The 56,635-nt window shown below is 41.0% G+C and carries 73 protein-coding genes and 1 tRNA gene (2 of these 74 running past the window's edge); 6 read left to right on the plus strand and 68 right to left on the minus strand.

Translation table 11 applies throughout. The features are described 5' to 3' along the window. From CVV21_07080 to CVV21_07090, 3 genes are all read right to left on the minus strand, one after another. A protein-coding gene (locus CVV21_07080; GenBank protein ID PKL91782.1) for a hypothetical protein crosses the window boundary here: on the minus strand, positions 1-335 show its 5' portion. It extends 391 nt beyond the left edge of the window; 335 of the gene's 726 nt are visible here — the first part of the coding sequence; its start codon is at positions 333-335; its stop codon lies off the left edge, out of view. 126 nt (positions 336-461) lie between these two features. Beyond that, positions 462-941, minus strand: coding sequence for an N-acetyltransferase (locus CVV21_07085; protein PKL91783.1), 480 nt, complete (start codon positions 939-941; stop codon positions 462-464). A gap of 31 nt (positions 942-972) precedes the next feature. After that, a complete protein-coding gene (locus tag CVV21_07090) occupies positions 973-2,352 on the minus strand; it encodes a hypothetical protein (protein ID PKL91784.1) in 1,380 nt (459 codons plus the stop codon). A 590-nt stretch (positions 2,353-2,942) separates the two neighbouring features. On the opposite strand from CVV21_07090, the gene CVV21_07095 reads away from it, so the two are divergent. Next, positions 2,943-3,152, plus strand: coding sequence for a hypothetical protein (locus CVV21_07095; GenBank protein PKL91785.1), 210 nt, complete (start codon positions 2,943-2,945; stop codon positions 3,150-3,152). A 315-nt stretch (positions 3,153-3,467) separates the two neighbouring features. On the opposite strand, the gene CVV21_07100 is transcribed toward CVV21_07095, so the two are convergent. The 7 genes from CVV21_07100 to CVV21_07130 form a co-directional block, all read right to left on the minus strand. Next, the gene (locus tag CVV21_07100; protein ID PKL91786.1) at positions 3,468-6,590 is read right to left on the minus strand and encodes a hypothetical protein; all 3,123 of its coding nucleotides are present in this window, start codon (positions 6,588-6,590) and stop codon (positions 3,468-3,470) included. A gap of 44 nt (positions 6,591-6,634) precedes the next feature. Further along, the gene (locus CVV21_07105; protein ID PKL91787.1) at positions 6,635-7,615 is read right to left on the minus strand and encodes a hypothetical protein; all 981 of its coding nucleotides are present in this window, start codon (positions 7,613-7,615) and stop codon (positions 6,635-6,637) included. A 17-nt stretch (positions 7,616-7,632) separates the two neighbouring features. After that, positions 7,633-8,922, minus strand: a complete 1,290-nt coding sequence (locus CVV21_07110; protein PKL91788.1) for a hypothetical protein — start codon at positions 8,920-8,922, stop codon at positions 7,633-7,635. An 11-nt stretch (positions 8,923-8,933) separates the two neighbouring features. Further along, complete coding sequence (locus CVV21_07115; protein ID PKL91789.1) at positions 8,934-9,500, minus strand: hypothetical protein; 567 nt, start codon at positions 9,498-9,500, stop codon at positions 8,934-8,936. 1 nt (position 9,501) lies between these two features. After that, on the minus strand, positions 9,502-9,945 hold the full coding sequence (locus CVV21_07120) for a hypothetical protein (GenBank protein PKL91790.1): 444 nt from the start codon (positions 9,943-9,945) through the stop codon (positions 9,502-9,504). A gap of 123 nt (positions 9,946-10,068) precedes the next feature. Further along, the gene (locus CVV21_07125; GenBank protein PKL91791.1) at positions 10,069-10,944 is read right to left on the minus strand and encodes a hypothetical protein; all 876 of its coding nucleotides are present in this window, start codon (positions 10,942-10,944) and stop codon (positions 10,069-10,071) included. Positions 10,945-11,041: 97 nt separating this feature from the next. Further along, entirely contained in the window at positions 11,042-12,181 is a 1,140-nt protein-coding gene (locus CVV21_07130; protein ID PKL91792.1) for a hypothetical protein, read from the minus strand. A 130-nt stretch (positions 12,182-12,311) separates the two neighbouring features. Between CVV21_07130 and CVV21_07135 the strand changes: the two genes are divergently transcribed. Beyond that, a complete protein-coding gene (locus CVV21_07135) occupies positions 12,312-12,551 on the plus strand; it encodes a hypothetical protein (protein ID PKL91793.1) in 240 nt (79 codons plus the stop codon). A gap of 141 nt (positions 12,552-12,692) precedes the next feature. Here the strand turns inward: CVV21_07135 and CVV21_07140 are convergent, their stop codons facing one another. The 16 genes from CVV21_07140 to CVV21_07215 all read right to left on the minus strand — a co-directional run bounded on the left by CVV21_07140 (position 12,693) and on the right by CVV21_07215 (position 28,135). Next, positions 12,693-13,130 carry a hypothetical protein gene (locus tag CVV21_07140; protein PKL91794.1) on the minus strand — a complete coding sequence of 146 codons (438 nt, stop codon included), beginning with the start codon at positions 13,128-13,130 and terminating at the stop codon, positions 12,693-12,695. A gap of 395 nt (positions 13,131-13,525) precedes the next feature. Beyond that, complete coding sequence (locus CVV21_07145; GenBank protein PKL91795.1) at positions 13,526-14,761, minus strand: hypothetical protein; 1,236 nt, start codon at positions 14,759-14,761, stop codon at positions 13,526-13,528. Positions 14,762-14,928: 167 nt separating this feature from the next. Further along, entirely contained in the window at positions 14,929-17,901 is a 2,973-nt protein-coding gene (locus CVV21_07150) for a hypothetical protein (GenBank protein ID PKL91796.1), read from the minus strand. A gap of 158 nt (positions 17,902-18,059) precedes the next feature. After that, positions 18,060-19,100 (minus strand): two-component system response regulator, encoded by a 1,041-nt coding sequence (locus CVV21_07155; GenBank protein PKL91797.1) that lies wholly within the window; start codon positions 19,098-19,100, stop codon positions 18,060-18,062. Between the two features lie 109 nt (positions 19,101-19,209). Continuing rightward, positions 19,210-19,563: a hypothetical protein gene (locus CVV21_07160; protein PKL91798.1), complete on the minus strand. Its 354-nt coding sequence runs from the start codon at positions 19,561-19,563 to the stop codon at positions 19,210-19,212. Between the two features lie 126 nt (positions 19,564-19,689). Further along, on the minus strand, positions 19,690-20,307 hold the full coding sequence (locus CVV21_07165) for a hypothetical protein (protein ID PKL91799.1): 618 nt from the start codon (positions 20,305-20,307) through the stop codon (positions 19,690-19,692). Positions 20,308-20,509: 202 nt separating this feature from the next. Beyond that, the gene (locus tag CVV21_07170; GenBank protein ID PKL91800.1) at positions 20,510-21,442 is read right to left on the minus strand and encodes an ABC transporter permease; all 933 of its coding nucleotides are present in this window, start codon (positions 21,440-21,442) and stop codon (positions 20,510-20,512) included. Then, positions 21,443-22,705 (minus strand): hypothetical protein, encoded by a 1,263-nt coding sequence (locus tag CVV21_07175; protein PKL91801.1) that lies wholly within the window; start codon positions 22,703-22,705, stop codon positions 21,443-21,445. It abuts the gene before it with no gap. Beyond that, the gene (locus CVV21_07180) at positions 22,698-23,939 is read right to left on the minus strand and encodes a hypothetical protein (GenBank protein ID PKL91802.1); all 1,242 of its coding nucleotides are present in this window, start codon (positions 23,937-23,939) and stop codon (positions 22,698-22,700) included. Before CVV21_07180 ends, CVV21_07175 begins: the two co-directional genes overlap by 8 nt. Next, positions 23,939-24,382 (minus strand): TIGR00725 family protein, encoded by a 444-nt coding sequence (locus CVV21_07185; protein PKL91861.1) that lies wholly within the window; start codon positions 24,380-24,382, stop codon positions 23,939-23,941. The genes CVV21_07180 and CVV21_07185 overlap by 1 nt, the downstream gene beginning before the upstream one ends. Positions 24,383-24,393: 11 nt before the next feature. Then, entirely contained in the window at positions 24,394-25,116 is a 723-nt protein-coding gene (locus CVV21_07190) for a hypothetical protein (protein PKL91803.1), read from the minus strand. Between the two features lie 33 nt (positions 25,117-25,149). Further along, positions 25,150-25,728: a hypothetical protein gene (locus tag CVV21_07195; GenBank protein PKL91804.1), complete on the minus strand. Its 579-nt coding sequence runs from the start codon at positions 25,726-25,728 to the stop codon at positions 25,150-25,152. A gap of 25 nt (positions 25,729-25,753) precedes the next feature. After that, positions 25,754-26,413: a PHP domain-containing protein gene (locus CVV21_07200; protein ID PKL91805.1), complete on the minus strand. Its 660-nt coding sequence runs from the start codon at positions 26,411-26,413 to the stop codon at positions 25,754-25,756. A gap of 42 nt (positions 26,414-26,455) precedes the next feature. Beyond that, positions 26,456-26,531: transfer RNA gene (locus CVV21_07205), tRNA-Arg, on the minus strand. A gap of 72 nt (positions 26,532-26,603) precedes the next feature. Next, the gene (locus tag CVV21_07210) at positions 26,604-27,536 is read right to left on the minus strand and encodes a hypothetical protein (protein PKL91806.1); all 933 of its coding nucleotides are present in this window, start codon (positions 27,534-27,536) and stop codon (positions 26,604-26,606) included. Between the two features lie 140 nt (positions 27,537-27,676). After that, complete coding sequence (locus CVV21_07215) at positions 27,677-28,135, minus strand: hypothetical protein (protein ID PKL91807.1); 459 nt, start codon at positions 28,133-28,135, stop codon at positions 27,677-27,679. A gap of 165 nt (positions 28,136-28,300) precedes the next feature. On the opposite strand from CVV21_07215, the gene CVV21_07220 reads away from it, so the two are divergent. The 4 genes from CVV21_07220 to CVV21_07235 are packed head-to-tail and all read left to right on the plus strand — an operon-like array spanning position 28,301 to position 30,527. Beyond that, on the plus strand, positions 28,301-28,708 hold the full coding sequence (locus CVV21_07220; GenBank protein ID PKL91808.1) for a hypothetical protein: 408 nt from the start codon (positions 28,301-28,303) through the stop codon (positions 28,706-28,708). 53 nt (positions 28,709-28,761) lie between these two features. Beyond that, positions 28,762-29,496 carry a cytochrome C biogenesis protein gene (locus CVV21_07225; protein PKL91809.1) on the plus strand — a complete coding sequence of 245 codons (735 nt, stop codon included), beginning with the start codon at positions 28,762-28,764 and terminating at the stop codon, positions 29,494-29,496. Positions 29,497-29,508: 12 nt separating this feature from the next. Further along, positions 29,509-30,027: a redoxin gene (locus tag CVV21_07230; protein ID PKL91810.1), complete on the plus strand. Its 519-nt coding sequence runs from the start codon at positions 29,509-29,511 to the stop codon at positions 30,025-30,027. 2 nt (positions 30,028-30,029) lie between these two features. Further along, entirely contained in the window at positions 30,030-30,527 is a 498-nt protein-coding gene (locus tag CVV21_07235) for a hypothetical protein (GenBank protein ID PKL91811.1), read from the plus strand. A 34-nt stretch (positions 30,528-30,561) separates the two neighbouring features. On the opposite strand, the gene CVV21_07240 is transcribed toward CVV21_07235, so the two are convergent. From CVV21_07240 to CVV21_07445, 42 genes are all read right to left on the minus strand, one after another. Further along, complete coding sequence (locus tag CVV21_07240) at positions 30,562-31,959, minus strand: hypothetical protein (protein ID PKL91862.1); 1,398 nt, start codon at positions 31,957-31,959, stop codon at positions 30,562-30,564. A 548-nt stretch (positions 31,960-32,507) separates the two neighbouring features. After that, entirely contained in the window at positions 32,508-33,527 is a 1,020-nt protein-coding gene (locus CVV21_07245) for a hypothetical protein (protein ID PKL91812.1), read from the minus strand. Then, positions 33,505-34,323: a Flp pilus assembly protein CpaB gene (gene cpaB, locus CVV21_07250; protein ID PKL91813.1), complete on the minus strand. Its 819-nt coding sequence runs from the start codon at positions 34,321-34,323 to the stop codon at positions 33,505-33,507. Before cpaB ends, CVV21_07245 begins: the two co-directional genes overlap by 23 nt. 18 nt (positions 34,324-34,341) lie before the next feature. Continuing rightward, on the minus strand, positions 34,342-35,067 hold the full coding sequence (locus tag CVV21_07255; GenBank protein PKL91814.1) for a hypothetical protein: 726 nt from the start codon (positions 35,065-35,067) through the stop codon (positions 34,342-34,344). Further along, on the minus strand, positions 35,048-35,563 hold the full coding sequence (locus CVV21_07260) for a hypothetical protein (GenBank protein PKL91815.1): 516 nt from the start codon (positions 35,561-35,563) through the stop codon (positions 35,048-35,050). Before CVV21_07260 ends, CVV21_07255 begins: the two co-directional genes overlap by 20 nt. Further along, on the minus strand, positions 35,560-36,582 hold the full coding sequence (locus tag CVV21_07265; GenBank protein ID PKL91816.1) for a hypothetical protein: 1,023 nt from the start codon (positions 36,580-36,582) through the stop codon (positions 35,560-35,562). Before CVV21_07265 ends, CVV21_07260 begins: the two co-directional genes overlap by 4 nt. After that, on the minus strand, positions 36,579-37,115 hold the full coding sequence (locus CVV21_07270) for a hypothetical protein (GenBank protein ID PKL91817.1): 537 nt from the start codon (positions 37,113-37,115) through the stop codon (positions 36,579-36,581). The genes CVV21_07265 and CVV21_07270 overlap by 4 nt, the downstream gene beginning before the upstream one ends. 51 nt (positions 37,116-37,166) lie before the next feature. Beyond that, the gene (locus CVV21_07275; protein ID PKL91818.1) at positions 37,167-37,376 is read right to left on the minus strand and encodes a hypothetical protein; all 210 of its coding nucleotides are present in this window, start codon (positions 37,374-37,376) and stop codon (positions 37,167-37,169) included. 745 nt (positions 37,377-38,121) lie between these two features. Next, a complete protein-coding gene (locus CVV21_07280; protein PKL91819.1) occupies positions 38,122-38,586 on the minus strand; it encodes a gluconate kinase in 465 nt (154 codons plus the stop codon). Between the two features lie 180 nt (positions 38,587-38,766). Continuing rightward, positions 38,767-39,825 carry a hypothetical protein gene (locus tag CVV21_07285; GenBank protein ID PKL91820.1) on the minus strand — a complete coding sequence of 353 codons (1,059 nt, stop codon included), beginning with the start codon at positions 39,823-39,825 and terminating at the stop codon, positions 38,767-38,769. A 48-nt stretch (positions 39,826-39,873) separates the two neighbouring features. Beyond that, a complete protein-coding gene (locus tag CVV21_07290; protein PKL91821.1) occupies positions 39,874-40,896 on the minus strand; it encodes a hypothetical protein in 1,023 nt (340 codons plus the stop codon). A gap of 108 nt (positions 40,897-41,004) precedes the next feature. Further along, complete coding sequence (fba, locus tag CVV21_07295) at positions 41,005-41,937, minus strand: fructose-1,6-bisphosphate aldolase, class II (protein ID PKL91822.1); 933 nt, start codon at positions 41,935-41,937, stop codon at positions 41,005-41,007. 26 nt (positions 41,938-41,963) lie between these two features. Continuing rightward, entirely contained in the window at positions 41,964-42,479 is a 516-nt protein-coding gene (locus CVV21_07300) for a 50S ribosomal protein L17 (GenBank protein PKL91823.1), read from the minus strand. A 29-nt stretch (positions 42,480-42,508) separates the two neighbouring features. After that, positions 42,509-43,498, minus strand: a complete 990-nt coding sequence (locus CVV21_07305; protein PKL91824.1) for a DNA-directed RNA polymerase subunit alpha — start codon at positions 43,496-43,498, stop codon at positions 42,509-42,511. Positions 43,499-43,529: 31 nt separating this feature from the next. After that, positions 43,530-44,162 (minus strand): 30S ribosomal protein S4, encoded by a 633-nt coding sequence (locus tag CVV21_07310; protein PKL91825.1) that lies wholly within the window; start codon positions 44,160-44,162, stop codon positions 43,530-43,532. 26 nt (positions 44,163-44,188) lie between these two features. Next, complete coding sequence (locus tag CVV21_07315) at positions 44,189-44,563, minus strand: 30S ribosomal protein S11 (protein PKL91826.1); 375 nt, start codon at positions 44,561-44,563, stop codon at positions 44,189-44,191. Positions 44,564-44,596: 33 nt separating this feature from the next. Next, on the minus strand, positions 44,597-44,974 hold the full coding sequence (locus CVV21_07320) for a 30S ribosomal protein S13 (protein PKL91827.1): 378 nt from the start codon (positions 44,972-44,974) through the stop codon (positions 44,597-44,599). Positions 44,975-44,986: 12 nt separating this feature from the next. After that, entirely contained in the window at positions 44,987-45,100 is a 114-nt protein-coding gene (locus CVV21_07325; GenBank protein ID PKL91828.1) for a 50S ribosomal protein L36, read from the minus strand. Between the two features lie 15 nt (positions 45,101-45,115). Beyond that, a complete protein-coding gene (locus tag CVV21_07330; GenBank protein PKL91829.1) occupies positions 45,116-45,337 on the minus strand; it encodes a translation initiation factor IF-1 in 222 nt (73 codons plus the stop codon). A gap of 16 nt (positions 45,338-45,353) precedes the next feature. Then, complete coding sequence (gene map / locus CVV21_07335; GenBank protein PKL91830.1) at positions 45,354-46,106, minus strand: type I methionyl aminopeptidase; 753 nt, start codon at positions 46,104-46,106, stop codon at positions 45,354-45,356. Between the two features lie 2 nt (positions 46,107-46,108). Further along, positions 46,109-46,759 carry an adenylate kinase gene (locus CVV21_07340; protein ID PKL91831.1) on the minus strand — a complete coding sequence of 217 codons (651 nt, stop codon included), beginning with the start codon at positions 46,757-46,759 and terminating at the stop codon, positions 46,109-46,111. A gap of 15 nt (positions 46,760-46,774) precedes the next feature. Further along, positions 46,775-48,106 carry a preprotein translocase subunit SecY gene (locus tag CVV21_07345; GenBank protein PKL91832.1) on the minus strand — a complete coding sequence of 444 codons (1,332 nt, stop codon included), beginning with the start codon at positions 48,104-48,106 and terminating at the stop codon, positions 46,775-46,777. Then, positions 48,103-48,546, minus strand: coding sequence for a 50S ribosomal protein L15 (locus tag CVV21_07350; protein ID PKL91833.1), 444 nt, complete (start codon positions 48,544-48,546; stop codon positions 48,103-48,105). Before CVV21_07350 ends, CVV21_07345 begins: the two co-directional genes overlap by 4 nt. A 13-nt stretch (positions 48,547-48,559) precedes the next feature. Next, complete coding sequence (locus CVV21_07355; GenBank protein ID PKL91834.1) at positions 48,560-48,739, minus strand: 50S ribosomal protein L30; 180 nt, start codon at positions 48,737-48,739, stop codon at positions 48,560-48,562. 1 nt (position 48,740) lies between these two features. Then, the gene (locus CVV21_07360; protein PKL91835.1) at positions 48,741-49,229 is read right to left on the minus strand and encodes a 30S ribosomal protein S5; all 489 of its coding nucleotides are present in this window, start codon (positions 49,227-49,229) and stop codon (positions 48,741-48,743) included. A gap of 21 nt (positions 49,230-49,250) precedes the next feature. Continuing rightward, positions 49,251-49,619, minus strand: a complete 369-nt coding sequence (locus CVV21_07365) for a 50S ribosomal protein L18 (GenBank protein ID PKL91836.1) — start codon at positions 49,617-49,619, stop codon at positions 49,251-49,253. A 39-nt stretch (positions 49,620-49,658) separates the two neighbouring features. Continuing rightward, entirely contained in the window at positions 49,659-50,222 is a 564-nt protein-coding gene (locus CVV21_07370; protein ID PKL91837.1) for a 50S ribosomal protein L6, read from the minus strand. 14 nt (positions 50,223-50,236) lie between these two features. After that, positions 50,237-50,626 carry a 30S ribosomal protein S8 gene (locus CVV21_07375; GenBank protein PKL91838.1) on the minus strand — a complete coding sequence of 130 codons (390 nt, stop codon included), beginning with the start codon at positions 50,624-50,626 and terminating at the stop codon, positions 50,237-50,239. 10 nt (positions 50,627-50,636) lie between these two features. Further along, positions 50,637-50,822, minus strand: a complete 186-nt coding sequence (locus CVV21_07380) for a type Z 30S ribosomal protein S14 (protein PKL91839.1) — start codon at positions 50,820-50,822, stop codon at positions 50,637-50,639. Between the two features lie 14 nt (positions 50,823-50,836). Beyond that, the gene (locus CVV21_07385) at positions 50,837-51,382 is read right to left on the minus strand and encodes a 50S ribosomal protein L5 (GenBank protein ID PKL91840.1); all 546 of its coding nucleotides are present in this window, start codon (positions 51,380-51,382) and stop codon (positions 50,837-50,839) included. Positions 51,383-51,403: 21 nt separating this feature from the next. After that, on the minus strand, positions 51,404-51,727 hold the full coding sequence (locus CVV21_07390; protein PKL91841.1) for a 50S ribosomal protein L24: 324 nt from the start codon (positions 51,725-51,727) through the stop codon (positions 51,404-51,406). A 9-nt stretch (positions 51,728-51,736) separates the two neighbouring features. Continuing rightward, the gene (locus CVV21_07395; protein PKL91842.1) at positions 51,737-52,105 is read right to left on the minus strand and encodes a 50S ribosomal protein L14; all 369 of its coding nucleotides are present in this window, start codon (positions 52,103-52,105) and stop codon (positions 51,737-51,739) included. Further along, positions 52,105-52,401 (minus strand): 30S ribosomal protein S17, encoded by a 297-nt coding sequence (locus tag CVV21_07400; GenBank protein ID PKL91843.1) that lies wholly within the window; start codon positions 52,399-52,401, stop codon positions 52,105-52,107. Before CVV21_07400 ends, CVV21_07395 begins: the two co-directional genes overlap by 1 nt. Then, on the minus strand, positions 52,385-52,603 hold the full coding sequence (locus CVV21_07405; protein PKL91844.1) for a 50S ribosomal protein L29: 219 nt from the start codon (positions 52,601-52,603) through the stop codon (positions 52,385-52,387). The genes CVV21_07400 and CVV21_07405 overlap by 17 nt, the downstream gene beginning before the upstream one ends. A 17-nt stretch (positions 52,604-52,620) precedes the next feature. Then, entirely contained in the window at positions 52,621-53,034 is a 414-nt protein-coding gene (locus CVV21_07410; protein ID PKL91845.1) for a 50S ribosomal protein L16, read from the minus strand. A 21-nt stretch (positions 53,035-53,055) separates the two neighbouring features. Continuing rightward, entirely contained in the window at positions 53,056-53,703 is a 648-nt protein-coding gene (locus tag CVV21_07415; protein ID PKL91846.1) for a 30S ribosomal protein S3, read from the minus strand. Between the two features lie 6 nt (positions 53,704-53,709). Beyond that, a complete protein-coding gene (locus tag CVV21_07420) occupies positions 53,710-54,069 on the minus strand; it encodes a 50S ribosomal protein L22 (protein ID PKL91847.1) in 360 nt (119 codons plus the stop codon). Between the two features lie 22 nt (positions 54,070-54,091). After that, positions 54,092-54,376: a 30S ribosomal protein S19 gene (locus CVV21_07425; GenBank protein ID PKL91848.1), complete on the minus strand. Its 285-nt coding sequence runs from the start codon at positions 54,374-54,376 to the stop codon at positions 54,092-54,094. Further along, the gene (locus CVV21_07430; protein PKL91849.1) at positions 54,377-55,222 is read right to left on the minus strand and encodes a 50S ribosomal protein L2; all 846 of its coding nucleotides are present in this window, start codon (positions 55,220-55,222) and stop codon (positions 54,377-54,379) included. A 3-nt stretch (positions 55,223-55,225) separates the two neighbouring features. Then, positions 55,226-55,513, minus strand: a complete 288-nt coding sequence (locus CVV21_07435) for a 50S ribosomal protein L23 (protein PKL91850.1) — start codon at positions 55,511-55,513, stop codon at positions 55,226-55,228. After that, on the minus strand, positions 55,513-56,136 hold the full coding sequence (locus CVV21_07440; GenBank protein PKL91851.1) for a 50S ribosomal protein L4: 624 nt from the start codon (positions 56,134-56,136) through the stop codon (positions 55,513-55,515). The genes CVV21_07435 and CVV21_07440 overlap by 1 nt, the downstream gene beginning before the upstream one ends. A 20-nt stretch (positions 56,137-56,156) precedes the next feature. Next, positions 56,157-56,635 carry the 3' portion of a 50S ribosomal protein L3 gene (locus tag CVV21_07445; GenBank protein ID PKL91863.1) on the minus strand. It continues 172 nt past the right edge of the window, so the window shows 479 of its 651 coding nt (coding positions 173-651); the start codon falls outside the window, past its right edge; it ends in the stop codon at positions 56,157-56,159.

The following is a 56,635-nucleotide window of genomic DNA, read 5'->3' on the forward strand; positions in this document are numbered from 1 at the left end:
CTGTCTTCAATTTTTCTAATTTCGTCCCTTCCCCTTGCTATTTCATCCTGAAGGGCTTTAAAAGAAGCATTGGTTTTTATGGATTCTCCCTGGCCTTCTTTTTTCTTAATATCCGCTTCAATCGTTTTTATATCAAGGTCAAACTCCGCTTTCTTTTTTTTGAACTCATCAAGGCGGGCTTTTTTTTCATTATATACGGCTTTGTGTTCTTCTATCCTTTGTTTCTTGCCTTCTATTTCCGTGTCTATCAGCCTTATCTCTTTTTCTACAGCTAAAATGTCGTTATCCGCCTTTTGCAGGTCTATCAGGGTATTTAATATTTCGCCTTCTGTCATTATAATATCCTCCGCTTTTTTGATTAAAACATTGATTATTTTAACACTTTTAGAGGGTTAATAAAAGGCGAAAGTTAAGGGTTTTAAAGACATTTTTGCAGATGAATTCACAGTAATAAAACAGCTTTATATTTCCAGCATCATTACCCAATCAGTCTTGTTTTGTCTTATCTTTTTAAAACCCATTCTTTCATAAAGCCTTACAGACGGGTTTTTCATATCCACACTTAATGATAAATTTTTAAACCCTTTGCCGCAGGCTAAAGCAATCAGTTCTTTTAACAGCAATGTCCCAATACCTTTATTCCTGCAGCTCTCCTTAACCGCCATAGAAATTTCCGGAGTGTTGGAGTCCAAAAAACCATATCCCCTGTCATTGTCAGGAAAAAGAATATACCACGCAGCGCCTGTAGGTTCATTTTTATCCAAAGAAATTATTCCGCTGCCGTAATCTTTAATATACCTGATATATCTTCTTATTTCCGGAATGTTTATCAGTTTTTCAGGCGGCGGTTTCAGCTCGGGACTTTCAAAAAAAACCATCTGATACAACATTTCTTCAAGAAATAAATTGTCTGTTTCCTTTATTTCCCTGACACTAATCATATAAGCACCTTTCTTAACAGATAATATTATTTCACTTAATTACAAGCACTTTCCCTTTATTTATCTGGCCGGATGTCATATTATGCGTGACCCAGTAATAAATCCCCGGCGATACCTGATTTGCGTAATTATTTTTTCCGTCCCAGAAGAAAAACGGCGCATTATGAGAGTTCCCCGAAAACACGCCTTCCCCGGAAAGTGTGTATATTCTTACCGAAGTATACGGTGCAAGGTTTAAAAATTTCAGCATTCCGCCTTTTGCTTTCGTGCGGTCAAAAGGGTTTGGATAAACCGCAGGAATACCTTCCGGATAAAACGACATGTTTGAACTTACAGTATGTTTGGCCCCTGAAATTATGGTGTAAAAAGGGTCATTGTATTCAACATCAGCGGTATTTATAACCAGATCGCCGTCCTGCCCCTGCCTAAGCATCTCTGCTGTAAATTCAAGCGTATAACTTTCGCCGGGATTCAATATAAAATCCGGGCCAAAATCCCATACCAGGCTGTTCCCGCTTACCTGAAGCGATGCCGCAGTCTGCGTGTACGAACGAAAAACAAGGACATCAGGCAATACATCATAAACCATTATATTGGACACCGGCGCGTAATCATTATTCGCTATTCTTAAGGTATAAATTATGACAGCTCCCGGCGCGGGGTTATCCCCTTTTGCTTTTAACGTCACATCAAGCGTAACAGGCAGCTTAGGCTGAGTGGGCGTCTGCGTGGGCGTGTAAGTATTTGTAAACGTAAAGGTCTGCGTAAAAGTATAAGTATATGTAAACGTTGCGGTAAACGTGTCCGTTTCCGTAAAAGTAGAAGTGTTGGTGGCGGTGTCCGTATAAGTTGCAGTGGCAGTATCAGTCGCTGTATTGCTGGGAGTCATTGTAGCGGTTTGCGTATTTGTATCTGTAAAAGTCTGTGTCGCTGTTGAAGTATTTGTATTGGTGTAAGTATTTGTATGCGTGGGAGTATCAGTAAAAGTAAAAGTGGGCGGCGGTGTCCCTGTCACCGTGTCAGAAGCGGTATATGTCTGTGTGGCCGTGTCCGTTGACGTGTTGGTGAATGTATGCGTATAAGTTGCAGTAAAAGTGTCCGTGTATGTATATGTCTGCGTCGGAGAGTCTGTCGCGGTGTCAGTATAAGTGCTTGTGGCAGTTTGGGTATCTGTCGCCGTATTTGTTGATGTTACCGTCACCGTTGATGTACCGCTTGGCGTGGCTGTCGGCGATGCTGTCCGGGTAAGTGTTATAGTTGCGGATATTACTATTACGGTTTCTGACATTGTAATAGTACGCGTCGGCGTGACAGTAGAGCTTGACGACGGCGAAGCAGTGGCTGTTATTGTCCGGGTTGCAGTCCTTGTAGCGCTGGAAGAAGGCGTAGGCGTTAACGTTACCGTAGTCATACACAGTTGTGTCAAACCAGCACGGGTTCATTTCGTACGTAAAAGTTTTGCATTCATTTGCCTCAAATCCAAGGGGAAAATATAGGGTAAACCTGTCATTGTCATCATCCCTGAAAAGCTGCCCGTTATTAAGGTCGTCATAATAAAAAGGCCCTCCCATGGTCCACCCGCACGCCGCGTCAGACGTCCATGTGTCAGTTATCATTACAGAGCCGTTAATGTACCCTCCCATGGAACATACAGTAAGGGTAATACGCACCGGCCCTCCTAATATCATGTTTGTCGTGTCAGAAAATTTGGTGATTGTAATCGTGGGTGACGGCAGCGGCGCCACGGGATTTAAGGTAAAAGTTTTTCTCATATAAAGCATATTCTGCCCCGTGTTCATATCATACTCATTAGCGCCCGAATTCCCTATCGCGTCATAGGAATACGGATCCACAACCGTACCGTCAGCCGGATTATAAAGAAGTTTTGCCCACGTCTTGTCTGTCACCATTACCGCGCTTCCCCACGCCGAATCATCAAAATCAGTTTCATACCAGGCATCACCGTCCCCGTCATTGGCAGGGGGAATGTTATAATCAAGGGTGGCGCTTAACGCAATACCTCCTTCATTACTTGAAACATACGAGTGCAGCCCGCCCGCGCATTCCACATCAAGCGCAAACGCCCCCCATATCTGCCCGCCGCCGGTGTCGGTTACGGATAAAGCTATAGAATTTGCCCCCGCGCTGTTTATCCACGCCACAGGCACGCTCATGCATACCGGCTCTGAAGTGGAATCCCAATTCACGTAATTAAACGGGCCTACATAATGGCCGTTAAGCCAAACCGAAGTATTGTCATCGCCGTTAACGCATAAAGTGGCGTTAACAGGAGTACAGGCAGCGGAAATAATAACAGGCATGGTGATAAAAAAGATTATCAGCAGAGTTATTACCTTTAAAATTAACAAACGTATTTTAAACATTTCCCTGCCTTTTTACGGTTGGTTTATCGATACACCCTAAATTCTTTCAACATTATACAAATATGCCCTTTATTAATCAATAGAAGTTAAAACAAAAGGGGCGGAAAAATCCGCCCCTTTTTATTAATACCTAAACTTCATATTAACTGTTTAATGTTTTTAACTTCTTTTTCTCCGCCCTTTTTAACATCTTATTTTCCACCCATTCATATACCACAGGCACAACAACAAGCGTTAAGAAAGTGGATGTGATAAGCCCGCCGATAACCACAATAGCAAGCGATTCATTCCCTTTTGCCCCTTCACCCATTGACAGCGCGATGGGAAGCATTCCGAATATCATCGCGAATGATGTCATAAGAATGGGCCTTAAACGGATGGGTGCCGCGTGCAGCAGCGCTTCCCTTATATTCATTCCCTCTTCACGTTTTTTATTGGTAAAATCAAGAAGCAGAATACCGTTTTTTGCCACAAGTCCTAAAACCATCAGAAGCCCGATAAACGCAAACATATCCAGCTGATATCCCGTGATAAGAATACCCGCAAAAGCTCCGATTATCGCAAGCGGTATGGATATCATAAGAATAAGCGGCTGTATAAACGAATTATACAGCGATGCAAGTATCATATACATAAACAATACCGCAAGCAGCATGGCACCGCCCATCTGCGTGACAAGCTCGCCAAACTGTTCTCCCTGCCCGCCAAAAGTGTATCTGTAGCCCGCAGGCAGTTTAAGTTCTTCTTTTAACCGTTTCTGTATCTTGCCGTTTACTTCCATAACTGAATAACCCGGCGCAAGAGATGCCGTGACAATTACATTTCTCATCTTATTTTCCCTGCGGATTTCAACAGGGCCGGCGTAGTATTTAAAATTACATACAGCGCTTATCGGAATTTTTTTACCCATCCTGTTGGTAAGCAGCAAATTCCTGATATCATCCGGTATCCTTTTATTGGCTTCGCTCATTTCAATATTTATGTCGTATTCTTTCTCCTCTTTGCGGAACTTGGAAATACTGCTGCCCTGTACAAGTGTCCTTAAAGTAGAGCCTATTTCATATACCGACAGCCCAAGCCTTTCAGCCTTTACCGGATCAACAGAAATTACCATTTCCGGCTTTCCCGGTTTATAGGAAGTATCCGTAGATGCTGTCCCCGGTATCTCTTCTATCATCTTTTTTATCTTTCCGGAGTATTCAGCAAGAATTTTCAAATCATCGCCGAATACCTTGACAAGAATCGGCGTGTTCATTTCATCGCTTCCGCCCATTCCCTGCGACACGGTAACGTTCATGAACGCGTCAATCCTGTTATCTTTGACATATTTCATAACCTTCTGAATAAACTGCTCATTTGTCACTTTTCTGTCTGTTATGGATTTCAGCGATATCATTAAAGAACCTGTATTGCTTCCTCCGCCGCTTCCAAAGCCGGTGCCTGTATCGCCGATACTGGCAAAATAGGTCTGCACTTCTTCCTGCTGCACAACAAATTTTTCCACAAGAAGCATATATGAATCTATTTTTTCAACAGGCGCACCCGGATATGTCTGCATTCCAAAATTAACTATGTTGTTATTCTGATTCATGAAACCCATTTTCATAAAAGGCAAAAGTAAAAAACTTCCGATAAAAAGCAGTACCGTAGTTATTAATACCGCTTTCTTCCTGTCAAGCGCCCAGTGCAGTATCTCGCCATAAACCCTGTTTCCTTCATCATATATCTGATTCCATTTTTTTGTAATGCCGTCCAGAAATTTCGAAAAACCTTTTTTATCCGCGCTTTCTTTCTCTTTTTTATACCAGTACGCGGATAACATGGGCGCTGTGGTAAACGCGTCCAGAAGTGATATGGCAAGGGCAAACGCAACAGTAAAACCAAACTGTTTAAAGAACTGCCCAATAACCCCTGTCAAAAATGATATGGGCAAAAAGACCGCCATAATAGAAAGTGTTGTAGATATAACCGCAAGCGCCACTTCGTTAGTCCCTTTCTCGGCCGCTTCCCTGGGGGGCATGCCCAATTCTATATGCCTGAAAATATTTTCGCGCACAACTATAGAGTCATCAATAAGAAGCCCAACCGCAAGCGATAACGACAGAAGTGTAATAACGTTGATGGAAAACCCGGAAAGCGATATCAGGAAGAAAGCGCCGATAATGGAATTCGGAAGTGCAATAGCCGTAATAATAGCAGACCTGAAATTACCCAGAAACAGCCACACTATAAGAAGCGCAAGTATGGCGCCTAAGACTATATTTTCCTGCACGCCCGAAACACTTTTCTTAATGCTTGTGGTTGTGTCAATAATGGTCTTAATTTTAATATCAGCCGGAAGCTCTTTTAACGTTTTGTCTATCTGTTTTGTAACTTTATCCGCCGTCTCTACGGAGTTTACGCCGCTCTGTTTAAACACAGCCATTAAAACCGCCGGTTTTGTATTAACCCTCAGCTTGCCGGTTACTTTTCCAAGCATCCATTCAACTTTAGCCACATCTTTTAACCTTACTATCTTGCCTGTATTTGATGTTATAGGCACCAGCGCTATTTCATCAACCGTTTTGAATTCGCCAAGCACCCTTATGGTCATATTTTTTTCAACACCTTCAATATCACCTACAGGATAACTTAAATTTCTTGTATTAATAGCCGCAGTTATCTGGCCTATGCTTATTCCCTTAGCCTGCAGTAAGGCCTTATCAATTATTATATTTACCATCTGTTCCCTGCCGCCGAACACATATACGGCTGCCACGCCTTCGGTCTGCTCTATGGCGGGCTTCATTACATCATCCATTATTTCCTGAAGCATTGTCTGGTCGCGGTCCGCTTCAATGGAATAGAACGCTATCGGGATGTCGCTGAAAGAAAAACTTTCAATCATCGGGTCCTGAATGTCATCCGGAAGGTATACCTTTATTGAATCCACTTTCTGCCTGACCTTTGATTCGGCATACTTGACATCAACCCCAAGTTTAAAAGAGGTTGTTATTACGGCCATATTTTCCCTGGCCACGGAATTTACCTTATCAATCCCTTCCAGCGTCGCAAACTGCTCTTCCATCGGCTTAATTATAAGCGATTCAACTTCCTCTGCCGACGCTCCGGGATAAATTACCGTAACGCTTATTGTCGGAAACTCAATGTTGGGCATAAGCTCCACAGGCAGGTTTATGTAACCTATGAAACCCAGTGTTATTATTGAAAGAACCATCATAACTACCAGCACAGGCCTTTGGATGGCTAATTTCGCTATATTCATACAATTACTCCTTTAGTTGAAATATGCTTTCTGAAAAATCCCGGTTACTTCTTTACTTCTTCAGCCTTTTCTTTTTTTTCCTGCTTCTTTCCTTTCTTTTCTTCTGCCGGTTTTGGCGGCTCATTGCCCGTGCTTATTTTAACCCCGTCTGACAGCCTGAAAGTACCGTCTGTTATTACCTCTGTGCCGTCTGTCAGTCCTTCGCCGGATATCTCTATTAAATCTTTATCCCTGTATCCCGCCCGCACCGTTGTCTGCTTTGCTTTTCCATCAACAGCCAGATATGCGTAATCCCCGCTTTCCGTCATTATTACGGCTTTTTCGGGAACCATATACCCTTTAATATCTTCAATAAGAATTTCCCCGTTGACCGACATTCCAAGTTTTAATTTTTTATCAGTATTTGGGGCTTTAACCACAACAGTGCCGGACATAATATCGCTGTCAATTACCGGCGGTACGGAATACACTTCTCCGTTTACAGAAAGAGATTCATCATCAATAAATGATATTCTTGCCTTCTGGCCTTTTTTAATTTTTACAAGGTCTTCCTGCCCGACGTTAAATACAAGTTTTACCTTTGAAGGGTCTGCTATTTCCGCCACAGGCATTGCCGGGCTTACCGCTTCACCCCTGTCTATGCAGTATAACTTTGTGACCATCCCGCCAACAGGCGCTGTAACAGGAGCAAGTTCATACTGGTATCCCACCATATCGCGGTCAACATAAACCAGCACATCTCCCTTATTTACATAACTGCCTTCAGACACCGCGTTTCTGGAAAATTTTCCCGGCACTATCGGGAACACTTTAACCTGCGGGTCTCCTTCTATTACGCCCTGCACCGCAAGATATTTTGATATCTGCTTTTTTTCAAGCTTTACCACGCCGACATTGTAAACAAGCTCTGCCGCCTTTTTTCCGCCTTTTGCTATGCTCTGGCCTATCCGAAAAACTATAAGCACGGCTATAATTATCAGCACTATCCTTAATGTGTTTTTTAAAACATTTCTTGTCTTTTCCATTTATTTTCTCCTGTGGTTTATTCTATGAAATTTTTAAGTTTCTGCATTGATGTAAGGTAATTATTAAGCGCGTTATAATAATTGGTTTTTGCCCTTAAAAGCCCTATTTCCGCGTTCATAAGGTCCACACTCTGAATAAGGCCGTTCTTATAGCTCTGCGTGGCTATCCTGAAACCCTCTTCCGCCTGCTTTATAAGATCCCCTGCAGCTTCAATTACTTCCGCGCTTTCTTCCATTCCCGTATAAAGCTGGTCAAGCTGTATTTCCAGAAGATTTACGGTATTATCTTTTACCAGCTGCTGCTTGGCTTCCGCGGCGGCAGCTTCCTTAAACGCATACACATTCTTGAAACCGTTAAAGAACGTCCACTGCACTCCCACCATTACGTCCCACATGCCATACCAATAGCTTTTTTCAGTGTGAAAAGCGGAATCCATTGAAGAATAATTGTAATTGGCAGCTACCGCGACATTGGGCAGAAACATTGCGCCCATCAGGTATTTTCTGTATTCCGCAATTCTGGTGACTGCCTCTATGGATTCCCTGTCATCGCTTTTATCCCTGAACTTTTTCTTTATATCATCAGCTGTCATTTCAAGTTTTTTGTAGTCCGGCTCCCCTGTCAGTTCAACTTCTTTATCAAGGGGTATCCCGGCGGTATTTTTCAGCATCTGCATTGAAAGCAGATAGGTGTCTTCGGCTTTTCTGGCGTCCGGTTTGGAATTGGCGTACTGCACCTGCGCCTGAAGCACTTCAAAATTGGAAGCCTGCCCGCTTTTATACTTTGCCTGCGTTATCTTAAAGTATTCTTCATTGCTTTTTAAACTCTGTTTTCCAGCGTTCATAAGCTCCTTTGTTATAAGCGCTCCGTAATAAGCGGAGATTACATCAAGGTCAAGTTTTTCTTTTGCCTTCTTGAAACCAATAACAGAAAGTTTATACGCTTCCTCCGACATTTTAAAACCAAGCATGGTTTTTCCGAATGTAAATACCGGCTGCTGAAGCGATACCTGCGCCGCGTACCACGGCCGCGAAGTTGAAGGCGGCAGATAATTGTAAACTGCCTGATACCCGCCCGCCAGCGAAACTGTAGGCCCAAAAGACGCCGCTGCCTGCCCAAGCTGCGCTTCCGCTATCTCTTTATCCAGCTGCGCCATTTTAAATTCCCTGTTGTTGTCAGCGCATAATTTGGCAAAATCATCAAAAGATAACTTAAGCACGGCTGTGTCTTCCGCGAATAAACCCGCGCTAAAAGCAGCGGTAAGTAAAATTACAAGAAACAATCTGGTAATATTTTTAGTTTTCATCCGTGCCTCCTTTAGTATAATATTTTCCAGGCAAGGCCTGTTTTTATAGTATGAATTTCTTTTTTATCCACGTCATAAACTGCCGGCCTTTCAAGGCTTAACCTTAAAACCGCTATATCCGCCACATTCAGGTTTACTCCGACCCCAAAATTATAGTATCCGCCGTTCCAGCTTATGTCCTTATATCCCGGCGTGGGATTAAGCACAGCCATGTGCATACTGCCCAAAGTCATTCCTGTTTCAAAAAAGACATCAGGAAAAACCGGCCACTGCGGAAATATGTTCGCACGCGCGCCGATATATAAAGGCGCAAATACCGCGCATGAATTAGAATCCTGTCTGGCTACAAATATGTTATACGCGCCGCCCAGGTAAATATCGCCCCATTTGTAAATGGAAGCCCCTACTTTCGCGTCAAACACCGGCGTGTCAAATACGCCGTAACTTCCTATTGCCCTGCTGCCCGGGCTTGTTATTGTCCCGTAACTAAGCCCAAATTCCGTAAAGACCCACTTTTCCGCGCTTGCTGACATTGATACAGCCATTAATAACACAACTGCAGCTAATATTTTCTTCATTTTATTTTCCCGCCTTTTCAAGATAATCATTCATTTTTTTAAGCATTTTAATTGCCGATTTCTTTTCTTCATCTGTCAGCACCGCCATCAGATTTCCCATCAAGCCGTCCATTTCCTTTAAGTGCCCCATAACCTCTTTTTTTGTTTTGCCCGAAACAGATATCCACACGGTACGCCTGTCCTTTTCATCGCTCTCCCTTATAAACAGCCCGTTTTTCACCAGCTTGTTTACCATGCTTGTCATGGTGGGAAGTTTTACGCCTTCGCTTTTTGCCAGATCGCCCATTTTCATTTTACCCTGTTCAAAGACGCGCCCTAAAACATACATCTGCGCCATGGTGATTTCATGAACGCCTTTCAGGCAGGCCTTTCTGGGAAACTTCTTCTGGGCAAGATGCCCTACTTTGCGGATGTATTCTACAAGCTCTCTTGATGTCACATCCATCTTAGCACCTCTAATATTTTATTTAACTAATTGTTAGACGCACTAAGTATATTCAAAAAAAGATATTTGTCAACAGGAAAAAAATAATTATTTTATGTTGTTATGTTCAGCCCTCTTTATTTATTAATGGGCTGCCGGTGCTTCTGTTTTTTTATCCGCAAAAGCCGGATTAAATACCGCCTTTTCAATTGTGAATTTCACATAGGGAAGCTCTTTTCCGTCCACAATCCACGCCCCTTCCATATAAGAAGGAAGCATATACCCTCCGTAATCCTTAAACTCCCCGGAATAACCCACCCATTCCCTTGGTACAAGCACTTTATTTTCTTCCCTGTGTCTTACAACCTTTATGGACTTTAAAGAACCATCAGCGCCAAATACAACCAGCGCCCGTGCCGTCATACCGGCGTCTTTAATAACCGCATACGCGGAATTTACTCCGTCTTTTTCCCATGTGATAACACTCTTATCAAATAACACAGTCGGGATAATCAGGCATTCTGTAAGCATGCGCTCTAATGAAGCCTGATTCATAAAGCCGCCGCGTGAATCCTGCAGCGTAAACATTGACATCAGTTTAATATGCATCCTGCCATTACCATTAAAATAAGAGTCTGTCGCGCCCATAGTAAAAAGCGGCGCCATGTTTATCACACCCCTCCAGATGAATGAAGGTTTTTTAGACGTAAGGTGATATTTCCCGTTTATTTTAAACCACGGCCCGTCCTGCGAAGGCTTAAATTCCCCCGCGTGGGTGACTGACGCTGAATCAATCATTGGTTTGCCGGCAATCCCAAGAAACGCCGCAAACTTTTTTACCGGCGCCGGCAGTGTTTTAATATAAGCGGGGCTGACAACGGAGCCGTTATAACTTGCGGATAACACCCGTATTTCAGATGCTTTTTTTATAAATACAGATTCATCCGCCGCGCCCGCAACCAGAATTAAAAAAACAGCCGCAATCAGGACAATTACGCTTATCGCTGTAAATTTTTTCATATTATTCCTCCATAATTTATTAACATCAAATATTTTTTTATAATAAAAAAGGCGCGGGATGCTTTGGGCACCCCGCGCCTTTGAACTTAAACTTAAATTAACCTTCCAGGTTAATCGCGTTAAACTTTTTCTGGCTGTCAAGTCCGCCCTTAATGAAATTCCACTTGGACATATACTGAATGGTCATCCATGTAAGAAGTTTTGCCCTTGGTTTAATCTTAAACGCGGGGATGAAAAACTTTCCAACAAAGAAAAGCGACAAACCAAAAAGCACCGCAAGCGGGGTAAAGTTAGCAATAATACCCCCTACAAACGCGGAAACAATTAAAGTGATAAGGAAAGACAGCGACAACAGGTGCATTAAAAGCCAGTCGCCGATGTAGATAATACCCGGTATCGGGAAAGGTATCGGAATCGAAATGCCGCCAAAATAATCAATGTAAATTTCAAGCACTTTCTTGGAATGCTCCCTGATTAACAGCGGGTGTCCGTAGCCGTAGCCGTAAAGCTGTTTGTAAAACTGCTGCGGTGTGGCCCTGTGCATGTGGTCAACAATAGCGGACGGCTGAAAGAAAAGCTTAAAGCCGGCTTTTGATACGCGCAGGTTAAAGTCCACGTCTTCACCGGTAGGTTCGTGCCAGAACGCGTTGCCGATAGCCATAGCCGCTTTTTTGGAAACAGCCGCGTTGGCGGTTGCAAAAAACGGGCTTGTCTGCGAACCGTTAACTTCATGAGGAAGGTCTTTTTTAACCGGAGGATAATATCCGCCGTTCTTCATGCCAACACGATTACCTATTGAAAGAAAACCAACCTGCTCGCAGTAATTTTCAGTATCATTTTCAGCGTCTGTCCTAAGCGTATAAACTTCTCCGCCGACCATTCCAATGGTCTCATCTTTCAGGAAAGGTTCCACCATTTTTTCTATCCAGTCCTTATGCGGCGCGCAGTCCCCGTCCGTAAAAAGGATATATTCGCCCTTAGCCACCGCTAACGCGGCGTTTCTGGCATGTCCCGGTGATTTTGAATCGGGAACAAGTTCAAGCCTGATAAATGGATATTTTTCCTGCCATTTCTTGATGATTTCCACCGTCTTGTCCGTGGAACCACCGTCAGCAAATACAATTTCCATGCTTTCCCTTGGATAATCGACGTTTAAAAGGTACTGAATTGTTGTGTCGATTGTCCTCTCCGCGTTTCTTACCGGGGAGATAATCGTTACAAGCGGTTTCTCTGCCATTTACTTTCCTCCTGCAGTTCTTTATATAAGAATTTAGCGGGCGCCGTATTCCATCCCGCTTGTTAAGTCAGAAAGGGATTATATCAGATATTGTCAAGTTTTCAAGGGGAAAATCGTTAAAGGCAGAAGTTTGGAGGCTTGGAAGTTTGGAGGCTTGGAAGTTTGGAGGCTTGGAGGCTTGGAGGCTTGGAAGCTTGGAGGCTTGGAGGCTTGGAAGGTCGGAAGGTCGGAAGGTCGGAAGGTCGGAAGGTCGGAAGGTCGGAAGGTCGGAAGGTCGGAAGGTCGGAAGGTCGGAACACGAGGGACAGAGGGTCGGATGCACGGAGGGACGGAAGTAAGAACAAGTACAACTTCAAGTGCCGCACCCTGAAGGGTGCGCCTACCAATACATTTTATTTTTTACGCACTGGTAGCCGCGCCTTTTAAGGCGCGTTGCTTAAATCCAAGACTTAACTGCCGCAGGACAATGCCCTATTCTACCGGGTCCAAACCTAGCTGCCTAGCTGCGTTTTTACGTCGGGAACTTGTATCTGCCAAGTATATTAAGTTTTTCAAGGGCGGATTCATTCATACTGATGCGAATTAAGGGGGTTTTTGAAAAGCTTATATAATGTGACTTACCGGCAATATGCGACTGCCTTTCCTCTATTTTTATATCGCTCCACGGAACAAACAGCGGCGGATGGCCAAATCTGAAAAATAAAAGGACAGATAAATGCATCCCCAGGTCATCCACGCGGATATAAACACTTTTTTTATAACTTGACCTGTTCAGATACAAACTTGTTAAAAACCCTTTAGCCCGTGTTAACATCATTCCTTCAGGCCTTCTATAATATTTCGCAATCGTTCCCCACCCGCTAACTAAAGATATCAGGTAGCTGAGAACTATCCAAAAAACTATAAAGGAAGCAAAAACATATTCCGTCGGAATCCCGCACGCACGCATATTAAACAACCCTCCGAATTTAAAATAGAAACACAACCATCCCTTCCTGTTAACTGTTACTTTACAGTTTATCCCGGTTAATTAGAATCGATACATCAGATACTTACTTTCAAGGATTTATACTTTTTTACTTTCTACCTTCAACGTCCGGCACTGTTTACCCTTTTCTTCGTCATAACCTTTACGCGCTTTAGCGCTCTTTTCCATCAGCGTGTCAAAGTATTTGCCGGGATTTGTCCCGTAAACTTTTATTTTTCCGGTTTTGCCCACATATATTTTTTTCATAATTGTTCCTCCTGTTAAAGTAATCGTGTCGGACCTTAAAAACAGAAAGTCAAACCATATCCGCTGCATATTGCTTCAATTGCCTGCCGGATATATCCGCCGGCAACTTTCTATCCCAGAAAACGTTCTGCCGAAGCACAAAAAAAGTCCTTGCCTTCATTTCTTAAAACACCCGGTTTTTTTATTAACTGCACAAACGGCACATTCCCAAGCGCCTCCGAAACTCTTCTATGATGCGGTTCAACCGGAGATAGCGACAACTTGCATTCAACCAAAAAAAATGGTTTTAAGTTTTTGGTAACAAGAAAATCCGTTTCCTTTCCGTCCCTCTGCCTTATGAAATGAAGGTCATATTTGTCGGCTCCACTGTCATTCCATAGGTCCAGTCTTGCTTTCAGTTCCACAGCTGCAAAATTCTCAAATCTTATGCCTTCATTCTTAACCGATGCAAAATTGTAAAAATAGAACTTTCTTTCTTTTTTAACAAGACGGTTCATATTGCCCGTGTACGGGGCCAAGCTGAACAAGGCGTAATTCGCGGTAAGTTCCTTTATATATCCGGAAACAGTACTGAAGTTCAACTCAAGATCCTCTTTAAGTGAATTCACAGAAAGCGGCGAGCCTATTCTGCCCGGAAGAAGAAAAATAAGTTCAGAAACTTTTTCAAGATCCCTGATACGCGTAAGATCCCTCATGTCCTGTTTTATTATCCGTTCAAAGTAATAATCATGCCATTTTCTTGAAAATACATCTTCGCCTTTTAAAAGCGGTTCCGGAAAACCTGTATGTTTCATTATAGAATTTACCGCATCAAGGGAAGGCTTTGACCCGGACAACATTTTTTCCACAGTTTCAGCCGCTGTTTTTTCCGGTAATACAGTTTCGGCCTTTTTACCCGCAAGTTCCGCGGCAATCATGGGATTAAGAGAAAACACAAAATACCTTCCGGCAAGACTGTCTCCGCTTTTTCTGAAAGTATCAAGTTTTGCGCTGCCCGTAACCACAAAGTTAAGGCGTTTTTCATATCTGTCAAACATGCCTTTTAATATATTCTTCCACTTTGGCATTTTATGAATTTCATCCATGCACACCCAGGATTTCACCCTGCCTGCGGCATGTTCGGCAAGAAAATTCGGATCTATCTTATATTTGTCACGCGTCTTTTTTTCATCCCAATTATAATAGTAATTATCATATTCCTTCGGTAATACACGCATTGCGATTGTTGTTTTACCGCATTGCCTTGGGCCTATTATAAAACGCATTTGCCTTCCAAAATCAGAAGAAAAAGCGAATTTACTTAAAAACCGGTCTTTAAACTCATCCATATTATTACCTCCTGTCATATGACATTTTTACGTATACCCGTAAATTTGTCAAGACATTTTTACGGGTATACGTAAATTTGTCACAGGAGCAAGTCCGCTTAAAAATACAAACAACGCGGCTTAAAAGCCGCGGCTACCGGAGCAAAACAAATTAAACCAAACGACGGGCTGACAAAAAAACTCCTTTAAAACAGCACATCCGCCTTGCTGTACGGGCAGATGTTGAAAAACGCGCAGTAGCGGCAGGTAAAAGCCGCGGGGGTGGCTTCAAATTCCTCATTTAATATATGCCCCGCCACTTCATGTATTTTTTCCTCGTATTCCCTTATGGTTTTTTCTTTAAACGCCTTTGTCACAAGCATGGAACTTTTAAAGAAGTAAAGCCCGGCTTCATCCGGCAGCACGCCGAACATCTTTTCATACGCCAGGCAGTATAATTTCAGCTGCCTTTGAATATCCTGGCTTTTTATCTTTGATTCCGCTTTTTCTTCATCGCGGACATCGGACGTCTTATAATCCACAATAATTATTTTCCCGTCAATTTCGTCTATCCTGTCCCATCTTCCCCTTACGCTTAACTTATCATTTAGTTTAAATTCAAAATCCTTTTCAATATATTTGGGTATTATATTATTCGCGCTTTCTTTTATATAGAAACGCTCTATTGCCTCTATCGCGGCTTCGTAATTTTTCTGCGCTTCCTGCTGCGTTAAGAAACCCGCCGGTTTCCACATGGCCTCAAATATTCCTTTTAACCCTTCAAGCGTGACCTCCCTGCCGTCCCTGCGCGCCATAAAGAATTCCGCGGACACCGCGTGCATGGCGGAACCTATCATTACATTCGGCCTGCTTCTAATCGGCATCTTAAAAACATGCACCAGTTTGTATTTAAACGGGCATGTTAAATAATCATCTATCTGGTAATTGGAAAGTTTTAATACATCCGGGCTGACCCGCCTTTTCGCCTTCTCCAATACCGACTGCTTTTTCTCAAAATATTCAAATTTCTTATTCTTGTCGGGGGTTATGGCAAAATCATCCGGAATATCAAAGCCAATCTCCTTTAAAAATATGCTTATCTTTTTGCCGGGCCTGCCTTCATACTGCCTTGCCGCCGTCAGATACAGCGCGTCTTTCGCCCTTGTCACTGCAACATAAAACAACCTGCGCTCCTCTTCATGAAAATACGTGTCTTCATCCACAATATCGTGCATTATTCCTTCCGGAAACGGCAGCGCGTAATCCGCCCTTTTTCTTCCGGGAAATTTTTCCTGAATAAGCGCAGCCACAAAGACCACCTTGAATTCCAACCCTTTTGCCCTGTGAATGGACATTACCTGCACGGCATCTTCCTTAACTTCTGATATCATTTCTTCCTTGGGATTCTCCCCGGACTTTATGCTAAGGTCAATGTAATTTACAAAATTGTGCACCGTATCATATTTTTCATTTACAGAAAATCTCTTCATCACTTCAAAAAAACCCGATATATTTGCCACAACAACGTCGGAATCCGGCGTATTTTCCTTAAAAAGAGTGTCAAGAATACGTTTCTGCTTTAAGAATTCAAGTACTATCTCCCCGGGCGATGTCTTCTCTGCCACCCTTAAAAGATAGTGGTCAATATCCTTTATAAATATCTTTATTTTTACCAGTTCCTTTTCAGGGATGTTTAATTCCGGATATTTGTCAGTCTCCCTTATCACGTCAATAACAGCGGCATTGTGTTCTTTGGCAAGGTTCCCAAGTTTGGACATAACAAAAGGGTCCACATCATAATGTTCGGATATTATTACATCTAGCACGGGGTTAAATTCATACGGCGCGGCAAGCACCCTGCAGAAGTTTATTAAAAACTGCACTTCTTTCTTATTATACAGCCCTTCATCACCGGCAAAAGAATACGGAATGCCCTTTCTTTCAAAAGTCTTTAAGAACATCTTCGCGTCATTTTTCGCGCGCACCAGCACGGCAAAATCACTGTATTTATAAAACCCTTTTTCCACATATTTTTTTATTTCCTGCGCGGCAAAATCCGCTTCTTCGGAATAATTCTCAAACACCCTTATATTAAGACGGTCAAGTTTATGCTCCGGGGTGTATTTAGATATCAGGCGCTTGTCTATGTTGTACTTTATCTCCAGCCTGTCTGTATTGTTATTGATAAGTTTATGCGCCGCGTCAAGGATAGCCTGGCATGTCCTGTAGTTATTTTTTAATACAACCATCTCCGCGCTTCTGTAATTATCCCTGAAGCCCATGATATTTGAAATTGCCGCCCCGCGGAAACGGTATATCATCTGGTCGTCATCACCAACAGCATTAATATTGCCGTGCTCCCCCGCCAGAATTTTTATAAATTCAAACTGGGCATAATTGGTGTCCTGAAATTCATCTATAAGAATGTATTTATATTTATCCCTGTATTTTTTCAGAACAGATTTTTTTTCCTTCAATAACAGATATGGCACAAGTATCAGGTCGCCAAAGTCCATCCTGTTTTTTTCTGTCTTTAATTCTTCATATGCTTTATAAAATCCCGCAAGTTCAAGGTGCTTTGCCGCAACTTCCCTGTCTTCATCACTTTCCGCTTTCGCGGAGAATCCTGAAGCAAACGCCTTATAATCCTGCCAGGTAATAAGATTATCTTTCAATTTGGAGATAAAACCAATAAGCTGCCCTATATATTGTCCCGGATTGTTAAGAGGCTTGTAAATATCAAGGTCAAAACGGTCTATGTTTTCCATTATAAGTATTATGCCGTCGGTATCCCTTAAAATTTCCCAATCCGGCGCTATACGCAGTTCCGCAAAATTTTCGTTTATTATCATCCTGCCAAAAGAATGAAAAGTGGATATCTGTGTTTCTGTCATCCCAAAAGGCACCAGTTTATCCACCCGTTCTTCCATCTCTTTGGCCGCTTTTTCAGAAAAAGTAAGCGCCACAATCTGGGAGGACAGCGCTTTATTTTCACTGATTAACCAGGCGATCCTTTCGGTTATAACTTTTGTTTTACCGGTACCGGCGCCCGCCACAATTAAAAGAGGGCCTTCCCCAAAATGAATTGCTTTAGCCTGTTCTTCATCTGAAATAATGCCGGTTGTATCAGTAATTTCAGGCTCTATTTTAACCTCTTCTGTCTTTTTCCTGGCTGTCAATTTATTCCTCTCCCGCTGTATTTGTTTAAAATTCCCTTGCAGATAAACCAGTATATAATACTATTGAATTTATATAAAGCAATTGTTATGCCGTAAAATCCGAGTGTAAATAAAGGTTTAAATGATTTAAACTTTGAAAGCGTCAGTTAATGACACCATTACTTGTCAAATGTAAAATTATCCTTTTCAAACAATTCCACACAGGCATCCACGGCATCGCTGTAATACAGTTTTCCTCTGTTGGTTTTTATCTCATTCAAAGCAGCTTCAGCGCCAAGTGCCGCCCTGTATGGCCTTATCGAAGCCATTGCTTCCATTACATCTGCCACGCTTATTATCTTTGCTTCTATCATTATTTCATCCTGCTGCAGCCCAAGCGGATAACCGCTGCCATCCATTCTTTCGTGGTGCTGAAACACTATTTTATCAACAGGAAAAGGAAAATTGATGTTCTTTAAAATGTCATACCCAACCTGCGGATGTGTTTTTATAATACTGAATTCTATTGTGGACAGTTTCCCGGGCTTGGATAAAATCTCCGCAGGGACATAAATCTTGCCTATATCATGAATGATGCCGCCGATAAAAATAGCATTTATGGTTTCTTTGGGAAGGTTTAGTTTTATGGCTATTGCTTTTGCAAGCTGTGCGACCCTGCGCTGATGCCCTGCCGTGTAGGGGTCACGGGTCTCCACTATCTTTTCCATTGCCAGAATTATTCCGTCTGATATTGTCTTTAATTTTTCATAGCTTTCTTCAAGTTCAAGCCGCCCCTGTCTGCGGTCCAGAATAAACCTGTTTCTTTCAATGGCGTAAAAAATTGACCTTACAAGAACGCCTGCCTCTGTTTCGCCTTTAACAAGATAGTCCTGCGCCCCTTCTTTGACCGCCTGTAAAGAAAACTCCTTATCTTCCAAACCGGTTAAGATAACAATGGCTATATCAGGAAATCTCTGCCTGAATTTGATAAGAGTATCCAAACCATTGCTGTCAGGCAGGTTCAAATCAAGAAGCACCACGTCAAATTCTTCGTTTCCCGCGATTTCCAGCGCTTCATTAAGATAATTGGCATTTTTTACATTGAACACATTCCCGGCTTCATCCCGCAGGGATATCTGAAGGTATTTGGCAAGGCTCTTTTCATCTTCAACAAGAAGAAGTTTTATATCCTGGCTGCCGTTAAAAGAAAATTTTGACATTTGCTCTCCCTTTTCTTACCCGTGCACAGTATAAACTTTTATTCCTATTTTGTCAAAAAAAAAGCCCGGTAACGCTTATATGCGCCCGGGCTATATACATTATTACCTGTCATTTCATGTAGTTCATAAAGTCAACAAGTTCCGCGGTAATAAGTTTCTTGTAAATCTTACCGTACTCCTGTTTATTGTCCCAGATTACCTCGTCAATTATATGCCTTGTATGGGTGTCATCCTGGTCAAGCATTTCAACTTCCATATCATAACCTGTCCTGTGAATCTTTAAAACCTTCATTTCTTCAAGTTTAACACATGTGTCTTTAACCTTATTTATCGGAACCTTTATCATTTCTGAAACTCTTGTGCAGTTTATTAACCCTTTGTGATGATATTTATTGTAACAGATTATTGCAAGTGCCTCATTCGCCGAAAGTACCTCTTTTAACTCTTCGTATCTGTCCCCCATATCAACCACCGCCTTTCATTTTTCTCTCTCTGACTAAAGTATACCAGCGGCGCACGAGTTTGTCAAGTAATTTGTAAATATTATATAATCTGACAAAATACCTTACACGATAAAATATTTACTTTTTTAAAGGTTTTTTTTTACCGTTACCCCTTTGTTTTTCTTTTCCGCAAGTTCATTCCATAAAGATACGGCATTAACGTGTATCAGATGCCCTGAAGAAATTAAATAATTCAATTTTTCCCTTACCACTTCCATAACCAATTCATCAAGTGTTATATTCTTATCTTTTAAAAACCTTTCCCTTAACTTTTTTGACCCAATATACCTTCTGCCTGTTTCTATAAAATCAGAGACATATACTATTTTCTGAAGGCCTGTCATGCCTTTTTTCCCCACCGTGTGACTTGCAATGGCGGATAGTATATCTTTGTCCGTAATTCCAAAACTGTACTGTGCCATATGAGCCCCTGTCCTGCTGTGAAAAAGCGCGGACAGCCTTGGATATTTAACATCCCTTTTTATTCCGTGAAGTTTCATATAATTGTGCTGTTCTTCGTGGTCCATATCTTTGGCGCAGTCATGCAAAAGGCATGCAAGCGCGGCTTTTTCAGGATTTTCACCAAAACGAAGCGCAAGTTTAACCCCTATTTTTTCCGCCCCCAGCGCGTGTTTGTAAGAGTATTTATTAAGGTGTTTTTTAATAGCCGCCCTTAAAGCGGGCGGCACATAACTTTTTGCCATTTTATCTTATGCTGAATACTATTATTAACGTAATTAAAATCACCGGCACCAGTATTATCGCAAATCTGACAACGGCTTTTACCGCCCTGTCAGATAATCCTATGCTCTTTACCCTTTGTTCATGAACCGCCATATCCAGTTTTCTTTTTTTTGAACCTTTTTCTTTTTTCATAATATCATTTCCTCCGATTATATTTTTATGTTATTCCTGAAGCGATGTGAATACAACGCCTTTCATTATGTGGCGCTGGAAGAAAGCAAAAATTAAAATCGTCGGTATCATAGAAAGCGTGACAGCCGCCATTACAATATTCCATGGCTGCCCCTCTTCTATTATTTTGTATATACCAAGCATAAGGGTATATATGCCGGGTTCGTTTGTTACAATAAGCGGCCAGAAAAAAGAGTTCCATATATTTACAAAATTCATTATTCCCACCACAACTATAATGGGTTTTGACACCGGCATTATTATATTAAAGAATATTCCCGTTTCCGAATAACCGTCAACCCTTGCAGCTTCCACAAAGTCATCCGGAAGCTTGTCAAAGAAACTTTTAAATATGAAAATATTAACCGCATTGGCAAGCCCCGGAAGTATCAGAGCCCAGTAGGAATTTATAAGGTTAATTTTCATAAGACCGGCTATTGAAAAATCCCTCATATACAGGTAAAGCGGTATGGCTATGGTTTCAAACGGTATCATGATTGTGGATAGAAACAAAATTATAAGCACCGAATACATAGGCGGCTTTAATTTGGAAAGCGAATACGCGGCCATGGCGCTTATAATAACCTGCCCTAACACCACACATACAGCCACTATCACACTGTTCATAAAATATAATGTAAACGGGGCTATTTCCCACGCTTTTTTAAAGTTATCCAGGCTTAAGTCCGGCTTTGATACAAGCGCCGGCAGCGGGTCATAAATACGGTCAAGAGGAAGCATTGAAGATATAAGCATCCACAGGAATGGGATAGTTACCAGCGCCGCTCCAAGAAATACAAAAAATCCCCATACAGAATAAATTATCCTTGTCCCCGTATTTTTTAATTCATACTTCGGAAAAAGATAATTCGGTTCTTCTATCATATATGCCGGCTGTACTTTTACTTTCTTTTTTGTCGCCATTTACTTCCTCTTTCTGCCAAGGGTGTTCATCCTTAGCAGCGTGATAGATATTAGAATCATCAGGAAAAATACGGCTACGCCCGAAGCATACCCGATATCCATATATAAAAATGCCTTTTTATAAATATAAGTGGCTATAACTTCCGATGCCCCTTCCGGGCTTCCGTTTGTCATTATATACACCTCTGCAAAAACCTGCATTCCGCTTATCATCTGTATAAATATTACCGTCATTATGACCGGAACCATTGACGGCAGTAATATATGCCTTATCTTTGTCCATATGCCCGCCCCAAGCAGCGACGCGTCTTCAAATAATACTTTCGGCACATTCTGCAGGCCTGCAAGGTATATAAGCATTGCCCAGCCGGTGTTTTTCCAGACAAATACTATCGCAATTGAAAAAAGCACCAGTTTGGGATTTGTAAGCCAACCAATGTGCACCGCATCGCCAAAAAGCGACAGGAAAGAATTTATAAGCCCATAACCCTGGTTATACAGCCATTTCCATAGTATTGCGGCAGGCACCGCCGGAGTTAAAAACGGGATAAAATACAACACTTTAACAAGGCCGCTTCCCTTTCTCATTTCATAAACGTACATTGCCAGCATAAAAGGCAGCCATGTGCCAAGTATTATTATTATCAAAGTAAGTATTCCTGAATTTTTAAACGCCTGCCAGAACGAAGCGTCATTAAGTATTTTAATGAAATTTGCGGCGCCCGCAAAAACAGGGCTGTTAATGGTTTCAAATTTATGTAAACTTATGATAAAAGTCTTTATCATAGGCATCCAGCTGAATAAAAGGAAAAGCAGCAGTGCGGGCAGTATCAGTTCAACTCCAAAAAACTTTCTTTTAATTCCAAGCAGTTTAAGCCTTCCTTTTTCTTCTTCTTTAACGGAAGGAATGGGAAGCTGCGGCCTTTTAAATTTACCCGGTGTTATCCCTTCGCCAAAACGCCTGTATCGGAAAGCTTTTTTTAACTTCTGCGAAGTGGTAAGGTTATCAGGTATTTTAACCGTGTTCTCTCCGGTGCCTTTTACAAGGTCGCCTGCCGCGGATATTTTAAAGATATTTTTATACTCCTGCTCGGGCTGCGGTTTCTTTATTTTTACCACTTCTGCCTGTACGGGAAGCTTAAATTTAATTATGGGCAGTATAACCTCGTCGCCTTTATGGCTGGTTATCTCATCGTGAATAATGCCTTTTATTGCCTCTTCTGACAGGTCATTTCCGACCCTTCTGAAGATTTCATCACTCATTATATTCCGCCTTCATCTTTTTTTCAAATTCGTAGATTACCTCTTCAAAATCAACTTCCCTGCTGGTAAATATTTTTTCCAGAACACTGCGGTTAAAATCTTCTTTTATCATAGGCCACCTGTAAAGCGGCGGCTCTATATGCGCGTATTCAAACAACCCTTTTATATTGGCAAACTCCGGCATATTTATCAGGTTTGTAGCACACGAAAAATCTCCCGGAAAAATAGGCAGTGCCAGATTTTTCATCCTTATGTATTTTCCAAGCTGAGCAGGCGGCGACAGTTCATACTGAATATACCGCCACGCTTTATCTTTTTTCTCCGGACTAATGGAAGAATTAACTATAAAGGCTTCACCGCCCGCGTGCCACGCCTTTATGCCCTGAGGCCCTGCAGGCATAGGGACTATTTCAACTGTTTTCATATCCAAACCATAACGCCTTGCCATTACGGGTAGTCGTTTCGCAACCGCAGGCATCATGGCTATTTTACCGGTTGAAAAAAGCTGTTCTACATCTGCCTCGTAAAGTATATCCGTGGGAGGCGTAGCCCTGTATTTCCACTTAAGCGCGTGCCAGAATTTTAAAGCCTGTGCCACGGCAGGTTCGTTTAAGGCAAGTTTGCCTCCGGTAAAAACACTGCCGCCCGCCTGCCATATGAAATCAATGAAATAAAACATATCGGGCTGAAGCCCTATCCCGTAAACATCACCCATTTTTGAATTTATTATAGCGCTGTATTTTATTATATCATCCCATGTTTCCGGGGCTTTTGTGATTCCGCACTTATCAAAAATATCCTTTCTATAGAACATTACCGTGAAAAAAGAGTCATAAGGCACGCCGTATATTTTGCCGTTTATGTCAACAGAATCCCACATTATTTTGGGCATATAATCCTTCTGTATCCAGTTCTGCGTATAACCGCTTAAATCCGCCAGAAAGCCGTGCTTTGCCATTATAGGAACCGCGGTTATTGGTATTCTTACCACATCAGGGCCTTTGCCGCTTGCCATAACGCTGACAAATTCCTGCGGTTTATACTCCCTGCTTATGCCCCTGACTTTAATATCCGCATTATTGTTTTCAAACGACTTTATCCCTTCATTCCATACTTTTTTCTGAAGGGTATCCGCGTCGGCAGGCATATTCCACACTGTTATCTCTTCCGCGTACAGGTAAAATGACGCGGATAACAACACCGCTGAAATTATAATTTTAAAAAAGTTTTTCATTAAGCTCCTTCAAGTTTTAAAAAAACCTTTTCCACAGCTTCTTCCGGCGTGCTGCATTTCATAATTGCCGGTATGTCGTAAGTATCAATTCCCGCCACCGGTTTTCCAGCTTTAAGCGCAAAAGCTATTTCAGATAAAGTGCCTTCTTTGCCGTCTATTGCCACAAATCCGTCCGCGGTGTTTACTATAACCGTGTTTCGGGCTTCGCCGATTCCCGTTGCCACAGGTATGTCCACATATTTATTTGCCGTATTTTTATTCTTTGAAGGCAGTATGCCTATTGTGACTCCGCCCTCTTTTTTTGCGCCCTTACAAGATGCTTCCATTACTCCTGCCAGCCCGCCGCACACCAAAACCGCGCCGCGCCTGGCTATTTCCTGTCCTGTCTTGTATGCAGCATCGTAATGTTTTTTACCGACGGTATTCCCGCCTATAACTCCGATTACTTTTTTCTTCAAAATTTTATTTCTTTAAGTTTTTCCGCCGCTACAGACGCCCATAAGGTGCCCTTCTTTTCTTCCGCAATTTTCTTGTAAATATCCAGCGCCTTCTGCTTTTCATTAAGTTTCACATAGCAGTCTGCCAGTTTAAGCTTTACATCAGTGCTGTTTGAACTTTTTTCAAATACCTTTGTGTCCTGCCACGCGTTAACTGCTTCCTGATAATTTCCGCTCTGGTATGAAGCGTATCCCCTGCCGCTTAAAGCTTCCGGATACAGCGCACTGCTTTTATATTTCTGAATAAATGTATCAAAATATTCTATGGCCTCTTTATACATTCCGTTATTGTAATACGCGTTTGCCGCGCCAAGATATGCCGCAGGCGCCTGGCTTGTGCCTTTATATTTGCTTATAACTTCAAGATATGTCTGGATTGCTTTTTCATACTTTTCATTTTTTGACCTGAAAAAACCGTACATGGTCATATTGGAATCTTCCACAACAGGCCTGTTGATATAAAAATTAGCTTCTGACAGCAGCCTTTCCGCTTTTACTTCATTGGTTTTTTTGAAATTCATTATTACAGGAATGGCCACTATTATAATAACCGCTATAACAGCTGTTATTATAAGGTTTTCAGTATTTTTCGAAGCATACTTTCCTATATTTGATACCAGTTCCGCGAAGTCATTCCTTTTAATCATCTTTCTTGCATCTTTGTGCTTAATCTTATTCATTAATTTCCTCCGTCATCATGTATGTAGTTTGATTTATTTTAAAAATATTGTCACGCCAAGGTCAATTGTCAGAAAAGTATTAAGGTCCCCCGTTCCGCCTGCAAGAGAAACATGGTTATAAAGCACTTCCAGATTTGCCGCGAACATTTTGGTTATAGGGTAATTTGCGCCAAGCCCGAATAAAAGGCCAAAAGAAGTTTCTGATGTCATCTCTACAGTGGTCATATCTGTCTGCTTGGCGTATTTCATTATATACATTCCTATTCCCGCTTTAAGATAAGGCCAGATAAAAAAATCAGGCAGGTACGGCGCCCATGCCAGTTCCGCGTCAATAACAGATGCCGAAAAATTATCCGGCGCTGTTTCAGCTTTGTAAGGCACTGAAATAAAATTAAAACCGCCCCCTGCCGAAAACTCCATATCAAAACCTTTTCTCGCGGAAATTCCAAAATTGTAACCCGCGGTTACGTGATTGGCAAATTCGCCTATCGGATAAGTTACCCCGCCTTTCGCGTTTATAACCCAATAATCAACGTTATACACTTTGGGCGGCGCGGCCATTACAGATACCGCCGCCAGGGCGAACATAATTAAAAATAAAAACTTTTTCATTTATTCCCTCCGCTTAATTTACTTTTTAAATTTTTACGCCTTTGCTTCTTAACAACTCTTCAGAATTAATTATTGCCTGAAGAATCTGCCCTTTATTCAGGCCCGCGTCTGTCAAGACCTGCTCTCTTTTTGCTTTATCGGCAAGGTCCACGGGTGCGTGTGAGTCTGTATCAAAAACAAGTTTTGCACCGGCTTTTAAAGCAGCCGCAGCCACGTGTTTATTTGTAATATTATGCCCGTTTCTTGCCGTTATTTCAAGGCAAACGTTATTCTTTGCGGCAAGCGCCGCATCTTCATCTGATATATTTCCGGGATGTGCAAGAATATCCACTTTTGCTTCTATCGCCGCCCTGTTAGAACCCGGTTCCACCGGTTCTGTCACCGTTTCCCCGTGAAAGACCACCATTTTTGCGCCAAGGGCCCTTGCTTTTTTTACTATCCCTGCCACAAGCACCGGCGGAATATGGGTAAGTTCCACACCGGGAAGGCATACTATGTCTTTATATGCTTTATTGGTATCATTGCAGACTTTAGTCAGGCTTTTTATGACACTTTCAAGATTTGATATATCGGCGTGGTCGGTCAGCGCTATTGCCCTGTACCCTGTTTTTCTTGCCCGCTGAATAAGTTCTGACGGTAACAGTACCCCATCAGAAAAAAAAGTATGCGTGTGAAGGTCTATCATATACACCCCTTATATTGATGATTGTGAGGCCTGTATTTTTTATGGTGGGCCCGAGACGAATCGAACGTCCGGCCAAAAGTTTAGGAAACTTCTGCTCTATCCACTGAGCTACGGGCCCACTATAAACCAAAAAATACTTGTATATTATATAGAAAAATGGTTTTAATGCAAGAAATTTATTATATGTTTTTTACATCATTGTTGTGTTTTTCATCATTTTAGACCTTAAAACAGAGGCAAAAATAGCAACAGCCAGCACAGAAACAATAACAAGAAGCGATATAACCGTAGGTATTTTTATATAGTGGGCAATAAGCATTTTAATACCTACAAACGCCAGAATTACAGACAACGCGTATTTCAGATAGTGGAATAGTTTCATTACCCCTGCTATTGCAAAATACAGCGCCCTTAATCCCATAATGGCAAATATGTTGGAAGTATAAACAATAAACGGGTCTGTGGTAATGGCAAATATAGCCGGAATTGAATCCACGGCAAAAATTACGTCAACAAAACTTATCGTCACCAGCACCACAAAAAGCTGGGTAAAATGGTGTTTCCCGTTTTCTATTTCAATAAAGTTGTGATTTTTATATTCCATTTTCATCGGCATTATTTTTGAAAAAAATCTTACCATAAGATTTTTTGAAGGGTCGTACTCCTCGTTTTTTTCCGTCACCATCTTTATGGCTATGTAAACCAGAAACACTCCAAAAATATACATTACCCATTCAAATTCCGTGACAAGTTTTATTCCCGCAAGTATAAACGCAGCCCTTAAAATCATAGCCACAAGAATGCCATAAAACAGAACTCTATGCTGATAAATAGCCGGAACGCGGAAATAATTAAAAACAACTATAAACACAAACAAATTATCCACGCTTAACGATTTTTCAATAAGATATCCTGTAAGATAGTCAAGCGCCTGAGCTCTGCCTTCCATAAAAAGTATAAAGACATTAAAAGCCAGGGCAAGCCCTATCCAGACAAAAGTCCACGCAAGCGACTCTTTAATGGAAACTTCATGGTCCCTTTTATGAAAAACCAGCATATCAACCATTATAAGTATGACAACCATTGCGTTAAAACCAATCCACCAAAGCGCGTTGTGTTCCATGCTTTTTCTCCTTAAAGCGTTATAAACAATTCAGTTATTATATACTATCGGTATTTTTATGGCAATAAGATACGCAGATATAACGTAAGGGGGTAAAAAAACAGCGTTAGAACAGATTATTTAAACCGGTTTTCAGGCAGTTATAATTTTTCTTTGTATTCTTTTATTATAACTTCGGCTATTTCCACTGCCAGGCCGACAAAATCAGCGCATTTGACCCTATAACTGCCATTATTTTTAAGAATTTCATCTTCTTCAGGTTTGCTTAAATCATAACCCAACAGTTCCCTGCATATTATAGTGCTCTTTTCGGCCCTGAATTTTTTTACAAACTTATCTGCCAGCATAATTCCATCGGCCTTAAGCGCCGAATCCGAAGCAAATTCTTTTTCTATTAATACAGCGCCTAATGCCATTATCGCCCCCGACACAGCCCCACAGGTTTCCGCATTCCTTCCTATTCCCGCTCCAAACCCGGCCGCAAGCGAAATCTTAACCTTTTTATCCAGCAGATTATCAGGAACTACAGCCGCAAACACAGACTGCGAACAGTTATAGCCGCCGCCGAACATTTCAAGCGCTTTTTCTTTATTTGTCATTGTTTATCCCTTAGCCTTTTAAATATATATTTTCACGCCTAATTATCAAGCACTATATTATACCGGCTGCCGTTTGTCAAACGGTTACGCTGTCACCCGCAATATTTTCACTTGACATTTTACAATTAGTTAGTATACTAATTATAATTCTTTTAAGGAGCATTGATGAAAGACACAATAATACTGCTAAAAAAAGCCGCCAAAGCCGTACGATGCGGGTTTAACGGACGCCTTGCCGGATTCGGGCTTACCAGGGCCCAGTGGGATGTCATAAAAGAAATCTCACTTGGTTCTATAAAAGCCAGCGATATTGCCGCAAAGCTTAAATCCGATAAGCCGACCATATCGGGTATTATAAAACGGCTTACCCTTTCCGGCTGGATAAATATCAACAAAGACCGGCATGACGGCAGGACAAAGCTGCTTTCCCTTTCCCCCAAAGCACTGGCGGTACTGAAAAAAGGCGGTAAATGCTCCGAATTTATAAAAAGTAACGCTTTAAAAGGGTTAGACAGCAGCCAGCAGGCGCTTTTAAACCGCTGCCTGGAGACCATAATTAAAAACTTTAAATAATTGTTTTTATTGTTAACTGTTTACGATATAATCATAAACACCAAGGAGGAATAATGGAACACACAGCAGAAATAACATTAATAACGGCCTTTTTAGCGGGGATAATTTCATTTTTATCGCCGTGCGTCCTTCCTTTAATACCAGGGTATATTTCTTTCATATCCGGCTCTTCATTAAAGGAAATGATGGAACGCGAGAACCTGAAAAAAATCAAACATGACGTGATATGGAACTCTTTTGCTTTTGTAATAGGTTTTTCCGTTATATTTATATCTCTGGGCGCATCGGCAACATTTATCGGCAAGTTTTTACTTCAGCACCTGAACACCTTTTCCTTAATAGCGGGAATTATAGTTATTATCCTTGGACTTCATATGACAGGTATTTTTAAAATAAAGGCGCTTTACCATGAAAAAAGGATACATCAGTCCAAAGAACCCATGAATTTGTTTGAATCATTTCTGCTTGGGCTTGCTTTTGCCTTTGGCTGGACTCCGTGCATTGGCCCAATTTTAGCCGGAATTCTTGCAATTGCTGCAACGGGCGATTCAGTCGGTTATGGCATTCTATTGCTTGCCCTGTATTCCCTTGGGCTTGGCATTCCTTTTATGCTTACGGCTTACAGTATCACCTTCTTCTTTAAATGGTTCACAAAGATGAAAAAACACATGAATAAAATTGAAATTATGGCCGGCATACTGCTGATATTAATTGGTATACTTATGATGACCGGCGGGCTTACAAGAATCGCGGGAATGCTCAGTTTTCTTGACGTTTTCGCCAAATAACAGGAGGGTTTAATGAAAAAATTATTATCTTTATCTTTAGCGGCATTGTTTATGTTTTCACTGGTCAGCTGTGGTTCTTCCAAAGCGCCAAAAGTCACCAAGGAGAACGGCAACACCGTGGCAAAAGCTTATGCCGCGCCTGACTTTTCCCTTCCCGGAATTGACGGAAGCACCGTGAAACTTTCTGACTATAAGGGAAAAATTGTAATTCTGGATTTTTGGGCAACATGGTGCCCTCCCTGCAAGGCAGAAATTCCTTTCTTTATTGAACTGCAGACACAGTATGGCAAAGACGGGCTTGCAATAATAGGCGCCGCCCTTGATGACGCCGAAAAAGTAAAAGCCTTTTCATCACAGTACGGAATTAACTATCCTGTGGCGCTTGCAGACAGGGACACTGCCACCACTTACGGCGGCATACGCGGAATCCCGACAACATTTGTAATTGACAAAAAAGGCAACGTGGTAAGGCAGTACGTGGGCTACAGGCCAAAAGAAGTATTTGAAGCCGACTTTAAGGCGCTTAAATAAAAATGAAACGTTTTATTCTTTTAATTATCATAACAGTGTCCGCGGCCGCGTTTTGCGGCTGCGGTTCACTGGGTAATATTAAACCTAATTCATTCGCTTCACAGGTTACAGTTACAAACCTTGACGGCACAGTCAAAAACATGTCTGATTTTAAAGGCAAAGTAGTCTTTTTTACCGTCTGGACCACCTGGTGCGGCCACTGCCATACAGAACTTGAAGGTTTTAAAACCCTGCAGGAAAAATATAAAGACAAAGATTTCATAATAGTTGCAGCTTCAGATGATAACGCAGAAAACGTAAACACTTTTTTAAAAGATAAAAACTACCCATATTACTTCTGCCTTGCAGACAGGGCTTCCCTTACAAAAAGCGGCTACGAAGTCCGCGCCTACCCCAGCTTATTCATCATTGATAAATCAGGAAACTCCGCCGCATGCGTGGTCGGCGCATTACCCGAAAACACCGCCACAGAAATCATAGATTACCTTTTGGGAGAATAAAACATTCTGACACAATTATAAATATCCGTAATGATTATCTTCCTGCAATTTCCGCAAAGCCATCAACTCTTCTAAGCTGCCCATCCATACTGTCTGCTGATTTTACAAATTCAAAGATATTATGCATAAGAATTGTATCGCTTTCCATGCCGGTTATCTCTGATATATGTGTCACCCTTCTTTTGCCGTCTTTAAATCTTGCCTGCTGAATTACAATGTTTATGGCGCTTTTAATCTGCTCTCTGATTGCTTTAACCGGCAGATCCATACCCGCCATTAACACCATAACTTCCACCCTGGACAGCGCGTCACGCGGTGTATTGGCGTGCACGGTGGTAATAGACCCGTCGTGGCCTGTATTCATGGCCTGAAGCATGTCCAGCGCTTCCCCGCCGCGGCATTCCCCCACCACTATCCTGTCCGGCCTCATCCTTAATGAATTTTTTACAAGGTCCCTTATTGTAATTTCGCCCCTGCCTTCTATGTTAGCTGGCCTTGCTTCCAGCCTTACCACGTGCTCCTGCGGAAGCTTTAATTCCGCGGAATCTTCAATTGTCACTATCCTTTCATCCGCGGGTATAAATGATGAAATAACATTTAAAAGCGTGGTTTTGCCCGATCCGGTACCCCCGGATATAAGGATATTTTTCCTGTTTTTAACGCATTTTTCCAGATAATCGGCGGCATCTTGTGTAAGGCTTGCAAACTTTACAAGGTCATTTGTTGTAAGTTTATTTTTAGAAAATTTCCTTATGGTTATTACAGGCCCATCCAAAGCCAATGGCGGTATAACCGCGTTAACTCTTGAGCCGTCAGCAAGCCTGGCGTCCACATAAGGCCTGCTTTCATCTATACTTCTGCCGATGGGCATTACAATACGTTCAATAGCCCGTATTACAGCTTCACTGTCCGTAAATTCCCTGTACGAGTCTTTTATTTTACCGGCTTTTTCTATATAAATTTTATCATGCCTGTTTACCATTATTTCACTAATGTCATCATCCCTTAGAAGTTCCTGTATCGCGCCTAACCCTGTAACTTCGTCAAAAATTTCATTTATCATTACATCCCGGTCTTTGCCAATTTGTATTAATCCCGTTTCGTCAACAGCAGATTTAATTTTGTCTTTGATATCCGCATGAAACCTCTCTTTAGCCTCGGGATTATTTCCCACCTGATGTTCCATCTTTCTAAGGTCAATTTTTTCAAACAGTTTTCTGTTAACCTCTTTTTTTAAATTAGTTCTACCCTCTTTTACTGCCGGTTGTAATACCTTTTCCTGTTTTACAACAGCCGGTGCCGATAATAAGAATGCTTTTTTATGATCTATAGTGCCGCACTTTTCAATAATTGAATCAAAAACATCTTTCAACTCATGTAAAAAGAGGCCTTTTGCTTTTCCGCCATGCAACAATTTTCCTTTTTTCTGCATCTCATTTACTTCTTTATCATAAGGCAGCACTCCTGCAATTTCATAGCCACCAAAAATACCGGAAATATCTTCTTTTTTCAGAAACCCCCCGTCAATTCTGTTCACTATAATATCAGTTCTCTGTACGGCATAACCATTTTTAGATAATTTATCCGCTGTATAAACAGCGTGCCTTAAATCCGGCTGTGACAGCAATGCCGGTATTATCACCCTGTCAGATGCGTCAAGAATTTTTTCATCAGGAAAATCATCCGTATCAATTAAAACCACTTCATAAGCCTCTTTGCTAATAATTTCTTCAAGTTCTTTTAAACCGCCAGAACAGCAATATAAATTGGCATACTTACATTTATAGCCGCAAGGTTCTGCTGTTTTTTCAAAAGAATCACCGGCTCTGTATATAACTTCAAAGTCATTAACACCTTTAGAATATTCAAAAACACATGTCTTGTACTTTCTTCCCGCTGCAAGATATTCCCCCGCGTTAAAAGCCAGCGTGGTTTTACCGGCGCCCGCGCGGGTATTAATAAACGTAATTACATTTTTCATTATATTTCCCCTGCATCAATTATTCTCGTTGTCACAAAAATCACAAGTTCTGTCTTTCTTGTCTCTTTATGCGTATTCTTAAATAATTCGCCCAGTATCGGTATTCCGGACAGCACCGGAACACCGCTGGATACCATTACATCCTCATTCTGTATAAGCCCGGCTATTACTATAGTATCTTCGGGAGTGACAGAAATTGTGGTCTCTGCCCATCTTGTCTTTAACGCGGGCATTACCGAACCGCCAATTCCTATTCTTATGGCGTTCGCGTAATCTAAATTGCTTACTTCTGCCTTAAGCCCCGCTTTTATATGCCCGTTTTTCTTTATTTCCGGCTGTATCTCCAGCGAAACACCATATTCTTTCCATTCCACGTTTGCGTTTCCATTATCATTTACAATAGCTATCGGGATTTCCCCCCCTGAAAGAAATTTTGCTTTATTACCGCTGGAAGTCAGTATTTTCGGCTTGGCAAGTATTTTACCGTAGTTGTTTTTTACCATAAAATCCAAAAACAGGTTTATATTCCCCCTTGAAAACTTGCCAAAGGCCAGAAGCGGCGCACCGCTTTCCGCCACATTTAACGGCCCAAGCAGTGATGCCTGCCCTTCGCCATCGGCAGCCGACCCTCCATTTAATAAAGTGGGCCAGTCCAATCCAAGGTCAGAAGAGTCCATGCCACTTATTTCCATTACCTGAACATCCACTTCTATCATCTGTTCGGAAGAAGCCGCTTTTTTCACATTAATCAGCACCGTATCCATGCCGCCTTTACCATATATGTTGACCGCGCTTACACCTTCTTTTTTCCCTTCAATTATTATCTCTTTTTTTGAAATTATCAGCGCCGACGCCACATCTTCTTTTATTACTTCAACCCTTTCCACGTCATCGGTTTTAACAACTTTAGAGCCGCCTTCTTTAACAGTGATGCTTCTGCCTGCCGCCATAACCGAAACACCCATAAAACATAAAAACAGGGCTGCAATAATCACCTTACATTCTTGGTTTAATTTCATTATCCGTCACTTCCTTTTTTGTCTGAGAGTTGATGATATATTCCCTTTTAATTTCATCTTCGCTTTTTTCATTTGCTTTTATCTGTTTCATAAGTTCATTAAATGACGCCAGTTTTACATTCTGTTTTACCCTGTCTCCTAAAGGCCTAAGCGCAAGGTTAATTCTGCCTTTATCTTTTGAAAATGTAAGAAGTTCCGCTTCTTCCGGAGTTAATGCCAGAGTTACTGAATTATAATCTCCGCCTGACGCGCCCGCTTTAAAGTTTGTCCCCACCCCTATAACCCTGACAGACTGTAAAATAGTGGCAGTAGCCGTATAAAGCCTTTGATATTCTGCCGTTTCAAAGGTTAAAAGTATGTCCACATTATCACCGGGTTTTATCATATAACCCACGCCTGATTCCTCGTCCACTGAAACCGTCATTGCTCTTAATCCCGTCGGAATTGACATATTAAGCTCACTGCCCCTGTCACTTACCTTATTTGACAATATAGGTTCCCCCTTGATAAACGGCACAATAGTCAATTTTGAATCAAGCTGTTTATAATCCATAACATGTGCTTTCGTTACAAACTTTGCGGGCATTTCAATAAACTCAACACTCTTTTTTTCAATTTCAGAATTCGCGGCAATATACCCGGCAGCGGCAAGCACCTTTACCGGCTGCATGCCTGCCATAAGGTTTTTTTCTTTAAACACCAAAAAACCATAACCCGCCGCTGCTGCCGCTGCGCCGCAAATAACAGACAATATTAAAAGACGGCTCTCTTTACTTACATCTTCCAAGAATTTCATGCTTCCCTCCTCAATATTTTAGCCCAGTACAAAAATCATATACTTACCAGTGTCTGAATTTACATCAGCCGAGATATAAACCTGCTTATTTTCTTTTTCCGCCAAAATAGATACTTCTTTGTTTTTTTTACTTATATCAGTTATATTCCACTTATCCTTTTTCAACCCGTATTTATACTCTTTCATTATGCTTTGGGCGCTTTCCGCTGCCGTTTCATACAGGTTAAAGTAATTTATTGTAATATCGCCATCCAAAAGTTCGACACTTGCGATTTTTTTTATATCCTTCGGGTGGCGAATTTTATCATCATAAAAAGACTCATAATTCTTGTACTCATTGCTTTTAATAACTGCAATTACAACCGCGCAGCCGTTTTCAGTTTCTGATATAGCCGTGATATTTATATCCTTACCTTTTTCCACAAAGAAAACTTCGTACCCTTTCGTGCTTTCCTTCGGAAATAATACACCAATGACAAGGCCATAAAATGAGGCATCCACATTAATTCTTTCACTTAAAACATTTCCTGAAATAATTCTCTTTTTAATTTCATCAGGTGATTCTTCTGTTAAATACCTGCTTATCTGCATCTCTCTGCCGTTTATCCTGGCTTTAATACCGCCTGTTTCAATTAACTGCTGAAAGTTATCAGCCGAAGCAGCTGCATTCGATTTCTCATAAACATAAGCAGAAAGATTGAAAGTAAACAATATCAATAAGAAACTAATCAACAGGGCTTTCATCAGCTGTTTCCTTTCTATAATCTTCCAGTGCGTCTTTGTCTTTTTTACTTAAAACAAATTTCATAGGCCCGCCGGTTGCGGTAAAAATTTCTGTTTTTAATGTAATTCCGTTTTTACCTGTAATTCTTTTGAATAATTCCGGACCCTTCCTGTAATATTCAAGTTTTATTTTTACGCCCGTAAATTTTTCCGCAAAACCTGCCATTTTCCCCTTTATTCCGGGTTCCTGTTTTTCACCTTTTATAACGGTCAAATTCCCGGGATTCAAACCTTCATTTCCCGCGAATTCCTTTGCAAAAATTTCTAATTGTTCCTGGTCTTCACCATTAGTTGTTACGAATCTCATAACCTCTCTTACGGTCATTTCCAGTTTAATACGGTCTACGGCCAATAAAAAAAACTGTAAAACAGCCACAAACATTAGAAGCAGAAGCGGAAGTATAATTACGAATTCCGCCATTGCCTGGCCTTCATTTGCACCGTACATTTTTTTCAATGAATTATTACCCCTTCCCTTAATATATCCACCGCGGCGGACAAATCGGCATTTATATTAAAATCTTTCATATTCATATAACTTTCAACAGTTTTAATTAATCCGGGATCAATTTGCGGAAGTTTAACAGGTACCAAATTACTTTCGTAATTTGCCCCGTTTACATCAAGTATGTCCATATTGCCGCCGGAAACCCGTACCATTGAAGTGGCTGTAAAATATTTCTTAAGCGCTCCCTTCTTATTTTTAAAAAAACCATTTTTAAAAATAAAACCTTTTTTCTCCATACACAAAACCACCAGTATAGTGTGTTCCTTATCCTTTTCAATAATATCAAGCGGAATAAGCCCTTTTTCTTCTTTCAATATTCTTGACGGCAGCCCGCGTCCTTTCTTCGTGATATTTCCGCCCTTGCCATGATTCAAATTCTCATCCCAGCGTACGTCTTTTTTATCCACATAAATTCTTTTACCATCGCTTTTTCTTTTATAAGAGTACTTGCCGGGGCTATCCTTTTCCGGCATCAACAATTCCGTAGCATACCTGCGCTTAAGATTAAAAGACGGAAGCAATGCTTTTTCACTGTTGTCAATATTAAACAACGGCACCGCGGCAGCGCCGTTATTAATGCCATTTCTTACAACCGCCGCGCACAAAAGCCCCGGAACAGGTTCAAATGGCAGTTTCTCAAAATCACCCGTTCCTGCAAATGCATCCTGTACTTTCTGAACCGCTTCAACGGCTTTCATGGCTCCTTTTAACCCTAATATTTCACAGACAGAAGCCGCTATAGCCGACACAGCAAGAATCTTATTGCTTACCGAAACTATATTCAGGCTTCTTGCGTACCATAATCCGGCTTCAACAGCCGCTGAATCAGCCGCGTTCTGAGCTTTTATCTTTTCTATCATGACATTTGAAACTTCAAGTATAAGAATAACAGTCATAAATAACGCCACTACAGCCAGAATTGAAGGCACAAGAATCTGCCCGCTGTCTTTTCCTCTCAGAAACTTCACTCAACCCTCATTACTGCAGAAGCTGTGATTTTATAAAAAGGAAATCCCATATACGAAGATCCATAATTTAAAAAATTCTTCTGAAAGAATCCAAAAATACTTTTTACAACAGGAACCTTCAGCGGCATATTATATGAAACAACCACCTTTACAAATTCTCCCGCCGAAGAACTTTCAATATTCGTTTTTGTCACAACTGCTCCTTCTTCATCTGCGGCAAATTGAATCACCCGCCTTGCAAGGTAACTTTTAGCTGCACCTGTAAGTATGTCTTTTTTATCGGCAGAGTAGTTATTAGCTGTATCATACATAATCCTTAAAACTCCCTCTGCTTTTCTGGTGTATTCAATCCTTTCATCCGCCTGCCTTACCACAGCTGTCCGCGCACTCATATAAGCGGCGTATTTCACCATCATAGCGTTTATAAAAATAAGCGCCAGCTGCGCCATTCCAAGTACAAGCAGTAAAAAGAATGGAAATATAAGCGAAAATTCCAGAAGGCTTTGTCCTTTGTTATTTTTAAGTTTCATCATAATCCGAAAAAAATAAATAGGGCGCCCAGGATACCTGAGCGCCCCTATATTTTAATCCGGTAATCCTCCATCTTTAGAATTACCTTTACTTATCCCGCTATCCACGCTCTTTTCAACCTGATCTGCCGCTTCATTAAAACCTTTTTTTACTTTCTGTCCAAAAAACTTTACCCCGCCTATTACAAACAGCGCAATTAATGCAATGATAAGAATGTATTCAGTCATTCCCTGCCCTTTATTGGATCCAATTAATTTTTTCACGTAGTCACCCCCTCTCACTATGGTATAGGAATTAAAAACAACATCGTAATAAAATCAAGAAATCCGTTTGCTGCCGTCTGTAAAAAACCGCTTAAACCCGCGCATGCCAATATAACAAGGCCTGCGGCAAGCAGGTATTCCGTGGCTGCCTGGCCTATTGCCGGCTTAATTATGCGCATAATGGTATGCCCAAATAATATAAGTTTAGATTTGAATAGAATTTTGGATTGTATGATTTACGAAGTAAAAAATGTGACTCCGTTTTTGCCGTGTGCTCTATGCCGCACGGCAAAAACGGAGTGCTGTAAAAAAATAATCTCATAAAACCCCTCTATGTCTTCTGAGACTCTTTATAATTCCTTCTTTCAAAAAACCCAGGCGGTGTTACCCGCCTGCGCCGTACCGGCCATCTCGTTAATGCCCGGAACACCCTCTACACCCCTGAAATATAATTACAATTATTACAGGTTATGAAACAAAGGGATTTAGTCAGACATTTCTGATGTTAGAAAAAAGTGTACCCGCTCGCTCGTATGTCCCCTATGTTAAAAACATTGATATAATATAAAAAAATTCAAATGTTGTCAACATTTTTTTCTGAAATACTTTTATTATAATTTACAAACCGTCCTTTAATACCATTCCTTAAATTTATAGTTATCAGCATCATCTTCCAGATAGCCAAATTTAGGGGTTCAGACGTGAATTAAGGCACTATTTTGGGTTAGATATATCTATTAACCTGTCATAGGAGAATCTCGGCCGCTATTTCATCGGGAGATTTATTAACGTCTATTATCATCGCGTTTGCAGGTTCTTCAAGGTTATCAAACTGATACTGCAGAAGTTTTATGTGGTTCTTCTTGTGCCTTAACCGTTCTTTTGCTGTATCCATATCAGCCTTTAAGTAAATAAGTTTTATCTGAGGCCTGTTTGCAATAATTGCTGTTCTTTGTTTTTCTATTAACAATGTGGCGGTTATAACAGCGTTCTTCTGCATTGCAATTTCCATATCCACCACAGCCCTTAAAGCATAAATCCAGTCTTTCCAGTCCTGTTCCGAAAGGTTAATACCTTCAGTTAATAATTCCAAACCTTTTTCAGAGTGATAATCATCGCCTTCATGGTAAGGACAATTAAGTTTGTTTGCAATTTTTTTTCCAACTGTAGTCTTGCCGGAACCCGAAACTCCTGTAATTAAATATACCATCTGACCCCCATTATGTTTATATCAGATAATTCTATCAAGTCTATTTCTAATAATCAAGAGCTGTAATCCAGAATGTAATAATGGGGATTTGAATTTTATGGTCAAACTCTTTCTGTTTTTTTAAAAGTATAAAGTTATATATGATACTAACCGGCATGAATTCTTTCAAACCCAATAGTATCATCTCCCAAAAACGTATTCTATTTCTATAAAATATCTAAAAGGCAGATATATGTTTTCAACCTGCCTAAAATCATTATTAATGGCAAGACCGATAATAAAATTTTCATACTTCCAATCAAACCCAACCGATGCGATTGTTTTAAACACTTTTTTATAGGAATGAGTTTTGCCTACAATAGAATAGAAATCCTGAATATCCTCTGCAAACACAACGCCTGAATAAATGACCAATGAATCAACAAGGTGACATCGTAATCCAATATTATATCTTGTTAGATTTGCCATAGCAGGATCAAAATATTCTGCATCAGCAGGTACAACTTGCGGCATATTAATCTCTTCTCCAATAATATTATTCACATCAAAAGCAATTAATAATGTTTCGTTCAATCTATATGAAATTCCGATATCAATATCCCACGGCAATATACCGGAACTAAGAACTCTTCCATAGTCATCAAAAATGCAATATCCGTTAAAGTTAAATCCACCCAAATCATGAATATTAATTCCAATTTTAAAATTTTCCATAAATTTAAATAAAGCTGCAATTCCAAATAAAACCGTATTCTTGCCATCCACAATTTCATCTACAAAAAAATCATATTTAACATTCATGCCAAGTGAAAAATAATCAGTAATCCTTAATCCGTAAGCACCAGTAATTACAACTTCTTTTATGGTCACTCCTAATTTATCAACATCTATGTAATCAAGATTATTCTTTTGCTCCCCTTCACTTCTATAAAAAATATTAAAACCATAATTTTTATTTACAAGGCTTATCGATGAAGCAATGTTAAAATACTCTCCAGAACTATTCAGATAAGAATCTCCAGCCCAACTATACATCAACAAATCACCAAAAAGTACCAATGACAAATTATTAATGTCAGCCAAGCCAGCAGGATTTTGGAAAATTGCATTTTCATCATCAGCTACAGCAGTCTTTGCATTTCCCATCCCAACAGAAGATGTACTTTCCATAGAATATGGGTAACTATAAATTGAACATGCAAATAGGCATAGAATTATCAACAGTAATATTTTTTTCATTTTCCCTCCGACATTATTATTTACCTTAACACAGGGTAAAGCAAGGCGTCAAGTCTTAGAAACTTTTTTAGAAACTGCTGTGCTGTAATCCAAAGTGTCATCTTCAGCCCTATTTCTAATAACCAGCATATTCTCTGCACTCTGTTTATGTGACTTAACAGCGTAACAATATACACAACCATGTCCGCAGGTTTCATACGCGGTTATATCTTTACTTTGCGCGCACAAACACTCTTTACGCTGGTTTTTATCCTTTAAATGGGAATAATTCAGTTCTGCCGGAAATAAGACCCCGCTTGCGCCTATATATGCCATAAGGTCAGAATCTTCATAAAAAACATCCGCCATAAGCACCGGGTCAATACAGGCTCCCTGTTTTATGCCGGGAATTAACAGTTCAGATTCAACAGCACATGGAGAAAGCATAAGATTGTATTTATCACCTATTTTAACAAGCAATTTAAGCATCTGGCTTTTTTCTTTAGCCGTAAGTTCTCTTATTCCCGATTTATCTATTTCCGTATTATTTTTAACCTTACTATATTTTTCTATATCCACAAAACTAAAAATTAATTTTTCCGTATACGGCGAAATTTGCTTCGCAATTGTTTCAATCCTGCCTGCAAGTTTTTCAACAGTCAGCCCAGGCGCCAGTAATATCGGATCAAACCGCCAGCATACCCTTTTTTTATCTGTCATTTTTGACAGTTTAATAAATGTTTTAATACGCTTTTCAAGCGCCGGAATACCTGGTTCAAACCCCTCTTTTTCATAATCATTAAGCGTGTATAAAAAATAATAATTAATGCCGGTTTTATCAAGTTCTTCAAGATGAGAAATAAAAGGTTCAGGATTTTTAGTCCAGAATACAAACAACCTTGTATTTACAAAAGAGATATATTCCTTTTTTCCGCTGTATGTATTAATTTTGCCGCAATACCCTGCCCTTACCCTTTTTATGAACCATTCACCGAAAAACGCGGGTAAATCCGCAGCCCTGCCGGCAGAAACAATTACAGGGGCCGAAGCTTCGTAATATGTCCTTTTAATCTTAATCTTTGTCTTTTCCATCTTGATATCCCTTGCCGCTATATAGCGTGAATCTGCCGTATTTAACCTAAAAAAAAAGGCGGGATGTTTTCACATCCCGCCTTTTTTTTATATATTTCCGAAAATTAATTAAGCCTTCCCGGAACATCCAAGAACGTTTTTAAGTTTGTTTTTTACAACTGCTTTAATGGCATCCCTTGCAGGTCCAAGATACTTTCTTGGGTCAAATTCTTCCGGCGTCTTCGCGAAAACTTCGCGGATGGAAGCTGTCATTGCAAGCCTTAAGTCAGAATCAATATTTATCTTTGCAACGCCCATACCGGCCGCTTTTCTTAAGAAATCTTCCGGAACGCCTTTGGCTCCCGGCATTTTTCCGCCGTACTGGTTGCATTTTTCAACAAGTTCCTGAGGAACAGACGATGCGCCGTGAAGTACAAGCGGGTATCCTGCGGGAATAAGTGTCATTATTGTTGCAAGCCTGTCAAAATCAAGCATAGCTTCGCCTTTAAATTTATAAGCGCCATGGCTTGTTCCTATTGCGATAGCAAGGGAATCAACGCCTGTCCTTTTAATAAACTCTGCAGCCTGTTCCGGATTTGTAAACTTTGCGTCAGCCGCTGATACATTAACAGCGTCTTCTATTCCGGCAAGTTTTCCAAGTTCGGCTTCAACAACAACGCCTTTTGAATGGGCGTATTCAACAACCTGTTTTGTAAGTTTTATGTTGTCTTCAAAATCATATTTGGAACCGTCTATCATAACTGATGTAAATCCGCCGTCAACGCAGGATTTGCAGATTTCAAAATCGTCTCCATGGTCAAGGTGAAGCGCGATAGGAAGCCCTGAATCTTCTTCTGCCGCCTTGACAAGATGAACCAGATATCCCGGCCTTGCGTACTTTCTTGCGCCGGATGAAACCTGAAGAATCAAAGGTGCTTTTTCTTCTTTTGCAGCGTCCACAATACCCTGAACAATTTCCATATCATTTACGTTAAACGCACCAACAGCATAACCTTCTTTATTAGCCCTTGCAAACATCTCTTTCGTTCCAACTATCGGCATATTATCCTCCGTGTAAATAAATTATTTTATTTTTTCACTTCTTTTTTAACTTCTTTCTTTTCTTTTTTTTCTTTCTTTTCCGGTTTTGCACTTTCTGTTTTTTCTTTAGCGGGTTTTTCTTTCTTCACCTTTGCAGGTTTCTTTCCTTTTTCTTCCGCTTTTACTTCTTCTTTCTTATAAAGTTTTTCTTTGTCCACAAGTTCAATTATGGCAATTTCCGCATTATCCCCTTTTCTATTGTAATACTTAAGAATTCTTGTATAACCGCCGTTGCGTTCCTTATAAAAAGGCCCGATTTCGTCAAACATCTTCTTTACTGCCACGGGATCTGTAAGAAATGCCGCAACTACCCTTCTGTCATGAACTGTTCCGCTTTTCGCCCTTGTAATCATGGGTTCCACATAAATCTTTAACTGTTTTGCCCTCTGAAGAGTTGTTTGTATACTGCCGTTCAATACCAGAGCGCGCGAAAGGTTATTAAACATTGCCCTTCTGTGCGACGATGTCATATTGAACTGTTTTGCCTTCTTTCTGTGCCTCATATTAATACTCCTTTAAGCTATGTTTGTTTTTACTTTTTGCCTTTTTTGATCTCTTTTAATACTTCCTTGTCAATCTTCATGCCAAGGCCAAGGCCCATTTCAACAAGCACTTCTTTAATTTCATTAAGCGACTTTCTGCCGAAGTTTCTGTACTTTAACATGTCTACTTCTGACTTTGTAACAAGGTCAATAATGCTCTTGATATTGGCGTTCTTCAGGCAGTTGGCTGAACGCACGGAAAGTTCAAGTTCGTCAACAGTCTTGCCAAGCAACGTCCTCTGTTTTTCATTCTCTTCATCCATCTTATCTTCTTTAATCTCAATTTCGCCTTCCTGAGTTATGAAGATATTCAGGTATTCCCTTAATATAAGCGCTGCCTGGGTCAATGCCGTTTCCGGAGCAACCCTGCTGTCAGTGCCTATTTCAAGGATTAATTTGTCATAGTCCGTAATCTGTCCTACCCTTGTATTTTCCACTTCTAATTTTACATTTGTAACCGGAGTAAATACAGAGTCAATTGGGATGGTTCCTAAAGGCATGTCATCCCTTTTGTTCTTTTCTGCCGTTACATAACCCCTGCCGCTGTCAACTTCCATTTCTATCATCAGCTTGGCTTCCCTGCTTGTAAGCGTGGCTATGTGAAGCTGCGGATTAAGGAATTTAATGTCGCTGTCTGCCTTTATGTCAGCTCCGGTTACTTCCCTTTCTCCTGATGCTTCAAGATAAATTTTCTTAGGACCATCCCCTTCAAGCACAAGTTTAAGCTGCTTGATGTTAAGAATTATTTCTGATACGTCTTCCATTACGCCTTTGATTGTGGCGAATTCATGCTGAACGCCTTCAATCTTAACAGCAGTAACCGCGGCGCCCGGGATAGACGAAAGAAGAATTCTTCTTATCGCGTTTCCTATGGCAACAGCGTAACCCCTTTCAAAAGGCTCCGAAATAAACCTTCCAAAATTATCCCTTAATTCTTCTTTTTCAAGCTTTTTTGGTTTCTGCAGATTTTTCCATTTCATCCGTTGTTAACCCCTTTCAATTATATTTTTATTATTTGGAGTACAACTCGACTATAAGCTGTTCCTGAACCGGCAGATTAATATCAGTTCTTGCCGGATCATTTTTTACCACCGCTGTCTTTGCTTCATGGTTAGTCTCTATCCATGTCGGTACATTTCTTTTCTTAAGCGCTATCGCAAGTGCATTCTTTACCGTATTAAGGTTAAGTGCTTTTTCATCAAGGGTCAGTTTGTCCCCTGCTTTTACCTGATAAGATGCAATGTCCACCCTTTTACCGTTCACAAGTACATGGCCGTGATTTACAAGCTGCCTGGCTTCCCTTCTTGACTGGGCAAACCCCGCTTTATGCATTGTATTATCAAGCCTTTTTTCAAGAATTTTCAAAAGGTTTTCGCCGGTTTCTCCCTGGCGTCTGTTTGCCTCTTCAAAATATTTCCTGAACTGGCGTTCCAATACGCCGTAAATTCTTTTTACTTTCTGCTTTTCCCTTAACTGTTTTCCGTATTCGGAAATTTTTCTTCTCTGAGTATCATGATGCTGTCCGGGAATCTGAGGCCTTCTTGAAAAAGCGCACTTTTCCGTGAAACATCTGTCGCCTTTAAGAAAAAGCTTCAATCCTTCCCTTCTGCATTGCCTGCATAAAGATTTTGTATACCTGGCCAATTGACTTTCCTCCTTTTATTTAAGGGTTATACCCTTCTCTTTTTAGGCGGCCTGCACCCGTTGTGGGGAATAGGCGTGATATCTTTAATAAGTATTATTTCAAGTCCCACTGCCTGCAGCGACCTTATTGCCGGTTCCCTGCCTTCGCCCGGGCCTTTAACTAATACTTCCACCTTTTTAACTCCCGCGTCAAAAGCCTTCTTTCCGGCTTTTTCTGCAGCAAGCTGAGCCGCAAAAGGGGTGCTTTTTCTTGAACCCTTCATGCCGACGCTTCCGCCGCTTGCCCATGAAATGGTATCCCCTTCTTTGGTGGATATATTGATTATTGTGTTGTTAAATGTGGAATTGACATTTGCTATTGCCAGTTCCGGAATCGCACTTGTTTTTTTTGATTTAGCCAAAAATACTACCTCCTTTTAATAGTCTCTTTATTATTATTCGGCTTTAACTTTCGCGCCGACTGTTTTTCTTGGTCCTTTTCTTGTCCTTGCGTTGCTTCTTGTCCTCTGTCCGTGCACAGGAAGGCCTTTGCGGTGCCTCATTCCCCTGTAGCAGGCGATATCCATAAGACGTTTAATATCCTGCGAAACTTCTTTCCTTAAGTCGCCTTCCGACTTGATGCCTTTCTTTAACATTATTTCCTGAATCTTGTAAGCTTCATCCTCTGTAAGATTAAAAACCCTAGTATCAGGCTTTACTTTGGCGGCTTCAAGTATCTGCTTTGATAAAACATCGCCTATACCGTAAATGTATGTAAGCGCCACATCTATTCTTTTGTTTTTCGGTAAATCTATGCCGGATATACGTGCCAAATTATTGCCTCCTTATCCCTGAGTCTGTTTGTGCTTGGGGTTTTGACAAATCACTTTTACTTTGCCTTTTCTCTTTATTACTTTGCATTTCTCACATATCTTTTTAACCGATGCTCTTACTTTCATTTTTCATTCCACCTCTTATTTTGTCTTCCTGTAAATTATTCTTCCTTTTGTCAGATCATACGGGGAAAGCTGTACTGTAACCTTATCGCCCGGAAGCAGTTTGATAAAATTCATCCTCATTTTTCCTGAAACATGAGCCAGAACTTTATGCCCGCTTTCTATCTGCACCCTGAAAGTAGCATTCGGAAGTGGTTCTACTATCGTGCCTTCCGCTTCTATCAGGTCTTCTTTTGACATATATACTCCTTATTTTTTACGAATGACGGGTTAAAACAAGCTGCCCGTTTTCTGTTATTGCCACAGTGTGTTCAAAATGAGCCGAAATACTTCCATCCATTGTGACCACTGTCCATTCATCATCAAGTGTTGCAACTTCAAAGCCGCCCGCATTTACCATAGGTTCAATTGCCAGTACCATGCCGGGCTGAATCAAAGGCCCCTGTCCGGGTTTTCCAAAGTTAGGAATCATAGGGTCTTCGTGTACTTTTCTTCCTACTCCGTGTCCGCAAAGGTCTTTAACAACTGAAAAACCGTTTGCTTCCACATAATTCTGAACTGCCGCGGAAATGTCAGATATGCGGTTGCCCGGCTTTGCCATGTCAATTCCTTTTGCCAGCGCTTCCTGCGTTACTTTTATCAGCTTCTGCGCCCTTCCGGAAACTTTTCCAACCGGCACTGTTAATGCCGCATCAGAAAAATATCCTTCACGCTCCACGCCAAAATCAAGGCTGACAATGTCGCCTTCCTTTAATTTCACTTTTTCAGAAGGGATGCCATGCACAACCTCCTGATTGACTGAAACGCAGACAGCTGCCGGATAACCTCTGTAGCCCAGAAATGCGGCTTTTACGCCGTAGGCCTTAACCATCTTTCTTGCAAACTGGTCAATTTCAGCGGTACTAATTCCCGGTTTTATCATCTCTTTCATCTTTATAAGAACTTCACTTAATATCTCGCCGCTTTGGGCTATTAATTCTATCTCTTTTTTACTCTTTAATTCTATCATTTTTACTTGCTTTCCAGTGCTGCCTTTATCATTGAAACTATATCAACAACACTGCCATTTGAAGCATTGACATCTTTAAGCACATTTCTTGACCTGTAATATTCAATAAGAGGCGCAGTCTGTTTATCATAAACAACCAGCCTGTTCTCTATTGTATCCGGTTTATCATCATTTCTCTGGAAAAGTTCACCGCCGCAGGCGTCACAAATTCCGTCTTTCTTTGACGGCATTGTGTTTACATTAAATCCCGCACCGCAGGCTTTACACATTCTGCGTCCTGTAAGCCTTTTGAAAAGAACATCTTTATCAACTATTATGTTTATTACGCCTTTAAGATCAAGGTTATTCTTTTTAAAAAGTTCACCAAGCGCGTCTGCCTGCGCAACCGTCCTTGGAAAACCATCAAGCAGGAATCCGTTCTTACAGTCATTTTCCTTAATTCTTTCTTCTACGATCCCTATTATAACTTCATCCGGCACAAGAGCGCCTTTATCCATATATTCTTTTGCTTTAAGCCCTACAGGCGTTCCGGCTTTAACTGATGCCCTTAAAATATCACCGGTTGAAATCTGCGGTATCTTATAAATTTCAATTAACTTCTGTGAATATGTTCCTTTTCCTGCTCCGGGTGGTCCTAATAGAATGAAAATCATTTTTCCTCCGGTTAATTAGCCTCTGCGGCCTCTGATTTTTCCAGTCTTCATAAATCCGTCATAATGCCTCATTAAAAGGTGCGATTCCATCTGTGAAACAGTATCAAGCGCAACACCCACTATAATAAGAATAGTTGTTCCGCCAAAATAAAAACCTATTTCAAATATTCTGCCGAACATATCGGGTATTACAGCTATTAAAACAATCATTAATGCGCCGCCAAGGGTAATGTGCGTAAGAATGTCATTAATATAATCAGCAGTTGGTTTTCCCGGCCTTATTCCAGGAACAAAACCGCCGTTCTTTTTCATATTCTCTGCAAGGTCATTCGGGTTAAAAGAAATAGCTGTGTAAAAATAACAGAAGAAAATTATAAGCGCAATATACAACAACACATAAACCGGAGCGCCGGGTGCAAGCCATGCCTGAATTCCATTTAGGATATCTGCAGTAATGCCGGTCTGTCCGGGCCTTTCAAAAAACTTTGCAATCATGGCCGGAAGAATCATAACTGAAGAAGCAAAGATAACGGCAATAACGCCGGAATAATCAACTTTTAACGGCAGGTTAGTGCTCTGCCCCCTGTATATTTTTCTTCCAACTATCCTCTGCGCGTACTGGACCGGTATCTTTCTGAATGACTGCTGCGATACAACCGCCAATGCTGTAAGAGATATCATTATAGCTGCAAATGCTATTATCTGGAACAGGTTAATTGAACCGGCTTTCCATAAGGCTCCCATTGATACAAACTGCCCCGGAATACTTGCAAGGATACCGGCAAGAATAAGGATTGACATACCGTTTCCTATACCGTGTTCTGTCATCTGCTCGCCAAGCCACATAAGAAATATTGTACCGGTGGTAAGGGTAAGCATTGTTGTTATCTGAAAGAATAAAGAAAATTCCGGAACAAGGGGCATTCCGCCCATAGTCACAGACTTAAGCCAGAAAGTAATACCGAATGACTGAACAGCGCAGATAGCCACTGTCAGGTACCTTGTATACTGTGTGATTTTTTTTCTTCCGGAATCGCCTTCTTTAGAAAGCGCTTCAAGAACTGGTATTACAGCGGTTAAAAGCTGAAGTATAATGGAAGCTGAAATATACGGCATAATTCCAAGCGCAAATATCGTGAAATTTCTTAACGCGCCGCCCGAGAACATATCAAGAAAACCAAGAAGCCCGCCCGACTGGGAGCTGATAAGGCTGTTCATAACATGCGTATCAATGCCCGGCGTTGGTATGTGAGTCCCAAGCCTGAAAACAAATAGCATTCCAAGCACGAATAATAACCTTTTCTTAAGCTCCGGTATCCTGAATATGTTTACGAGTGAATTGTTCATTTAGCCAGTACCTCTCCGCCCGCTTTTTTAATCTTGTCTTCTGCTGTTTTGGATAACTTATCAGCCTTCACTTTTAACGCTTTTGTTATTTCCCCGTCGCCAAGTATCTTAACAAGAGATCCTTTTTTACTTATGCACCCTTTTGAATAAAGGGCTGCCGTGTCAACAGTATCACCGGCATTAAATTTCTTATCAAGGGTGGATACATTTACAATTTCGTATTCTGTCGGGAAAGGGCTGTTAAAACCGGACTTTGGTATTCTCTGTGTTAACCTCTGCTGTCCGCCTTCAAACCACGGTGCTTTCGCGCCGCCGCTTCTTGCCCTCTGTCCTTTGGCGCCATACGCGGAAGTTTTACCCATACCGGTTCCTATTCCTCGCCCGATTCTGGTCTTCTTTTTTCTTTTGCTTTTTGTTATCTTTAGATCGCTAAATTTCATTTGTTATCCTCCGTTATTTCTCTTCAACATTTAAAAGGTATGCAACTTTTTTAATCATACCTTCAATCGATGGTGTCTTTTCATATTCTTTGGTGTCGCCGACTTTCCTAAGTCCCATAACTCTTACTATTTCCCTGTTCTTGTTATTTTTTCCGGCAAGTCCTCTTTTTAATGTAACTTTAAGCTTTGACATGTTATTTGCCCTTCCTTAACGCTATAATTTTTTCCGGATCACAAAGCATATCTATCGCTTTGAAGGTCGCGTAAACCACGTTAAACGGGTTTGTAGTTTTTCCAAGACATTTCGAAATAATATCATGAACACCGGCAGATTCCACAATTGCGCGGACTGCCGAGCCTGCGATTACACCGGTACCTGCACACGCCGGTTTTAAAAGTACTTTTGCCGCATCTGATTCGGCTGTAACTTCAAAAGGTATCGTGGTTCCTTTTAACGGAAGCAAAACAAGATTCTTTTTTGCCCTGTTAACAGCTTTTTTAATGGCTTCCGGAACTTCCCTTGCCTTGCCAAGCCCGTAACCTACATAGCCGTGTCCGTCGCCTACAACCACCAGGCAGCTGAACTTAAACCTTTTGCCGCCTTTTACAACTTTGGCAACCCTGTTTATGGCAATTATTCTTTCTTTTAAATCCAACTTTGTCGAATCAATCCTTACTCTCAAAACGGCCTCCCGTAATCTAAATTAGAATTTTACTCCGCCTTCGCGAACCGCGTCAGCAAAAGCTTTTACAACACCGTGAAACTGAAAACCGCCTCTGTCAAATACAACCGTTTCCACTTTATTGTCTTTGCACTTTTCCGCAATAGCTTTTCCAAGTTTAACAGCGGACTCTTTGTTCTTGCCTTTAATCTCCGCATTCTTGGTGTTTGTAGCTATGCCAAACAGGCTTTTCTGCGCCACATCATCAACAACCTGCGCATAAAGAGAGTTAGCTCCCCTGTGAAAAGCAAGCCTTGGCCTTTCCTGCGTGCCTGTAATTTTTTTTCTTCCGCGTTCGTGCCTTAAAATTCTTTTAGCTGTTGATAAAGCTGTCTTTTTTGTTATCTTCATATTAACCTTTATCCTCCGGCATGTCTTTTATTTTGCCTATTATTTACCTTTAGCTCCAGCCGCGCTCTTTCCGGCTTTTCTTCTTACGCGTTCATCATCATACATGATTCCCTTGCCCTGGTACGGTTCCGGCGGTTTTACTTTTCTTAATTTAGCCGCTGTTTCTCCCACCATCTGTTTATCAATTCCGGTGACAGTTATCTTTGTCTGGTTCTCGGTTACTTCCGCTTTTACACCGGCAGGAATTTCAAAAACCACCGGATGCGAAAAACCCATCGCCATTGTTATCTTTGTTCCCTGCATCTGTGCCCTGTAACCAACACCCTTTAACAGAAGCGTTTTTACATAACCTTCATTAACGCCCTTCACCTTATTGGCAATTACAGCCCTTTCAGTGCCAAACTGGGCATTTGCAGCCTTGTCTTTTTCCACATTAACTCTGGGAACAACATTTAGTTCGTTGTTTTCAATTTTATAATCAAACTTGTTATTTATAACGTGTTCCGCCTTGCCTTTAGTGCCTTCTATCTTTAATAATTTTCCGTCGTTTGTAACCTTAACGCCTGAAGGAATTTTAACAGGCTGCCTTCCAATTCTTGACATAGTTTATTTCTCCTTTACCAAATTTCGCAGATTATTTCGCCGCCAATATTAAGTTCCCTTGCTTTTTGGCTTGTCATAATGCCCTTGGATGTTGATACAACAAGTACTCCAAGACCGCTTTTTATTTTGGGCATTTTGTCCCTGCCCATGTATACGCGCCTTGAAGGTTTGCTTACCCTTTTAAGTGAGTTGATAAGTTTTTCCTTGTTTACTCCATACTTCAAATATACCCTGACAATGCCCTGCTTATTGTCTTCAATATACCTGTAACCTTTTATAAAGCCCTCGTCCTTCAAAAGCTTTACAATATTCTGTTTCAATTTCGAAGAAGGAACATCAACATAATCCTTCATTTTCATGTTAGCATTCCTAATTCTTGTTAGCATATCGCCGATAGAATCCATTGTTCCTCCTTTACCAGCTTGACTTTTTTATTCCGGGTATCTCGCCTTTATAAGCGAGTTCCCTGAAGCATAACCTGCATATCCCGAACTTTCTCATATATGCCCTGGGCCTTCCGCATATCTGACAGCGGTTGTAAGCCCTTGATTTAAACTTTGGTTTCTTGTTTGATTTATTTACTATTGCCTTTGTAGCCACCTAATAAGTCCTCCTTATTTTTTTCTGAAAGGCATTCCAAGATTTTCAAGCAATGCCAGCGCGTCTTCATTTTTCTTCGCGGTTGTAACAAATGTAACATCCATTCCCATAATATTTACAACCTTATCAAACTTTATTTCAGGAAATATTATCTGTTCTTTCAGCCCAAGTGTGTAATTACCCCTTCCGTCAAAACTTGTACGGGGAACACCGTTAAAATCCCTTACCCTTGGAAGAGCCAGCGAAATAAGCCTGTCGGCAAATTCAAACATCTTTTCGCCCCTTAAGGTCACTTTGCATCCGATAGGCATTCCTTCCCTTAATTTGAAATTAGATATGGCAACTTTAGCCTTGGTAACAAGCGGCTTTTGTCCGGTTATCTGTGTAAGCTGTTCAACTGCTTCATCAAGCACTTTGGCATCCTGCGTTGCTTTGCCGACACCCATATTGATTACTATCTTAACAAGCCTTGGCACTTCATTAGGGTTCTTAAAACCTTCACCCTGCATCATCTTTGGTATAACTTCTTTTTTGTATTTTTCCTTAAGCCTGGCCGCCATTATTAAGCTCCTCCTGGAATTTTACTTTTCATCAAGCATTTCATTACATTTCTTGCAGATTCTTACTTTTTTGTTATCTGCAATGATTCCAACTTTCACCCTGGTGGGTTTGCCGCATTTATTGCAGATAAGCATTACATTGTCTATTCTTAAAGCGGCTTCTTTTTCAATTATTCCGCCCTGCTGTACTTTCTGTGACGGTTTTGTATGCCTTTTTACAAAATTAATTTTTTCAACAACTACCCTTCTGTCATCAGCAAACATCTTTAAAACCTTGCCGCTTTTGCCTTTGTCTTTCCCTTTGATAACTGTTACAATATCATTCTTTTTTATTTTAACTTTCATGTTATCCTCCTAAACGACTTCAGGCGCAAGGGATATTATCTTAAGGAAATTCTTTTCCCTTAATTCCCTGGCGACCGGCCCGAATATGCGTGTGCCTTTCGGGTTGTTCTGGTCATTAATGACTACCGCTGCATTATTATCAAACCTTATGTATGTACCGTCTTTCCTTCTAAGTTTCTTTTTAACCCTGACTATAACGGCTTTTACCACTTCTTTTTTCTTAACCTGCCCGCCGGGAATGGCATCTTTAACCGATGCCACTATTATATCTCCAAGCGATGCATATCTTGCCCTCGTACCGCCAAGGACCTTAATACACATTATCTCTTTTGCTCCGGAATTATCAGCTACTTCAAGCCTGGACTGTTCCTGAATCATTAGTTTTCACTCCCGTCTTTGATTTCGGCGGCCGCGTCCTGACGTCCGCGTTTTACAACCTTTACCACCATCCATCTTTTTCTTTTGCTTATAGGGGCAACTTCTTTAATTACAACCGTATCGCCCTCTTTGCATTCATTCTTTTCATCATGCGCAAGAACCTTCGTTGATCTTTTGATTATTTTCTTAAAAAGCGGATGCTGAACCTGCCTTGTGACAGTTACCGTTACTGTTTTATCCGCTTTATCAGAAGTTATAAATCCTTCCAGTGTCTTTCTATTATTTTTTTCCGACATTTACAGCCTCCTTGCCGCTCTTCTTCTGTTTAAGCACCGTAAGCGCCCTTGCAATATCCTGCTTTATAGTCTTAATCTGAGAAGTTTTCTCTATCTGCTTTGTAGACAGTTTAATTTTAAGTTTAAAAAGCTGCTCTTTAAATTCTGTCAGTTTTCTTTCAATTTCATCGGACGTCATGTCCCTGAATTCCTGCGGCTTCATGTCTTCCTCCGTTTTTATTACAGCTCGTGCCTTGCTGCGAATTTTGTGAATATAGGAAGCTTTGCTCCCGCCTTCTTAAAAGCGTATCTTGCCACTTCTTCCGTCACGCCATCCAGTTCAAAAAGCACTCTTCCGGGTTTAATAACCACAACCCATGCTTCAGGCGCGCCTTTTCCCTTACCCATCCTTGTTTCAGCCGGTTTCTTTGTTATCGGTTTATCCGGGAATATCCTTACCCAAAGCTTACCGCCTTTTTTTAGCTGCCTGTTAATGGCAACACGCGCGGATTCTATCTGCCTTGCGGTAACCCATGCGGGTTCCAGCGCTTTTAATCCATATTCGCCAAAACTTACTTTATTTCCGCTTGTAGCGACTCCCGACATTCTTCCTCTCATCTGTTTCCTGTATTTAACCCTTGATGGCATCAACATGTACAAATTCCTCCGAATTAATTATTCTTTATTTTCTCCGGGTAATATTTCGCCCTTGAATATCCATACCTTAACCCCTATCGTTCCATAGGTGGTCTTTGCAATTGCATAACCGTAATCAATATCCGCCCTTAATGTCTGAAGCGGAACACGTCCTTCTGTGTACCATTCAGTCCTTGCTATTTCCGCGCCTCCAAGCCTTCCGGAAGTGCATATCTTGATTCCCTGCGCGCCCGCATCGGACGCCATTGTTGTCTGCATTGCCTTTTTCATAGCCCTTCTGAAAGCAACGCGTTTTTCCAGCTGCTGCGCCACATTTTCAGAAACAAGCTGAGCGTCAAGTTCCGGCCTTTTAATTTCCACGGGATCTATAAGCATCTGCTTGCCTGTAAGTTTTTCAAGTTCTTTTTTCAGTACTTCAACTTCAGTGCCTTTTCTTCCGATTATCATTCCCGGTTTTGCGGTATAAATCTTTACAATCGCCTTCTGCCCGGCTCTTTCTATTTCTATTTTTGATATACCGGCACTGTAAAGTTTGTTCTTTATGTATTTTCTTATTTTAAAATCCTCAAGGAGCAGTTCCTTAAAATTCTTTTTGGAGAGCCACTTTGACTTCCAAGTCCTTATTATTCCAATTCTCATGCCTTCCGGATTTATCTTATGACCCATATGGAATTATCTCTCCTTCTTTATTTTTTTATCTGTTACAACTATTGTAAGGTGAGCCGCTTTTTTATGAATTCCCGCAGCCCTTCCCATTGCTCTTGCATGAAACCTTTTTGCCCATTTAATGATAGGCCCGTCATTGACAACAGATTCCATCACATAAAGTTTTTCCGCGTCCGCGCCGTGGTTCTTGGTGGCATTTGCAATCGCAGATTTTAAAACCTTAAGTACATGAGGCGCGCCTGCTTTGTTCATAAACTGAAGAGTTGTCAGAGCATCGCTTACGCTTTTTTTCTTTATCTGTTTCGCCACAAGCCTTAACTTGATCGGCGATATCCTTAAATACCTTCCTATTGCTTTAGCTTCCATTTTATGTTGGCTCCTTTACCTGTTATTTCTTAGCTGCTGATTCTTTTTTCATATCGCCGTGGCCTTTAAATGTCCTTGTCGGCGAAAACTCTCCAAGCTTGTGTCCTACCATATTTTCTGTAACATATACCGGCACAAATTTCTTTCCGTTATGAACCGCAAATGTAACACCAATCATTTCCGGTGAAATTACGCTTCTTCTTGCCCATGTCTTAATTACTTTCTTATCTTTGGCCTCATTGGCCGCTAATACCTTATCAAGTAACTTTTCGTCAATGTAAGGGCCTTTCTTGAGGGACCTGCTCATTTATATTGTTCCTCCTGTTTTTGCTTTGCGCCTTCTGATGATATATTTATTGGAGTACTTCTTTTTATCTCTGGTCTTGTAACCTTTAGCCAATACGCCTGTAGGCGAGCATGGATGCGCTCCGGATTTGGATTTTCCTTCTCCGCCGCCCATAGGATGATCAACAGGGTTCATTGCTATAGCCCTATTTCTTGGTTTAATGCCTCTCCACCTGTTTCTTCCTGCTTTACCTATTATTATATTCTCATGGTCAGTATTTCCAACCTGTCCGACAGTTGCCCTGCACCTTTTCATTACCTGGCGAAGTTCCCCTGAAGGCATTTTTAAAACAACATAATCCCCTTCTTTGCCCATTATCTGCGCAAACGAACCGGCGCCCCTGGCTATCTGTCCGCCTTTGCCCGGTGTAATTTCAATATTATGCACAATAGTACCAACCGGCATAAATGTAAGCGGGATACAGTTACCCGTCTTAATTTCAGCGGTTTCCGAGCTTATTACATTATCGCCCACGGTTAAATTAACAGGAGCAACAATATACCTTTTTTCTCCGTCTTTATAATTTAAAAGCGCAATTCTGCATGTTCTGTACGGGTCGTATTCTATGGATGCAACCACTGCAGGCACTTCAAATTTATCCCTTTTAAAATCTATTATTCTATAAAGCTTTCTGTGGCCGCCGCCCCTGAAACGGGAAGTGATTCTTCCCATGCTGTTTCTGCCTGTCTTGTTTTTAAGTTTAAAAGTCAGCGCCTTTTCAGGTGAGTCTTTTGTTACGTCCTCTTTGTTGTCGACCGTCATCATCCTTCTGGAGGGTGTAAGCGGCCTGAAACTCTTTATTCCCATGGCTTATACTCCTTCTACTATTTCTATTTTATCTTCCTTCTTTAACTGTACGATGGCTTTTTTGAACTTTCTGGCTGCGGAAATCTGACGGCCAAAACGTTTTGCTTTGCCGGGCAGGTTCGCGGTATTAATCTTGGTTACTTTTACCTTGAACATTTTTTCCACGGCTTCTTTAATCTGTTTCTTTGAAGCCTTGCTGTCAACTTCAAAAGTATAGAAGTTGCCTTTTTCCCTTGCGATGGAACTTTTCTCTGTAAGAGAAGGTTTTTTTATTATCTGGTAAATATCCATTACCCTATTCTCCTTATTATTTCTTCCATGGATTTTTTTGTGACAAGTATGTTTGAATTAACCAAAAGGTCATACACGTTAATATTCTTGGAAGTAATAATATCCGCGTTTCTGATGTTACGGACCGACTTTACAACAGCGCTGTCAGCTTTTTCCGATACAAAAAGAACTTTTTTGCCGTTAAGCTTCATTATTTTGAGCATATTTGTTACATCTTTTGTTTTAGGCTGCGCAAAATCCATAGTGTTTATTATTTTAATTTCGCCGTCTTTAAGTTTGCCGGCTACAACCATCTGCATGGCTGCCTTTTTCTGTTTTTTAGGAACTTCCATTCTTGCTTTAAGCGGCCTTGGTCCGAATGTTACACCGCCGCCTTTCCAGATAGGAGACCTGTTAGAACCATGCCTTGCACGGCCTGTCCCTTTCTGTTTCCACGGTTTTTTTCCGCCTCCGCGCACTTCCGCCCTTGTAAGCGTATTAGATGAACCGTTATGCTGATTCTGCTGGTAAGCCAGAATCACATCATGAACCGCGTTATCTTTGGCTTCAACTGTAAGAATGCTGTCGGCTATTTCAAATTCTTCCAGCTTCTTGTTTTCTTTATCAAATACGTCAAGTTTCATGATTACAATCTCCTTTTCGTTTACTTCTTTTTAACGCTTTTTCTGATTTCAACTATACCGTTGTTAGATCCCGGAACCGCACCCTGAATAAGCATGAATTTATTTTCAAGGTCAACTTTTTCAACAGCAAGATTAAGGACTGTAACCCTGTCAACACCCATATGTCCTGCCATCCTCATATTCTTGAAAACCCTTGCAGGATATGTGCTGGAACCAATGGAGCCCGGAGCACGGTTGTGATTGCTTCCGTGGCTGCCCGCGCCGCCTGCAAAGTTATGTCTTTTTACAACGCCCTGAAAACCTTTACCCTTTGAAATCCCGCAGACATCAACAAACTTGAGGTCTTTCATGGCTTCAATTGTAAGTGTATCACCCACATTGAATGTTTCAGCTGTTGCGGCATCTACCCTTATTTCCTTTAACACTTTCTTCAAAGGAAGATCTTTATTTGTTTTTTCATTCTTAAAAACGCCCTTTAAAGCTTTAGGCATTCTCTTGG

The organism is Candidatus Goldiibacteriota bacterium HGW-Goldbacteria-1 (genome assembly GCA_002839855.1).
Classification (GTDB): Bacteria; Oederibacteriota; PGYV01; order PGYV01; family PGYV01; genus PGYV01.

Coding starts and splice junctions, on each gene's coding strand:
- CVV21_07085 (PKL91783.1), bottom strand. CDS start 941: ATGATTAGTGTCAGGGAAATAAAGGAAACAGACAATTTATTTCTTGAA.
- CVV21_07090 (PKL91784.1), bottom strand. CDS start 2,352: ATGACTACGGTAACGTTAACGCCTACGCCTTCTTCCAGCGCTACAAGG.
- CVV21_07100 (PKL91786.1), bottom strand. CDS start 6,590: ATGAATATAGCGAAATTAGCCATCCAAAGGCCTGTGCTGGTAGTTATG.
- CVV21_07105 (PKL91787.1), bottom strand. CDS start 7,615: ATGGAAAAGACAAGAAATGTTTTAAAAAACACATTAAGGATAGTGCTG.
- CVV21_07110 (PKL91788.1), bottom strand. CDS start 8,922: ATGAAAACTAAAAATATTACCAGATTGTTTCTTGTAATTTTACTTACC.
- CVV21_07115 (PKL91789.1), bottom strand. CDS start 9,500: ATGAAGAAAATATTAGCTGCAGTTGTGTTATTAATGGCTGTATCAATG.
- CVV21_07120 (PKL91790.1), bottom strand. CDS start 9,945: ATGGATGTGACATCAAGAGAGCTTGTAGAATACATCCGCAAAGTAGGG.
- CVV21_07125 (PKL91791.1), bottom strand. CDS start 10,944: ATGAAAAAATTTACAGCGATAAGCGTAATTGTCCTGATTGCGGCTGTT.
- CVV21_07130 (PKL91792.1), bottom strand. CDS start 12,181: ATGGCAGAGAAACCGCTTGTAACGATTATCTCCCCGGTAAGAAACGCG.
- CVV21_07140 (PKL91794.1), bottom strand. CDS start 13,130: ATGCGTGCGTGCGGGATTCCGACGGAATATGTTTTTGCTTCCTTTATA.
- CVV21_07145 (PKL91795.1), bottom strand. CDS start 14,761: ATGACAGGAGGTAATAATATGGATGAGTTTAAAGACCGGTTTTTAAGT.
- CVV21_07155 (PKL91797.1), bottom strand. CDS start 19,100: ATGTCAAAATTTTCTTTTAACGGCAGCCAGGATATAAAACTTCTTCTT.
- CVV21_07160 (PKL91798.1), bottom strand. CDS start 19,563: ATGGGGGACAGATACGAAGAGTTAAAAGAGGTACTTTCGGCGAATGAG.
- CVV21_07165 (PKL91799.1), bottom strand. CDS start 20,307: ATGGCAAAAAGTTATGTGCCGCCCGCTTTAAGGGCGGCTATTAAAAAA.
- CVV21_07170 (PKL91800.1), bottom strand. CDS start 21,442: ATGGCGACAAAAAAGAAAGTAAAAGTACAGCCGGCATATATGATAGAA.
- CVV21_07175 (PKL91801.1), bottom strand. CDS start 22,705: ATGAGTGATGAAATCTTCAGAAGGGTCGGAAATGACCTGTCAGAAGAG.
- CVV21_07180 (PKL91802.1), bottom strand. CDS start 23,939: ATGAAAAACTTTTTTAAAATTATAATTTCAGCGGTGTTGTTATCCGCG.
- CVV21_07190 (PKL91803.1), bottom strand. CDS start 25,116: ATGAATAAGATTAAGCACAAAGATGCAAGAAAGATGATTAAAAGGAAT.
- CVV21_07195 (PKL91804.1), bottom strand. CDS start 25,728: ATGAAAAAGTTTTTATTTTTAATTATGTTCGCCCTGGCGGCGGTATCT.
- CVV21_07200 (PKL91805.1), bottom strand. CDS start 26,413: ATGATAGACCTTCACACGCATACTTTTTTTTCTGATGGGGTACTGTTA.
- CVV21_07210 (PKL91806.1), bottom strand. CDS start 27,536: ATGGAACACAACGCGCTTTGGTGGATTGGTTTTAACGCAATGGTTGTC.
- CVV21_07215 (PKL91807.1), bottom strand. CDS start 28,135: ATGACAAATAAAGAAAAAGCGCTTGAAATGTTCGGCGGCGGCTATAAC.
- CVV21_07220 (PKL91808.1), top strand. CDS start 28,301: ATGAAAGACACAATAATACTGCTAAAAAAAGCCGCCAAAGCCGTACGA.
- CVV21_07225 (PKL91809.1), top strand. CDS start 28,762: ATGGAACACACAGCAGAAATAACATTAATAACGGCCTTTTTAGCGGGG.
- CVV21_07230 (PKL91810.1), top strand. CDS start 29,509: ATGAAAAAATTATTATCTTTATCTTTAGCGGCATTGTTTATGTTTTCA.
- CVV21_07235 (PKL91811.1), top strand. CDS start 30,030: ATGAAACGTTTTATTCTTTTAATTATCATAACAGTGTCCGCGGCCGCG.
- CVV21_07240 (PKL91862.1), bottom strand. CDS start 31,959: ATGCAGAAAAAAGGAAAATTGTTGCATGGCGGAAAAGCAAAAGGCCTC.
- CVV21_07245 (PKL91812.1), bottom strand. CDS start 33,527: ATGAAATTAAACCAAGAATGTAAGGTGATTATTGCAGCCCTGTTTTTA.
- cpaB (PKL91813.1), bottom strand. CDS start 34,323: ATGAAATTCTTGGAAGATGTAAGTAAAGAGAGCCGTCTTTTAATATTG.
- CVV21_07255 (PKL91814.1), bottom strand. CDS start 35,067: ATGAAAGCCCTGTTGATTAGTTTCTTATTGATATTGTTTACTTTCAAT.
- CVV21_07270 (PKL91817.1), bottom strand. CDS start 37,115: ATGATGAAACTTAAAAATAACAAAGGACAAAGCCTTCTGGAATTTTCG.
- CVV21_07280 (PKL91819.1), bottom strand. CDS start 38,586: ATGGTATATTTAATTACAGGAGTTTCGGGTTCCGGCAAGACTACAGTT.
- CVV21_07285 (PKL91820.1), bottom strand. CDS start 39,825: ATGAAAAAAATATTACTGTTGATAATTCTATGCCTATTTGCATGTTCA.
- CVV21_07290 (PKL91821.1), bottom strand. CDS start 40,896: ATGGAAAAGACAAAGATTAAGATTAAAAGGACATATTACGAAGCTTCG.
- fba (PKL91822.1), bottom strand. CDS start 41,937: ATGCCGATAGTTGGAACGAAAGAGATGTTTGCAAGGGCTAATAAAGAA.
- CVV21_07300 (PKL91823.1), bottom strand. CDS start 42,479: ATGAGGCACAGAAAGAAGGCAAAACAGTTCAATATGACATCGTCGCAC.
- CVV21_07305 (PKL91824.1), bottom strand. CDS start 43,498: ATGAAATGGAAAAATCTGCAGAAACCAAAAAAGCTTGAAAAAGAAGAA.
- CVV21_07325 (PKL91828.1), bottom strand. CDS start 45,100: ATGAAAGTAAGAGCATCGGTTAAAAAGATATGTGAGAAATGCAAAGTA.
- CVV21_07330 (PKL91829.1), bottom strand. CDS start 45,337: ATGTCAAAAGAAGACCTGATAGAAGCGGAAGGCACGATAGTAGAACCA.
- map (PKL91830.1), bottom strand. CDS start 46,106: ATGATAGAATTAAAGAGTAAAAAAGAGATAGAATTAATAGCCCAAAGC.
- CVV21_07340 (PKL91831.1), bottom strand. CDS start 46,759: ATGATTTTCATTCTATTAGGACCACCCGGAGCAGGAAAAGGAACATAT.
- CVV21_07345 (PKL91832.1), bottom strand. CDS start 48,106: ATGAACAATTCACTCGTAAACATATTCAGGATACCGGAGCTTAAGAAA.
- CVV21_07350 (PKL91833.1), bottom strand. CDS start 48,546: ATGAAATTTAGCGATCTAAAGATAACAAAAAGCAAAAGAAAAAAGAAG.
- CVV21_07355 (PKL91834.1), bottom strand. CDS start 48,739: ATGTCAAAGCTTAAAGTTACATTAAAAAGAGGACTTGCCGGAAAAAAT.
- CVV21_07365 (PKL91836.1), bottom strand. CDS start 49,619: ATGAAGATAACAAAAAAGACAGCTTTATCAACAGCTAAAAGAATTTTA.
- CVV21_07370 (PKL91837.1), bottom strand. CDS start 50,222: ATGTCAAGAATTGGAAGGCAGCCTGTTAAAATTCCTTCAGGCGTTAAG.
- CVV21_07375 (PKL91838.1), bottom strand. CDS start 50,626: ATGGATTCTATCGGCGATATGCTAACAAGAATTAGGAATGCTAACATG.
- CVV21_07385 (PKL91840.1), bottom strand. CDS start 51,382: ATGGCGGCCAGGCTTAAGGAAAAATACAAAAAAGAAGTTATACCAAAG.
- CVV21_07390 (PKL91841.1), bottom strand. CDS start 51,727: ATGAAAGTTAAAATAAAAAAGAATGATATTGTAACAGTTATCAAAGGG.
- CVV21_07395 (PKL91842.1), bottom strand. CDS start 52,105: ATGATTCAGGAACAGTCCAGGCTTGAAGTAGCTGATAATTCCGGAGCA.
- CVV21_07400 (PKL91843.1), bottom strand. CDS start 52,401: ATGTCGGAAAAAAATAATAGAAAGACACTGGAAGGATTTATAACTTCT.
- CVV21_07405 (PKL91844.1), bottom strand. CDS start 52,603: ATGAAGCCGCAGGAATTCAGGGACATGACGTCCGATGAAATTGAAAGA.
- CVV21_07410 (PKL91845.1), bottom strand. CDS start 53,034: ATGTTGATGCCATCAAGGGTTAAATACAGGAAACAGATGAGAGGAAGA.
- CVV21_07415 (PKL91846.1), bottom strand. CDS start 53,703: ATGGGTCATAAGATAAATCCGGAAGGCATGAGAATTGGAATAATAAGG.
- CVV21_07420 (PKL91847.1), bottom strand. CDS start 54,069: ATGGAAGCTAAAGCAATAGGAAGGTATTTAAGGATATCGCCGATCAAG.
- CVV21_07425 (PKL91848.1), bottom strand. CDS start 54,376: ATGAGCAGGTCCCTCAAGAAAGGCCCTTACATTGACGAAAAGTTACTT.
- CVV21_07430 (PKL91849.1), bottom strand. CDS start 55,222: ATGGGAATAAAGAGTTTCAGGCCGCTTACACCCTCCAGAAGGATGATG.
- CVV21_07435 (PKL91850.1), bottom strand. CDS start 55,513: ATGGATATTTACCAGATAATAAAAAAACCTTCTCTTACAGAGAAAAGT.
- CVV21_07440 (PKL91851.1), bottom strand. CDS start 56,136: ATGAAACTTGACGTATTTGATAAAGAAAACAAGAAGCTGGAAGAATTT.